The organism is Shinella sp. 1A1 (genome assembly GCF_055379515.1).
The window spans coordinates 547,501-604,272 of the sequence record NZ_AP039671.1 but is presented as its reverse complement, the minus strand read 5'-3'; the positions used below and the strand labels follow the sequence as shown (position 1 = coordinate 604,272).

Below are 56,772 nucleotides of genomic sequence, written 5' to 3'. Positions count from 1 at the left end.
TGAAGCTCGGCCAGATCGTCAAGAAGGGCGATCTCATCGTCCGGCTCGACGATACGGCCACGACCTCGACGCTCGGCGAACTCGAAGCGCGCGCCCGGGCCTTGCGCGTGCAGATCGCCCGCCTCGAGATGGAGCAGGCCGGCGACATGCTCTCGCCGATGACCTGCCCGCCGGAGGTCGCCAAATCGAGCCCGGAAATCTGCGCCAACGAGGCCCAGCTCCTGAAGGCCAGGCGCGATGCCTTCCAGAACAAGCTCTCGGTCCTGCAGGAGCGCCACCTGCAGCGGCGCAAGGAGCTTGACGAGGCGCTGGTGAATATCGACCGCCTCGAGAAGAATATCGCGGTCTCCGACAAGGAAGCCGATCTTCTGGAGCCACTGGTCAAGCGCAAGCTGGCGCCCCAGACCGATCTCCTGCGCGTGCAGAAGGAACTGACCGACTCGACCGGCCAGCTCAAGCTGCTCAAGGAATCGCTCGAGCGCATCCGCGCCGCCATCAAGGAAGCTTCGCTCCAGGTGGACGAGATCATGCTCGCCTTCCAGCAGGAGGCGCTGGCGGAAAAGACAAAGGCCCTTGCCGATCTTTCCGTCGTGACAGAAACGGTACGCGGCGCATCGGACCGGGTGCAGCGTACGGACCTGCGCTCGCCGGTGGACGGCGTTGTCAACCGGCTGGAGATCACCACGATCGGCGGGTATGTGCAGCCCGGCACGATCGTCGCCGAAGTCGTGCCCACGTCGGACACGCTGCTCGTGGAAGCCCACATATCGCCCAACGACATCGCCTTCATCCGGGCCGGCCAGCCGGCGCTGGTGAAGATCACCGCTTTCGACTTCTCCATCTATGGCGGCCTGCACGGCGAGGTGTCCAACGTTTCCGCCGACTCCATGTTCGACGAGAAGTCCAACGAGACCTACTATCTGGCGCAGGTGAAGACGGACAAATCCGAGATCGTCCGCAACGGCAAGTCCCATGCGATCATTCCCGGCATGGTCGCCTCCGTGGACATCATGACGGGCCGCAAGACCATCCTGCAATATCTGCTGAAGCCCATCAACAAGGCGCGCACCGAGGCCATGCAGGAACGGTAATCATGGCGCAACCTTCCGACAAGGTGGATGACCGCCCGCAGACACGGGATAGCGAGCTTGTCTTCCGCGTCGTGGAGGACGGCGGTATTCGTCGCGGCATTCGCCTGGAGGCGATCTATTGGCGGGTACTGCGGGAAATCGCGGAGCTCAGGCAGAAGAAGATCGGCGCGCTGGTCGGCGCCATCCTCGCGGAGGCGCCCGAAGAGGCCAACACGACGGCGTTCCTGCGGGTCTACTGCCTGCGCTCGGCGCTCGATATGCTCGCTTCCGAGCGGGAAGTCACCGATCCGTCCGGCATCGGCAATCTGGTGCGCGCGTCGCCCGCCCCGGCATTCGCCCTCGGGCTGGACAAGCGGCTCATCGCCTATAACCAATCTTTCCTGAACTATATCCAGGCCCGTTTTTCCCACGGGGAAACGGAACCGGTCAATCGCGATCTTCGCCTTGCGCTCGACGTGCAGCTTGCCGTCCTCGCAGCCAATCTGAAGGCGAATGGCAATCGGCCGCTTGAAGCGGGCTTCACCGTCGGGCTTGGGGGGCGTCGTCTCCGCGGTGTACTCAACGCCCTGCTGGCGCCGGCCGCAGGGCAGAGCATCATGCTCTGCTACGTGCTGCCCTGACCGGGCGGCAGCCTTTCATCGTCAAAACGCCGGAATACCTTCGCCCGGCTGCACCGCGTCGAGCGAGGCAGGGCGTTTCTGCATGGCGAATTCCGAGCCGCGCTTGTAGCCATGGACATAGGCACGCTCGGTTCCGAGCGAATAGAGCGCCTGATAGTCCGGCAGTTGCCGATCCGTCAGAACCGCATCGCGCATGTTGTCGAGCACGTAGTTCTTGCCGTCGATCGCGACCGTCAGGACGGCGTGGTAGAAGTTGCGCCGCGTTTCCCGCAGGACGACCAGCGTCATGCTTTCGGCCTCGATGCCCGCCTGGCGCAAGGCGGCAAGCTTGAGGATCGCATAGTCCTCGCAGTCACCCTTGCCCAGAGCGAGGATTTCGGCCGGCGTCGCCCAATAGTCGAGTTCGCCGTGCGCATCGACGTCCTTGGTATAGCGGACAAGCCGGTTGACAGAGACATTGAGCGCCTCGATCTTGCGCAAAAGCGGCTCATCGGCCGCGGCGTCGATCGTTTCACGCAGCATCTTCAGGCGGGTCCGGCACGTCGCCTGCTCGCCGCAATCCTCCGGCGAAAGGCCAGCCGCGGCGGCTTCGATCTCCTTCCAGCGCACCAGGGCGCCGGGTTTGAAGGGAAAGGCCACCGAGCCGAAAAGGCCCGAGGACACGGTGCCGGTCATCGTCATGTCAAGACCGAGATCATCTGCCGCGATGACGGCCGGCCCCTGCCGGAATGCCCGGTCCGCATCCGCCTCACCATTCGTGATGCCATTCGCAAACAGGAACCCGCCCAACAGGATGCCACTCATCACTGCCAGATAATGCCGTCCTGCCGGGGATGCCTGTCTTCTTGCCATCGGATAACCCTCCAAGGTTGAGGGCAAATCTATCCGGCCGAATTGTATATCCCGCTAAAATACACGGTGAACGCGCGATGTATTTCGAAATGCAACTTAATTCAATTTGGAAAATGCAAGGTAACGTTACGCTAACCATAGAAGGCACAGCGCCGATATCGAGGCCGTAGTCGGCTGGGGTCTGACGTGGACAACGCCAAAAGCCCCGAGACATCTCTGTCATCGGGGCTTTTTTGATTTGGCTGCGGGGGCCTGAAATCACGGAGACTTGTCGTTTCCTTGGAATAGCACAACCGCGCAGATTTTGTGGTCAACGTCAGATTCCCGAAATTCCATTATTACTCTTTCATCATGTGTGATGGCTTTCTATGGCCGGTTCGACCGTAGACTTCATCCGGCACCAAAGAAGGGTCATTATAGACCCACCATGTGCAGTAAAGCCGCCGGTCGCTCCCATTCTCATAGGGCGGCTCCACTTCACGGGCGGGATAGCCGAGCCGCTGGATGGGGTTGACCTCGCTGAGGACACAGCAATGGGCGCAATAAAGGCAGACCCCTTTCAGGTTCCATGCCCAGTCGTGCGGTTCTGTCGTCACAGGATAGCGCCCATAGGTCTCACCCGTGACGTTCCGGCCACCCGAGCCGCAGGGCGCGAAGCGAAAGCCGATCCTGTCCTTCTCCCGCACCAGTTCGACGGTTCCGCGCCGGCCTGGGCCGGACAGATGGCCGCGCAAAGCCTCGGCAGTGATGTAGAGCAGGGCTTCGGCCGAGCGTTTCCAGGGCGTGTGGTCGATATTGTAGCGCTCATAGCCGGCGCTCATGTCGGCCATCAGCATCTGCCAGAGCGCTCCGATCCGCTCCTCCCCAAGGTGGTGGGCGACAAGGCCGACCATGCCCTGCGTCCAGTCGCAGAGCCGGTCGTGCAGGTCGAGCCAGGCCAAACGCACGGCTTCGATGGCCGGAACCGCCGCTTCCGCTTCGCCCGCCATACACAGGTCGGCAGCTTCTTCCGCCAGAACGCCGATATCCCGCCATTCCCGCTCCGGCTCGAAGGGGCCGGTTCGCCCCTCCGTCACACGCGCAACGAGCGCCGTCTCTTCCGCCGTCACCATCCGTTCCTCGACACCCGATTCCAGCAGATAGAGCCGCGTGCGCTCGCGCCATTGCGTGAAAAGTTCGAAGGCCTCTTGCGCCTCCGTCACGCTATAGCGGGCAAGCCGAGCTGCCTCGTACCGGCGCCCCTGTCGCACGGCGTCCGTTGCCATGTCATAGGTGGAGCGACACTGTTCGTCCCAGCTTCCTATACGGACATCCTGTCCGACGCCGGGATGAAAAACCACAGGATCATCCGCCCCGACGCCGGTCAGCGCCAGAAAGCGCCGCAGCAGCGGCAAACCGGCAGGAGCTTCCCCGATAGCGGCGCGGAGAGCGTTCACGTCGATTCCGGCCGTGGCAAGCGACTCACCGAGCGCATCGACGAGTGCGTGCATGAAGGCCGCGTCGAATTCCGGGTGGAATTGCACGCCCCAGGCCTTTTCGCTGTAACGCACCGCCTGATAGGCCTCCAGCGCGCTTTCGGCCAGCACCGTCGCGCCCGGCGGCAAGGCGAGCACACTCTCGTAATGGTGGGCGTTGAACTTCGCCCGCGCTGGCAAGTCCGCAAACAGCGGATCCGCCCCGCCCTCATAGGCGAAGGCAACCTCGACGGTCCCCGCTTCCGGACCCTTCGGATTGGGCCCGACCGTGCCGCCGAGCGCATGAGCAAGAAGCTGATGGCCAAAACAGACACCGAGAACGGGCACGCCGGAGAGAACCGCCCCCCGCAGCCAGTCTGCCGTTGCCTCCATCCAGGGCTCGCGGGCGCTGACCATGGCCGGCGAGCCGGTGACCAACACCCCGCCGAATGCATCGGGCGGGTCGGACAGGACTTCCCCGGCATGGACGGCGACGACGTACAGACGTTCCGGCGGCAGGCCAAGCGCCCGTGCGAATATGGCGTCGAGATCGCCGAACGCAGCAGCGACGGAAGGCAGACGTTCGACGATGCTGCCCGTCTTGACGATCAGAAGGCGCTTTTCCTGCGGGCCGCTCATCGCCCTTCGCTCCGGATGAATTCTGCCACCCGCTCGCCAATCATGATGGCCGGCGCATTGGTGTTGCCGCTGGTGATCTGCGGCATGATCGATACATCCGCGACGCGCAGGCCCTCGACGCCACGCACCCGCAGATGCGGATCGACCACCGACGTCGCATCCTGGCCCATCCGGCAACTCGCCGAAGGGTGGCACATATTGACAGCGCGCCGGCGAATATAATCCGCCCAGTCCGCGTCGCTCTGGACGTCGACGCCGGGCGAGACCTCGCGCACCACGCGGTCGCGGATAGGCGCGCTGGCGTAGATATCGCGCACCGCCCGGCAAGCGTTTGCGAGCGTTCGCACATCGTCGTCGTTCGCAAGGAGATTGTAGTTGATCACCGGCACGTCGAAAGGATCGGACGAGCGCAGCCGCACGCTGCCCCGCCCGGTCGGGCGGCAAAGGCTGACCCCGGCGCTGACGGACGATTCCTTCAGGAACTTCACGCCGTGATCGAGCACCACATAGCCGGCCGGCATGAAGCTCGTCTGGAAATCCGCGCCGCCGCCCGGCGTCGTCGAACCGTAAAGCGTCACATGGCACATGCCGGATGCCGCCGGTCCCGTCCGGTCCCACATCCATCGCGCGCCCGCTTTCAGGATGCCGGCAAGCCCCAGCGTGTCGTTCCACGTCTTCTCGCCCACCTCCACGCTCATCCAGACGCAGGGATGGTCCTGCAATCCCTCGCCGACGGCCGGCAGGTCGACAGCGGGCTCTATGCCCACGGCGCGCAGATGATCGGCCGGACCGATGCCGGACAGCATCAGCAATTGCGGCGAATTGATTCCGCCGGCCGACAGGATCACCTCTTCGTCGGCGTGGACCGTCTCCACACGCCCCGAGCGGACATAGCGGACACCTCGCACTCGCCCCTTCTCGATGATCAGCTTCGTCGCCGTGCTGTTCGTCAGGATCGTCAGATTGGGGCGGCGGCGCGCCGGGTTGAGATAGGTGCGGGCCGTGCTCAGTCGCCAGCCGCGCCCGGCGCTGGTCGGGCACGGCATGGCGCCAACCCCGGTCTTCAGGAGGTCCGTGCTGTTTTCCGGCAGGCCTGCCGTATGGGCGCTCTGGAGGAATTTCCGCGCGATCGGATGCATCGGCGCCGGCGGCTCGACACGAATGGCCTCATCGACCTTCAGGTAAGCGGCGTTGACGGCTGCAAGGCTCCAGTCGGGGCCCGCCGCCGCTTCCCATGCGTCGTAGTCGGCCTTCAACCCCTTGACGAAGACCATGCCGTTGATCGAGCTGCCACCGCCAAGACCGCGACCGCCAGTCAGCGTCTCGCGTCGCCCATTGCGCGTGGGATCGGGCTCGATCTCCTGTAGCCAGTGATAGCGCGGGCTGCCCTTCACGAAATAGATGCCGTTGGGGATCTGCAGGAAGGGCGCCATGCCACCCCCGCCCGCTTCAAGAAGAAGAACGGAAACGGCCGGGTCTTCCGACAGGCGCGCCGCCGCGACCGCCCCGGCCGAGCCACCGCCGACGATGACATAATCATAGGATTTCATGGATTGCCTCCGCATATCGGTTTCGGCGCCGCCGGCCGGCGTCCCGCGAAACGGATTGCTGTTGGTTGCTTCGGATGGAAGGGACCTGGCCCCTTCATTGCAGCTTGGCCGTGAGCCCCCCATCCACGACGAGGTCCGTCGCGGTGACGAAGGAGGCGTCATCGGAAAGGAGAAACATGCAGGCCTGGGCGATATCGTCCGGGCGGCCGATCATCGGCAGCGGCGTGCGCTTGTTCATTGCCTCCACCCGATCCGGATCGGCATAGATGCCGCCCGTCATCGGCGTCCAGACGGAACCGGGGCAGACGGTGTTGGAGCGGATACCCTGGCGACCGTAGGTCAGCGCGAGGCTGCGCGAAACGGCGATCAGCGCCGCCTTCGACGTCAGGTAACCGTCGCTGGGGCCGGCCTCCAGATGATTGTCCACGCTGCGAAGGCCGACAATGCTGGCGACATGCACCATGCTGCCGCTGCCCTTGCGGGCCATCAGCGGCACGGCCAGACGCGCGGCATGGATGGCCCCCACAAGGTTGATCCGCATCGTCCTGTCCCAGACGTCGAGGTCCATATCGACCACTGAGCCGTCGTCATTCCAGAAGAAGATGCCGGCAGCGTTGACGAGGAAGTCGAGTCCCGTTTCCGCGAACGAACTGAAAGACGCGGCAAGCTGGCCGGCATCCGTGATATCCCCCTGGACATAGGCGACACTGCCCGGTCCAGACGGGAAGTCCGTCGGGTCCTGCTTGATGTCGAAGGCGACGACACGCGCTCCCGCCCGCACCAGATGGCAGACGATCGCATGGCCTATTCCTCCGCCGGCGCCCGTCACATAGGCGTGCGTGCCGGAAAAATCGTGTTTCGTCGCGGTCATAGGTCGGCCTCGCCCTTTGTGGTGTAGGCCGAGGTGATCCCGCCGTCTGCAAGAAGAACCTGGCCGGTGATGTAGGAGGATTCATCGCTGAGAAGGAACGCCGCCACGGTGGCGATCTCTTCGCATTGCCCGAAGCGCCGCATCGGCAGGTGTGGCATCCGCGTTTCCATGAAACCCGGATAACGATCCTGCAGGGACTGATAGAGCTCCGTCACGACCGGACCCGGCGAGACCGCGTTGACCCGAATGCCACGTGGGGCCAGCTCGATCGCCATTTCCCGCGACATGGCGACGACGCCGCCTTTGGCGGCGCAATAGGCGATTTGCGCATGGGCCGAGCCGATATGCGCGACCATGGCAGCATTGTTGAGAATGGTCGCGCCTGGCCGCTTCGCCATATGCGGAACTGCCGCGCGACTCATCAGGAAGATAGACGTGAGATTGAGGGCGAGCGTGGCGTTCCACGTCACCACCTCGGTCTCCAGAAGGCCGGCATCTCCCTGAAGACAGGAGCCGGCATTGTTGAAGAGTCCATCCAGCCTGCCGAAGCGCGACATGGCAAAATCGACCGCCGCGTGGCAATCGGCCTCCTTTGCAACGTCTGCGCTGAAGTAAGCGGCATTTCCGCCGGCGGCGTTGATCTCCGCCGTCAGCGCTTCCAGCGGGTCGGTCGCTCGCGCCACGAGCACGAGTGCGCAGCCCTCTGCCGCAAACTGCCGGGCGCTGGCCGCGCCGATGCCTTTGCTGGCACCGGTGATCAGAATGGTGCGGTCTTTCAATCTCACATCAATGCTCCGATAGGATGGGGCCTGGCCGTCATGACACGATATATCCATATTAGAAAACATTTTTCGTATTTGACAATAGTTTTCGTTTGCCGCATCTGTATGAGGGACGATGGGCGAAGGGCAAGAGAGACGAAGGAGGGTCGACCTTGGGACAACCTGAAGCATCCCGCGCCGCGGCAATCGCGGCCGCGAGGGGGGAAATCGGCAAGCGGGGCCTCAAGCAGGTCACGGTCGCTCATTTCGATACGAACGCCACGCTACGCGGCAAGCTGATCTCGGCTGACAGTTTCCTTGCCGCCCTCGAAGGAGGCACCGGCCTCCCCGCGGTGTTCACGGCCGTCGATTACAAGGAGGCCGTCGTGCCCGGCCTGCCGGTTACGGACGCGGGATCCGGCTATCGGAACAGCTCGGTCCAGATCGATCCCCTCTCCATGCGCGTGTTTCCGCATGGCGCGCGCAAGGACGACCTCCTCTTCCTTCTGCAATTCGACGACGACAGCCGCCAATATTGCCCGCGGGCGATCCTGACCAAGGCACTCGAAGATTTCCGCGGTCTCGGCCTCGATATCTACAGCGCCTTCGAATACGAGTTCTCCGTACTCGACGAAACTCCGGCCACTGCCCTCACCAAGAGCGCCGATGCCCTGGTTCCCTTCGAGGACAATCCGGTTTTCGGATCGATCGTGCAGCAGGTCTGCAATGGCGAGTTCTATCACGAGCTCAGCGAAGTTGCCGACACGATGGGCTTCCCGCTCGACGCCTTGCACAAGGAGCTCGGAGCCGGCCTGCTGGAAGTCGCGCTGAAGCCGAGCGTTGGCCTGCGCAGCGCGGACAACGCAGCCCTGTTCAAGACGATGGCGAAGGCAGTCGCCAAGCGCAGGGGCCTGACGGCCACCTTCATGGCCAAGCTGAAGATGTCGCTTCAAGGCCACGGCGGCCACGTCCACCTGTCCTTCCGCGATATCGGAACAGGCAAGGCCGCCTTCGCCGATCCGGACGGCCAGTTCGGCATGAGCGCACGCGCCCGCCACTTCGTCGCGGGTCTCCAGCGCTACCTGCCGGAGCTTGCTCTCATGGCGCTGCCAAACATCAACTCCTACCGCCGGCTCATTCCCAATGCCTGGGCGCCGGTCTATCCCAATTGGGGCTTTGAAAACCGTACCTGCGCACTGCGCGTCGTGGGCACAAGCCCTGCTTCAAAGCGCGTGGAGATCCGCCTTGCCGGCGCCGATGCCAATCCATATCTGGCGCTCGCCGCCTTCATCACGGCGGGCCGTCTCGGTATCGAGCAGGCCCTGGAGCCGTCCGAACCCTGCGCACAGAACGGTTGGGACGAGGCCTCGGTGCGGGACCTGCGCCGCTTCCCCTCCTCCTTGCCCGAAGCAACGGAAACCTTCGCGGCCTCGGAGGTCGCCCGCGCGCAGTTCGGCGAAACCTTCCTCATCCATTACGCCGGCATCAAACGGGCGCAGAGCGAAGACTTCGCCCGCACGATCACGGACTGGGAAATCCGCAATCTCCTGATCTCCTCCTGAGGCAACCGCAAGCGAGACCCCATGGCACAGACCTTCAACGTCATAACCCCGGTCGACGGAAGCATCTACATGCAACGTCGCTTCGCAACGGCAGATGAAATCGCGGCGGCGGTGCGCAAGGCCAGGCAGGCGCAGCGCGAATGGAGCCGTGTATCCCTTCAAGAGCGAATGGGGAAATGCCAGAAGGCCGTCGATATCCTCGTGTCGCGCGCCGACATGCTCGGCGAAGAGGTCGCCTGGCAGATCGGCCGGCCGCTGCATGTCGCGGCTGCGGAGATCAGCTCCGGCTACCAGCGCCGCGCTCGTCATTTCATCTCGCTTGCCGATCCGATCATCGCCGAACGCCCTTTGGACGGTGCCGATGGCGTGCGCCGCTTTGTCCGCCATGAACCGCTTGGCGTAGTGCTCTCCATCATCGCCTGGAACTATCCCTTCGCCTCGGCGACGCTCGCGGCGCTCTATCCGATCGTCGCCGGCAATGCCGTGATCATCAAGCACTCGCCGCAATGCCCGGCCGCCGCCGAGCGCCTTGCCGACGCTTTTATCGAGGCGGGCTTGCCGGAAGGCACCGTGCAGGCGCTGCATATGGCAAATCCCGACGCGGCCGCCCTTATCGGCTCCGGCGATATTCAGCATGTCGAATTCATCGGGTCCAATGCTGGCGGAATGGCGGTGCATGCCGCCGGTGCCCAGGCGATGGTCAGCTATTCGCTGGAACTCGGCGGCAAGGATCCGGGCTATGTCCGCCCCGACGCCGATATCGACGCCACCGCCGCGGCGATGGCTTTCGGCTTCAGCGACAATTCCGGCCAGTCCTGCTGCTCCCTCGAACGCATCTATGTCCACGAGCGCGTCTATGACGGCTTCCTGGAAGCGCTGCGCGTCCATTCAGCGAAGATCACGCTTGGCCATCCTATCGAAGAGCAGCCGGATATCGGCCCCGTCGTCAGCGCGGCGGCGGCCGACCGGATCCGCGCGCAGGTCACCGATGCGGTGACAAAGGGCGGCAAGCTACTCCTGCCGGAAAACCGCTTCGCCATCGCCCGCCCGGGCACCGCCTATGTCGAGCCGCAGGTCGTCTACGACGCCGACCACACGATGGACATCGCCGTGGCGGAGACCTTCGGCCCCCTCGTCTCGGTCACCAAGGTCGCCAGCGACGAGGAGGCGGTGCGGCTGATGAACGATTCCGACTATGCGCTTACCGCCTCCGTTTGGACGAAGGACGTGGAGGCCGCCATGCGTATCGGCGAGCAGGTCCCATCCGGCACCTGGCTGATGAATCGGTGCGACCACAGCGACATCAACCTGCCATGGGGTGGACGCAAGAGCTCGGGGCTCGGCTATGTGGGCGCCGATCTCGGCTATCTGCGCGTAACGACCCCGCGCGGCTACCACCTGAACACCGGCTTCAATGCCGGCTGAACGCCCCAAACGAGATTGCGGAACCGCCATGCCGGAAACCTTCTACACCCAGCTCGCCACCACCCTCGATGACATAGAGGCGAAAGGCCTTACCAAGAGGGAGCGGCTCCTCGCCTCGCCGCAGGGCGGCCGCATTACCGTGGGGACACCGGGAGAAACCCGCAAGGTCCTCAACATGTGCGCCAACAACTATCTCGGCCTCGCCGCCCATCCCGCGCTTGTGGCCGCAGCACGGGAAAGCCTTGACCAGCGAGGCTACGGCATGGCCTCCGTCCGTTTCATCTGCGGGACGATGGACATTCATCGCACATTGGAGGAGCGGCTTTCCCGCTTCCTCGGTTACGATGACGCCCTCCTCTACACTTCATGCTTCGATGCGAATGGCGGCCTGTTCGAGCCTTTGCTCGACGAGAACGACGCCATCATCTCCGATGCTCTCAATCATGCCTCGATCATCGACGGCATCCGCCTTTGCAAGGCCAAGCGCTATGTCTACGCCAATTCCGACATGACGCAGCTGCGCGAAAGGCTGCAGGAGGCCCGCGGCAAGGGCGCACGCACCATCATGATCGCAACCGACGGCGTGTTCTCGATGGACGGCTATCTTGCGCGTCTGCCGGAAATATCGGCGCTCGCCCGGGAATTCGATGCCCTCGTCATGGTCGACGACAGCCATGCGACCGGCTTCGTTGGCCCGAAGGGCAAGGGTACGCCGGCGCATTTCGGCGTCGAGGTCGATATCCTCACCGGCACGCTCGGCAAGGCGCTGGGTGGAGCCGTCGGCGGTTACGTGGCGGCCCGCAAGCCGGTGATCGATCTTCTGCGCCAGCGGTCGCGGCCATATCTCTTCTCCAATTCCCTGCCGCCCGCGGTGGTGTGCGCAGCACTCGCAGCCCTCGACCTCGTGGAGCAGGGCGACGACCTGCGCAGGAACCTGTTTTCCAATGCCGCGCACTGGCGCACGGGCCTCGAACGCCTCGGCTTCGACGTTCTGCCCGGCGAACACCCGATCATTCCCGTCATGCTGGGCGATGCCGCGCTCAGCCAACGCATGGCAGCCGACCTCTATACCCGAGGCGTCTATGTCAGTGGCTTCTTCTATCCGGTCGTGGCCATGGGCAAGGCCCGCATCCGTACACAGATGAACGCCCTTCACACCCACGCGGATCTCGACTTCGCACTCGACGCTTTCGACGCGGCACGCCGCGCGGTCGCTTAGCAATACCAGGAGGACCACAGATGAATCGTTTATCCGGCAAGGTCGCAATCGTCGTGGGAGCCGGTGTCTCCGGCCAGGGATGGGGCAACGGCAACGCAACGGCCGTGGAGTTCGCCCGGGAGGGCGCCAAGGTCGTGGCCGTCGATCATGATCTTGTGCGAGCGCAGCAGACCAGGGACGCAATCCTGGCGGAGGGAGGCACGGCCATCGCGCTGCAATGCGATGTGACCTCATCCGAACAGGTTGCCAGGATGGTCGCCACGGCCAAGGAAACCTATGGCCGTATCGACATCCTGCACAACAATGTCGGGATCGTCGTCGTGGGTGGCGTGGTCGACATGCCGGAGGAAGTCTGGGATCGTGTCGTGGACACCAACCTCAAGGGCATGTTCCTGACGTGTAAATATACGATCCCGGTCATGCTGGAAAATGGCGGCGGATCGATCGTCAACGTTTCCTCCACTTCCGGCATCCGCTGGCAGGGCACGCCCTACATCTCCTACGCAGCGTCAAAATCCGGCATTTTGCAATTCACCAGATCCATCGCCATGGAATTCGCTGAGCGCGGAATCCGGGCCAATGTTCTCCTGCCCGGCATGATCGACACGCCGCTGGTGCGCAACTCCCTTTCCGACGAAGGATATGAAGCCGTGAAGAGGGCCCGCGACGCTGCCTGCCCGATGAAGCGGATGGGCACTCCCTTCGAGGTCGCCAAGGCAGCGATCTTCCTCGCCTCCGACGAGGCGAGCTACGTCTCCGGCGCGGAGCTCGTGGTCGACGGCGCCCTGACATGCAAGATCTGACCGCCACGAAACAGCGGTGCCTCGGCATCATCGCAGGAGCGGGGCCGGATGCCGGCCTCGCTTTCTGGCGCAAGGTGCTCGCCGCCGAGAAGCGGCGCTTGGGCGAAGCCTATCGCGGCGATCTCGACGCACCCCGGATACGCATCGTCTCCGAACCGGAACTCGGCCATGTCATGCGCATGGCCGACCATCACGACTTGCTCGAGGCAAGCCTGAGCCGGCTACTCGGCGAACTCGCCCATAGCTGCGACCGGATCGTGCTCGCCTGCCACGCCCTCCAGTCCATGGCCGAGAAGGCCGCCGGCGCGATGGCCGGCGACCGGTTCGTCTCACTGCCCGCGCTCGTCCGTAATCACTTGCAGGATACGAGGCTCGATCGCGTCGGTCTTATCGGCGCACCCTCCGTCACCGCCGACCGGACCGCCTCCCCCTACGGTTCGCTGTGGGACATCGCCAAGGTGGAGACGCCCGCCGATCCCGCCGCCGTGCTCGACCTCATCCTGACGGCGAAACGCATCGGCACCGCACATCCGGACATCGCCGCTCGACTTTCCACCGTAGTCGCCGGCTTCTCGGCCGATACGATTCTCCTGGCCTGCACGGACTTCAGCGACATCGCGCTGGATATTCCCGGCAAGCGGATCATCGACATCATGGACATTGCCGCGGAAGCAGTCGTCCAACCCGCCTGAGACGAACGAAAACTGCATGACGACGCACAAAGAACCCGCCGGTCATTCGACCGGCGGGTTCTTTGTGCGTGCCTCGGGAGGGAGGAAATCAGCGGATCGGCTGCGCCCGCGCGAGCACCAGGCCGCCGGGACGGAACAGAAGGAACCCGATGAGAATCATCAGGACGAGCGGGTCGCGGAAGATCAGCATCTTCGACGGCAGGACGGCCTGAAGCAGTATCTCCAGGAATCCGAGGAAGAAACCGCCTGCAACAGCCCCGACGAGGCTTCCCATTCCCCCGATGATCGTCGCGACGAAGGCCTTGACGAGCGGCGTGAAGCCGAGCGTCGGATCGACGGAACCGCGCTGGGCAAGCCAGAGGACGGCGGCGATGCCGGCAAGCAGGCCCGAGATCGCGAAGGCCCCGGCAAAAACGGCGTTGGCACGAATGCCCATCAGCCGCGCGACGTTGAAGTCCTCTGCGGAAGCCAGCAACGACAGGCCGAATTTCGTGCGATTGAGGAAGAGGTTGAGCAGGATGACCGAGCACAGGACGACCACGATCGAGACGATCTGGACGATGCCGATATAGACGCCGCCGATCGAGATCGCTCCGGTGAAGATATCCGGCATGACCACCGGCTTGCCGCGCGAGCCGAAGACGATCTGGAACAGGATCTGAAGTGCGCCGGACAAAGCGAAGCCCGTCACCAGCAATGTGGTGGGATCGGCACCCCGCAGCGGCCGGAAGGCGATGCGTTCCATCGCCACCGCCGCGCAGACCGCAGCGGCAAGCCCGACCAGCACCGCCACGCCGAACGGGCAACCGAGCGAAAGCGCGAAATAGATCGCATAGGCGCACACGGTCATGATTTCTCCGTGGGCGAAGTTGATGAAGCCGAAAAGGCTGAAAACGATGGCGAGGCCAAGAGCCAGCAGCGCATAGGTTCCACCAAGGCTGAGGGCATTGATCGTGTATTGAATGAAGAGTTCCATTGCGTTGCCGTCCTCAGGCGGATGTATCGGCGATCCCGAGATAGGAATGCCGGATGAGTTCGCTGTCGAGCATTTCCCGGGAAGTGCCCTCGGCAACGATGCGGCCGTTCTCGAGGACGCAGGCGCGGTCGGCGATGGAGAGCGACTGATAGACGTTCTGCTCCACCAGCAGGATCGTCAGACCACCGTCACGCAGCTTACAGATCAGCTCAAAATTCTCCTGAACGATCTTCGGCGCGATGCCCAGCGACGGCTCGTCGAGAAGCAGGACCGAGGGAGACGACATGAGGGCACGGGCGATGGCCAGCATCTGCTGCTCGCCGCCCGAAAGCGTCCCCGCAAGCTGTGCACGCCGCTCGGCAAGAATGGGGAACTGCTCGTAGAGACCATCCAGCACATCGGTCTGGCGCCAGGATTTCTTGGTCATGGCGCCGAGCAGCAGGTTCTTCTCGACCGTGAGCTTGGCGAAGACGCGCCGCCCCTCCGGCGAAAGGGTCATACCGCGCTTGACGATCTGCTCAGTGCTCTGCTTCTCCAGGGCTTCACCGGCCAGGGTCACCTGACCGGCCGCCTTGGGAATGAGCCCCATGATCGCATTGAGGGTGGAGGTCTTGCCGGCCCCGTTGGGGCCGAGAAGCGAGACGATCTCCCCCTTGCGGACCTCAAAACTGACACCCTTGACGGCCTCGATAGGCCCGTAGCGAACGGAAAGATTATCGATTTTCAGCATTGTTCCTCTCCGTCACGGTGTCGGAATATCCGCCGCGTCGGGTACGATGGATTTCTTGAAGACGCCCTTGCCGCCTTCGACCTCGAGCACATGCACGGGCCAGAGCGGCAGACGACCGCGTCCCTCATAGGTGATGGGTCCGCTCGGGCCGTCGAAACCCTTCGTCGCTTCGATAGCCTTGCGCAGGGCGTCAGGCTGCGTCGAACCGGCCCGCCGCGTCGCGTCGGCGATGACCTGCATCGCCGTATAGCCGACGATCCAGGCAGCGTTCTCCACATGCTCGGGATGCGCCTTTGCAAAACGGGCCTCGATCTGGCTGTACTTGCTGCCCTCCACCGGAACACGGTTCGTCAGCAGGATCGTGCCGTCGGCGATCGAACCCAATGCGAAGATCGTCGGTGTATCGATGGCATCGGCCCCGAGGATGCGGCTCTTGATGCCGGCCGCGCGGAGCTGGCGCAGCAGCGCAGGAAAATCCGGTTCGAAGGCCGCCGTCATGATGGCATCGGGCTCCTGAGGCAAGGCGCGAATCTCGGCGACGACGCTGCCGAAGTCGACCTGGTTGAAGTTGTATTCGCCCTCGCCGACGACGGTGCCACCCTTCTTCTGAAACACTTCGGCGAAGTAATCCGGCAGCTTCTCTGTATAGGCGTCGTCGGGCGATTTCAGCAGGTATACGTTCTCGATCCCAAGATCCTCGCGCGCATAGATTGCCAGCGCCGCGCCCATCAGATTGTCGCTGAAGTTCGACAGATACATCCAGTCGCCAACCTGCGGTGCGACGGAAGGCTGCGAGCCCGTACTGTTGAACATCAGCACGCCCTGCTTCTGGCCGGCGCGGCCGGCCGCGATGGTGCCGGACGAATCGGCGCTCATCATCAGCACGCTGATGCCCTGCCCGAGCAGGGCTTCCACCGACTTGACCGCCTCTGCGGAAGAAGAGGCCGCATCCCGCCCCTGGATCAGCTTGACTGGGATTTTCCCGTCGATTCCCCCGGCCGCGTTGATCTCCTCGGACGCGAAGGTGAAGCCGGCGGCAAAGGCAACGTCGAAGGCCGAGGCCCAGCCGGTCTGGGAATGGGCCATGCCGATCTTCAACTCGTCGGCAGCATGCGCTACCGGCGACATCACGCCCATGGCGAGGGCCATGCCCAGGCCGCCAAGCACGCTCCGGCGCGTCCATGACAGGAGGGTTCTAGGAGGTTTCGTTCGGGTCATGCCATGTCTCCTGAGCTGTTCGATGACGTCGTTTGCGAATGGCCGCCGCGCCGGTCCACCGGCACGGCGTGAGACGGTCAGGGCGCCGGGATATCGGCCGCGTCGGGAACGATCGTCTTCTTGTAGACGCCTTCTCCTCCCTCGATTTCCAGTACATGCACCGGCCAGACCGGCAGCCGGTTGCGGCCGGCATAGGTGATCGGACCGCCCGGACCGGCAAAGCCCTCTGTCTCCTCCAGCGCCTTTCGCAGGGCGGCCGGATCGGTCGCGCCCGCCCGCCGCGCGACATCCGCGATAACCTCCATGGCGGTATAGCCGACGATCCAGGCCGCGTTTTCCGCGTGTTCGGGGTAGACCTTCGCGAAGCGCCCCTCGATTTCCTTGTAGGTGCTGCCTTCCAGCGGCTGGCGGTTGGACAGGACGACCGTGCCATCGGCGATCGGCCCGAGCGAGAAGATCGTCGGCGTGTCGATGGCGTCGGCACCGAGGATGCGACTTTTGATGCCAGCCGCACGGAGCTGGCGCAGCAATGCGGGAAAGTCCGGCTCGAACGCCGCCGTCATGATGGCGTCGGGAGGCTCCGGCAGGGCGCGGATATCCGCTACGACGCTGCCGAAATCGACTTGATTGAAGTTGTATTCACCTTCGCCGACGATCGTGCCGCCCTTTTTCTGAAAGACGTCGGCGAAATAGTCCGGCAATTTTTCCGTATAGGCGTCGTCCGGCGATTTCAGCAGATAGACGCTCTCGATGCCGAGCTCGCGGGCATAGAGTGCCAGCACCGTACCCATCAGGTTGTCGCTGAAATTGGAAAGATACATCCAGTCGCCAACCTGACTGGTGACGGAGGGCGGAGAGCAGGTGCTACCGAACATCAGCACGCCCTGCGTCTGGCCAATACGGCCGGCGGCGATGGTGCCGGACGAATCGGCGCTGGTCATCAGGACCGAGACATTCTCCTTGAGCAATCCTTCGACGGACTTGACCGCTTCGGCGGAAGACGAGGCCGCATCGCGCCCCTGCACCAGCTTGACCGGCAGCTTGCCGTCGATGCCGCCCTTCTCGTTGATCTCCTGCGCGGCGAAGCTGAACCCCGCTGCGAACGCGCTGTCGAAGGAGGCGGCCCAGCCGGTATGCGAATGCGCCATGCCGATGCGTAACTCCTCGGCGGCAAGCGCCCGGGGGATACCCGGCAGGCCGGCAACGACGCCCGCCGCCAGAGCGAGGGCGACACCGCCGAGAAGCGCACGACGCGTACAGGACACGGTATTTCTGCTGTCAGACATTCCAATCCCCTATTGGTTCGCTTGGTAATTCGTTCCGAGATAGGCCTCGATGACCTTCGGATCCGCCTGGATGGCCTTCGGTTCACCTTCGGCAATCAACTCGCCCTTGTTCAGGACGAAGATGTAGTCGCACAGCCGCATGATGAGGTGCAGGTCGTGCTCCACGATGAGAATGCCGACGCCGAACCGGGTCCTGATCTTCAGGAGCAGTTCCAGCAATTCGACGGATTCCTTGCTGTTCATGCCGGCCGCCGGCTCGTCGAGCAGCAGATACCGGGGGCGCAGGGCAAGCGCGCGGGCGATCTCCAGCTTTCTCTGTCCGCCATAGGAGAGCGTTCCCGCCTTGAGGCCGGCCATGGCGCCGAGTCCCAGCTCATCCAGATAGGCCATGGCCTCCCGCTCCAGTGCAGCACCGGAAAGGCCGCGTGCGGAGGCCGCCACCATGACGTTCTCGTGCACGGTGAGATCCTTGAAGAGGCGGATGTTCTGGAAGGTCCGTGCCAGACCGGACAGCGCGATGTCGTCGACCGAGCGGCCGTCGAGCCGCGTCTTTCCCAGTTCGACCGTGCCTGCGGAGGGTCGGATCACGCCCGTGATGATGTTGATGAGTGTCGTCTTGCCTGCGCCGTTGGGGCCAATGAGACCGACCACCTCGCCGGGACGCACGCGCAGGGAAACATCCTTCAGCGCTTGCAGCCCGCCGAACCGAACGCCAACCGCAGCGACCGCAAGGACGGCCTCGTCCGCCGGTATCGCGGCGTGGCGCTCCTGCGGGCCGGCGGACGGGAACCGTCCGTCGATCAATCGCGCGAGCCGGGCGCTGTAGACTTCCCGGCTTCCCATCAGGCCGGCCGGCTTGCGGTACATGACGAAGAGGATGACGAGGCTGAGGAGGATCTGTGCGAGACCCCAGAGCGGGGGAACCTCAAAGCTGCCGAGCGTGATGCCCGCCTCGAAGGGGCGCACGAATTCCACCAGGAGCGAGATCAGCAGCGTACCGAAGACCGCACCCGAAATCGACCGGATGCCGCCGACGACCAGCATCGCAACCAGTGCGAACGTTTCCTGGAGGTAGAAATTGCGCGGAGAGAAAGCGCCGAGCGTATGAGCGAACAGCGCGCCGGAAAGCCCCATGACGACGGCGCTGAGCACCCAGCCTTGCAACAGGCGACGGTTGCCCCGCACGCCCATGGCCGTGGCAGCGAGCTCGGTCTCGCGCAGGGCACGCAATTGAAGGCCGGCCTTCGATTCCTTGAAGAGGAAGGCAACGGCGAGCGAAGCGAGCAGAAGACCGGTGACGAGCACGAGGTTCGTATCCTCCGGCACGCCGTAGAAGGCCTTGTTGCCATTGGTGAAATCCTTTGCACCGATCAGCACGAAATGGCTGATGACGAGAAGTCCGAAGGTCGCGACGACCGCCGAGGAATCCCGCAGGCGCGAAAGCGGCAGCCCGGTGATTATACCGAGCACCAGCGAAACGCCGACCGCCGCCGCGAGGCCGCCCCACAATCCGACATCGAGCGACAAGAGCGCTTCGGGCAGGTGCGGCAGAAACTGCGCCTTCAGATCGGGCGCGGTCGTGGCGAGCCCCGTGGCATAGGCACCGATGGAGAAGAAAGTGATATGGCCGACGGTCAGGATACCGGAATTTCCGGTGTAGACGGAGGTTCCCACGACCGCAATCATGTTGATCGCCACCAGCATGGCGATGCGCTCGAAATCCGCACCGAGCCAATGAACGCCGACGACGAGCACAACCAGCAGCGCTGACAGGATGAGGAAGGAGTTCGTCGCCGCCGCCACGCGCGAGGGGATGCCCCCGGCCACCCGCACATTCTGCGGGTTCAGCGCGTCGGCCGCCTCGGGAGTTCCGACCGATTTGATCGCCATTCGGCTTTCCTGCATCTTCCTGTCCTCTGTGGATTGCAATTCAGGACGCCCTCCGGCACCCCTTGTGGCTACCGCGAGCAGCATCGTCTTGCGCACCGCGGCGCGCATCGATCCATTTCCGGAATCATGTTCCTCCTCCTGCAGCCGATGCCGGCGGCCTCCATGCGAAGTGCCAGACGTGCGGCCTACGGCACACCGATCTCGGTTCCGGTCGATCCTTCAGCGGTCGTTACCGGAGAACCCCTTTTCTTATTTTCAGCAAACATGCTTATTTTGATAAATCATGTCAATATAGAAAAGTTATTTTCAATTTAGGAAAAAAGTGTCGGCAATGAATACGAATGCCGGCGCAAACGCGCGCATTCCGGACTTTTCAGAATGAAAATCATTGTAAGACAGGACGATGGGCGCCCACCATCGACGCTGGATGGAAAGAGTCGGCAACTCCCGGGCGAAGAGGCGGAGTTAGAGGCCGGGCGCAACCGGGCAACCGATCACCAGGGGTTCGTTTCGAACGGCCATTTGCGACGATCGATCTTCTCATAGTCAATCTGAAGCGGATCGGGACTGAGCGCGCCCGGGCCGGCGCAATACAGTATCTCGCCGGCAACCGCCTCAAATCCGCTGCGGAAATGCTGGGTCGACTTGACGATCACCACCGCTGCATCACCGAGCGCCACCCCCTGGTTCGTGAAGGCGTCGGGGTGGTAGACTTGGGTCCTGACCGTGTTGACCAGCACGGTGACGCCGTCGACATCGAGCACCGCGACGTCGCCCATCCGACTGCTTCCCTCGCCGAAGGTCTGCCAGGCGTCCCGTTTGAGATTCAGGACACGCGCCGTGGCAACGACCGGCTGGCCCGACTGGGCAGACGCCTTGCCGCCAATCGCGACGGCGAGCGTATTACCAAGGCCGGCGGCGAAGGCTGCTTTCACGGTCTCGATATCCCATATAGCGCCGATGAGTGCTTTGGTAATCCCGCGTTCGAGCAGTTCGCGAAGCAGGAACGTCGAGTCGCTGGCAGCGCCGCCTCCCGCATTGTCCGCGGTATCGGCAATGACCACCGGATAGGCTCGCGCCGTGCCGAGCCGCGCGAATGTTTCCGCAATCGTCAGAAATTCCGGATGCGTACGCCCGCGTGCCGCGATCGCCTTGCCGGCCAGAGCCTGCGCCGCGACGAGGGCGGCGGCCGGATCTCCGTCGGAATAGGCAAGCGCCTTCGTCCCCATATCCGTGCAGTCCCCCCAGGGGAAGCCGTGGACGAGGGAAACGCTGAGGATGCCTTTTTCGGATCGCTCAAGGGACTGGCACAGGTCGACAATCTCGCGGCTTGCCGGCTCGGAGGTGAAGAACAGGTCGATCATGCGGCAATCGACGACCGCAGGAACCGGCGCCGCCTCTCCCGCCGCTGCCCGCTCGAGGATCGCGCAAAGCTCGCCGGCCCTCTCGCCGAAATCCACATGCGGATATTCCTTGAGGAAGATCAGCGTGGTGGCATTTTCCACCATCCGTGCCGACAGATGGCAATGCGGATCCAGGATCGCGCCAATCGCGCAGTGCGGGCCGGCGCTCTGGCGCACGGCTTCGAGAATGTCGCCCTCGCAGTCGTCCTCGACCGTCGTCGCCATGGCTCCGTGAAGGACGAGAACGACGATGTCGGGTTTTTCCCGGCGCACGCCATCCAGAATTTCCTCGCGCAACGCCAGATAGGTATCGTGATCGACCGGGCCCGCCGGCCGGGCATAGGCGAAGACGCCATGCGCCACCACATGCCCCTTCGCCGAGAAATAGCGGTCCGCAACGAGGAGTGGCTGCGCATAGGGATGGGGCATGGCCCCGAACGCACCATTCCGAACGAGGCTGCCCTGCTGGAAAGTCGCCATATCGCACGGTACGGAGGAGAATGTGTTCGTCTCGGTGATCAGGCCGGCGCAATAGATCTTCATGGGAGAGAGGCCTCACGGAACGTTCGTGCAGAGGTGCGCAAACGATTTCTGGGATATTTGGAAACAATTTTTCCAAATATGAATGTATGTTCTATTTGGAAAAGATTGTAAACTTCCCGTACCCGTGCGAAACACGGATGTCGGACGATCAGATGGCGAACGGTCAGGAGAGCAAGGTGGACGAGGCTTCGGAAGGAATGAAGGCAGCGGCAGGCGCGAGCCGGCGCCCGAAAAAGGCCAAGGCCAAGGACCAGAGACAAAAGCTCGGAGATAATCTGAGGCTGATCAGGAAACTCCATAACTGGTCGCTGTCCGATATTCACAAGCTGACGGGCATTCCGCTTTCGACCTTGTCGAAGATCGAAAACGGCCATGCGACACTGACCTTCGAGAAAATCGTGCTGCTCACCGAGAAACTCGGTATCGAGTTCGCCGACCTCGTCAAGCCGGAGCGGAACAATCTGCCGAGCGCCAGCCGCTCGATCACCCGGTCGGGAACCGGTGCGCGGCTGACGGTCGGGAACGTCCAGTTCGAATTCCTGAGCGGTGAACTGACTGCCAGCCGGAGCATCGCCTTCAAATCCACGATCACGGCCCGGCGCGACGATGCGAACGTCCCCCTCTTCAACAATCATTCCGGCGAGGAGTTCGTCTACGTGCTATCCGGCACGCTCATTCTCTATACGGAGCATTATGAGCCGCTGGCGCTCAATCCCGGCGACAGCATCATGTTCGACGCGAGCATGGGGCACTCCTATGCCTATGATGGCGAGCACCCTGCTGTGGTCATCATGGTGAATGAAAAATATATCACCCCGACCAGCCAGTCCGTCTTCGAGACCCTCAAAGCCAGGTCAACGAATATCGGTTAAGACTGTTTATTGCCACGGAGGGCTGATGGAGTCGATGCCACCTCCATCAGCTCCGGCCGGATCGATAATCTTGCTGCGATAGATTTTGGAAACCGTCTACCCAGCAATCGCCGATAACTAGCCTGTGGTGACAACGCCGCCGTCGATAGCGATAGCTTGACCGGTCATCATGCGGCTGGCCGACGATGCCAAGAACAAACAGCCACCGACGATATCCTCCGGCGCCAGCGTATCCTTAAGGCATTGCCGATCAAGATGGGCTGAAAGCGCCTCAGGAGTGACCCATTTTTCCTTCTGCTTTTCGGTCAGAACCCAGCCGGGCGCCAGCGCATTGACGCGGATTCGATCCGGTCCGAACTCGCGAGCGAGCGCCCGCGTCATGCCGTTGATGCCGGAATTCGCGGCCACGTAGACGGGATAGCCGGCATTGCCCATCATGTAGCTGATCGAGGTGAAATTGACGATGGCGCCGCCGTTCATCGCCTTCATGCCAGGAATGACAGCTCGGCAGGCGAAAAAATAGGCCTTCAGATTGATGGCCATCGCCTGCTCCCAGAAAGCTTCGTCCACCGCGAGCGTATCATGCCGCTGGTCGTTGGCGGCATTGTTGACGAGCACGGCGACAGGGCCATGAACCTGCGCGGCGGCGTCCAGCGCCTGTTCCAGAGAAGCGAGATCGCTGATATCGGCCGGCAGGAACAGCGGGCGCCGGCCAGTCTTCTGCTCCATCTCTATACAGAAGGCAGTCGCATCGGAACGCTGGCAGAAGGCGACACGCGCGCCTTGGCGCAGGAAGCCTTCGGTAAGGGCCGCGCCGATGCCCGAGCCGCCGCCCGTGATGAAGACGGACGCGCCTTCGAGGTCCGGATAGATCGCCTCTGACATGTCAGTTCTCCTTTGTCGCTTCGATGCTGATGGATAGGCCCCATTCCCGTGTTTCGCCCGGCTGGAGCCAAACCGCCTTGCCGCTGGCGACAGCATCGGCAAGGCTCTCCATCGGTGCGGTGGTGGGGGAGAGAGAAATCTGGCTGACCGGCGCCTCGGCAGGCCAGCCGCCGTAATCCAGCCAGAGACCGAGATACCCGGCAGTCTCCGCATTCCAGCGCAGAGTAAAGATGCCGCGATCTCCGACGACACGCATCTCGGCCTGCCCTTCTACAGAGGTAAAGAATTTGCCGGCGAACCGGGTTTTCAGGGGGTGGATCTGGTCGAGGGCGGGCAGTCCGTCCCGGATTGGGTCCGGGAAGGCGACAGGGCCTTTCGCAAGAACATGCCCGTTATGGCTGATGAAGGCCGCGTCGAGGGTTTCGATACCCGGCAGATGGAGCCGGTCGCCTTCCTTCGGCGCGATAAGAAGGTGCTGGGACCAGAGATAGGGCATCGTGGCCGAACTTTCGTTCGAAACGCGATAGGTAAGGGCAAGCCGATTGCTTTCAAGTGTCAGGGCGCGTTGGAAGCAAAGTGGCCCTGCTCGGCCGTTTATCGTGGCACTTCCAGCCGTCGCCTCCACGTCGACTGGGCGGCCCCAGAACTCACCGTGATCGCGAAGCGCCACCGGCCAGGCGTCCACTTCGCATGCGGCCGCGGAAGGAAAACATTCGTCCCAGCCGCGTGCCTGCTCGACGCCAAAGGTCGCCGTCTGGTCGGGCGAGCCAACCGCCGGCCCCGGGACAAGCCAGTTGCGGCCGGTCGCGAGATCAGTAAGTTCGCTTACCCGTCCGCCGAAATCCGGCTCAAGGCGCAAGCGAAGAATTCCATTGTCGAGGATGATTCCGCTCATGGCTGCTCCTGTTGCAGGCGGGAGAGGGTTTGGGCCCATTGCCGGGCGATCGACAGCCCGACGGGCTGGACAGGCTGGCAGGGTGCACGATCGTGGATCGCGATGCCGGCATTTTCGCCGAAGATCCGCTTGCCGTAAGTGATGAGGTGTTCCAGCGACTGCATGACGAAGGTGGCGGCGGGAAGCGCCGCGGCATAGAGGGCCTCGGCCTCTGCATGACGGTCCGTTTGCCACAGGTCAAGGATGCGCGAAGCGACCGGAGCGATGTCAGGCGCGAGCACAAAGCCGCGGCAGCCGACGCGCAGGGCGTCGGTCATTTCGAGTCCACCGCGCCCACCGACAACCGCAAGGCTCTCGCCCGCCACGTCAATGATACGGGCAAGGCCGAGCGCGGCATCCTCGGCCTTTACAGCCGCAAGATTGGGCGCCCGCTGTTTCAGGCGGACGAGGTCTTCGCCGGAAAGGGCGCGGCCAAGATATTGTGGTGCGTTCTGCACGGCGACGGGCAGCGCGGTCGCTGTCGCGACACGCGCAAAGAAGTCCAAATAAACATCCGCACCATAGTTGCCGACCATCGGCGGCTGGAGGATGAGCCAATCGGCTCCGGCCGCCGCTGCGCAGACTGCAAGCTCCACCTGCTCGCCCACCGAATTGCCAGCGATGGTCACCGAAAACGGCAAGCGGCCCGCATTGGCGCGCGCTGTCGTCTCGATCAGGGCACAGCGTTCGGCGAAGGTGAGTTTCAGTACCTCGGTCGCGAGGCCCAGTACGGTGATGCCTTGGCAGCCCGTCTCGACGCAATAATCGACCTGCGCCTTCATCGCCCCGTGATCAAGCGCTTCCTTTGCATCGAACAGGGCAAAGAGCACGGCATAGATGCCGTCGTGAAGGTTGGTTCTTGTCATGCTGCACCCATCATGATGTCCACGCCGCGATCTGCGACCGCCATGGCGGGCGCGTTGGTGTTTCCGCTGGTGATGCGTGGCATCATGGAAACGTCGAAGACGCGCAGGCCTTCGATGCCCTTGACACGCAGGTCCGGCGTCAACACGGCGAGCGGATCGTCCTCGGCGCCCATTCGGGCGGTGCCGCAGGGATGGTAGTTGGTCTTGACCGTACGCTTGCAATGGGCAAGCAGCTCGGCATCGGAGCGGAAGGCCTCGCCAGGGAATATCTCGCCCTTGACGACCTTCGCCATCGGCCCGGTTTTCAGCACCTCGCGAGCAAAGCGCAGGCCGGCGATCTCGTGGCGGATATCGTCCTCATGGCCGAGATAGTTGGAACTGATCATCGGCAAGGCGGCAGGATCGGCCGAGCGAAGACGCACCGTGCCGCGCGCCTTCGGTTGCAGCAGGCAGGAATTGAGCGTGACGCCGTCCGTCGGGGCGACGCCCATGACGTCGCGGTCGAGATAGACGGTCGGCACGCAGTAGAACTGGATCATCGGCTCGCCGGTGGGATCGAGCGGATTGATGAAGGCGCAGGTCTCGCAGCCGTTCGTCGAGACGGGGCCGGAGCCGAACAGTATGTATTGCAGGCCATTGCGGAGCATGCGCAGGCCACGGTCCTCGCCGTAATAACCGAGCTTTTCATGGGTGGCGGCAACCAGCGGAACCTCGTGATGGTCCATCAGGTTCTCGCCGACGCCGGCAAGATCCGCCTCGATCGCAATGCCGTGTCGGCGAAGATCCTGCGCCGGGCCGATGCCCGAGAGCATCAGGATTTTCGGCGTGCCGAAGGCCCCGGCCGCGAGAATGACCTCGTTTGCCGCGTGGAGCCTCCGGATCTGGCCGCCTTCGGCGATCTCGACACCCACCGCCCTGCCACCCTCGATGAGGAGACGCAGGACGCGCGCACCGGTCATGACGGTCAGCCTCGAATCGCCGGCCCGGGGTTCGATGAAGGCTTCGACTGCACCGCAGCGGCGGGCGCCGCCGATCGTCGTCTGCATGTAGCCGACGCCGGCCTGCGTGCCATCGTTGAAATCGTTGCGCAGCGGCAGGCCCATTTCCTGCAACGTCTTGACGAAGACATGGGAGATTTCGGCGATGTGGCGCGGATTGGAGACCTTCAGCGGCCCCTCTGTGCCGTGGGAGGGACCGGCAAGCGACTGGTTGCCCTCCTGCTGGCGGTAGTGGGGCAGGATGTCGTCCCAACTCCAGCCGATGCCGTTCGGACCGATCCCGGTCATCCGGTCCCATTCCTCATAATCGGAACGGCGGCCACGCATATAGACCATCGCGTTGACGGTCGAGCCACCGCCGAGCACGCGGCCCTGCGGCAGGTCGTGCGACCGGCCGCCGAGCTGCGGTTGCGGTTCCGTCTTGTGGAAGGTCAGGTATTTGCTGCCCTTCAGCATCTTCACGAAGCCGGCCGGCATGCGCAGCAGCGGATGGCGGTTCGACGGTCCTTCCTCGATGAGCGCGACGCGGGCGCCGTGCTCGCTCACCAGTTTTGCCGCGGTAACACAGCCCGAGGAGCCGCCGCCCACGATGATGTAATCGAAGCCGGTCATCTCACCATTCCGCAATCGAGCCGTCCGCATGGCGCCAGACCGGCGCCCGCCAGGCGTGGCCATCGACGGCGCGGGCGCGCACCATGTCCTCATCCACCTCGATGCCGAGGCCGGGACCCATCGGGATCGCCAGGAAGCCGGCTTCGACCTTGAAGCGGCTTTCCGGCTTCAGGTAGTCGTTGAGATCGCCGCCCTTGTTGTAGTGGATGCCGAGGGACTGTTCCTGGATGACGGCGTTGTAGCAGATCGCGTCGACCTGGAGGCTGGCGGCCAGCGCGATCGGCCCGAGTGGGCAATGGGGCGCCATGGCGATGTCGTAGCTTTCCGCCATATGGCCGATGCGCACCATCTCGGAGATGCCACCGACATGGGCCGTATCCGGATTGATGATGCCTGCTGCACGCTTTTCGAAAACGGCACGGAAATCGTAGCGGCTGTGCAGACGCTCGCCAATGACGAGCGGAATGGATGTGGTACGGGCAAGGTCCGCCATGTGATCGATCTGCGCCGAGACCACCGCATCCTCGACGAACATGGGCCGGAGCGGCTCGATTTCCTTCAGCAGGATTTTTGCCATAGGTGCATGCAGGCGGCCGTGGAAGTCGAAGGCGAGATCCATGCGGGTGCCGACTGCATCGCGCAGTTCGCCAAGCTTGGCGATGATCCGGTCGATCTTGGCGTAGCTGTCGAGGAACTGGACTTCCTCGGTGGCGTTCAGCTTACACGCGTCATAACCGGCTTCGATGAGCACCGTCGCATCGGCGACGAGATTGTCGGGCCGGTCGCCGCCGATCCAGCGATAGGTACGCACCTTGTCGCGTACCTTCCCGCCCATCAGCGCATGTACCGGCTGACCGAAAGCCCTACCTTTGATGTCCCACAGCGCCATGTCGACACCCGACATGGCGCTCATCAGCACGGGACCGCCGCGATAGCAGCCGTTGCGATAGATCATCTGCCAAGTGTCCTCGATCAGCAGCGGGTCGCGGCCGATGAGCAGGGTTTCCAGCTCGCGGATCTTTGCCGCCAGCGTTTCCGCATGGCCCTCGAGCACTGGCTCGCCCCAGCCGGAAATACCCTCGTCCGTGGAGACCTTGAGGAACAACCAGCGCGGCGCGACGACGAAGGTTTCGAGTTTGGTGATTTTCATTGGGAAGTCCTCAGCCGGGCGCCGGATGCACTGTCGAAGTAGCGAATGCCATTGGGGGAAAACCGCAGATCGACGGTGGCGCCGATCTCCGGACGGAAATGTTTGTCGGCCTTGAGCACCAGCCGGCCCTTGCCGTGGTCGGCGACGACAAGCGTCGCGTCGCCCGTCGGTTCGACGGAATAGACGGTGACCGTCAGGTCGCCCGCCTCGCCCTCGGTGGCGACCGTGATGTCCTCGGCGCGGATGCCGAGCTGGGCCTCCTTCGCGTCAACGATGCCGGCTGCCGCGATGCTGGCCTTGCCGGAGCGGAAAGCGCCGCCCTGTATCTCGCCGGGAATAAAATTCATCGGCGGCGAGCCGAGGAAGCCGGCGACGAACAGGTTGTCGGGATCGTCGTAGATCTGGTCCGGCGTCCCGATCTGGCGGATTTCACCGGCTTCCATGATGATCACGCGGTCGGCCAGCGTCATTGCCTCGATCTGGTCGTGGGTGACATAGATGGTCGTGATACCGGTCTCGCGCTGGATATGCTTGATCTCGGCCCGCATCGCGCCGCGCAGCTTGGCGTCGAGGTTCGACAGCGGTTCATCCATCAGGAAGACATCCGGCGAGCGGACGAGTGCACGGGCGAGCGCCACACGCTGACGCTGGCCGCCCGAGAGGTTCTTCGGCAGTCGGTCCGCATAGGGCGCAAGGCCCACCTTCTCCAATGCGGCAAGTGCAGTCTTTTCCCGCTCGGCCTTTGCCATGCCGCGGGCACGCAAGGGATAGGCGACATTGTCCAGCACCTTCATGTGCGGGTAGAGCGCATAGTTCTGGAACACCATCGCCATGTTACGCTCGCGCGGAAGGCGGTTGGTGATGTCGGCGCCGTCCTTCAGCACCGTGCCGGTGGAGGCCGTCTCCAGCCCGGCGATGATGCGCATGGTCGTCGTCTTGCCGCAGCCGGAGGGGCCGAGCAGGACCAGGAATTCGCCATGAGGGATATGGAGGTCGATGGGCTTCAGCGCGGCCAGCGCGCCCCAGCTCTTGGTGACGGATTGAAGCGTGATTTCGGTCATGTCAGCGATAGGCCCCCATGGTCAGGCCACGAATGAGGTGGCGCTGGAAGACAAGGATGAAGAGGATGATGGGGATGATCAGCAGGCTGGCGGAGGCCGACAGCTCTGCCCAGGCGATCGTCTGGTAGCCGATGAAGCCATAAAGGCCGACCGGCACCGTGCGTACTGTCGAATCTCCCAGCACCAGAGCGAAAAGGAACTCGTTCCACGACAGGAGGAAAATCAGGATGCCGACCGAGATGAGCCCGGGCATGGCAAGCGGCAGGGTGATGCGGGCGAAGACCTGGAAGTGATTATCGCCATCGAGGCTCGCCGCCTCCTCGATCTCCCGCGGCAATTCGGAGAAGAAGCCGCGGAGCAGCCAGACCACGATCGACAGGTTGAGCGTGACGTGAGCGAGGATCAGGCCGAGATGCGTGTCGAGCAGGCCGAGTTGGTAATAGAGCACGAAGAACGGGATCAGCATGGCGACCGGCGGCGTCATGCGGGAGGAAAGCAGCCAGAAACCGAAATCGCCGCGCCCGCGGAACGAGTAGCGCGCGAGGATGTAGGCTGCCGGTGCGCCGAGCACGAGCGTCAGCAGGCTGGAGCCGGCCGCCACGATCGTCGACGAGGCGAAATAGGCCCAGATATCTGGATTGCCGATAACCTTGGCGAAATTGGCGAATGTCGGCTCGAACAGGAAGAGCGGCGGCCGGGCCATAGCCTGGATCGGCGTCTTCAACGCGGTGAGAAAGATCCAGTAGAGCGGAAAGATGCACCAGACGGCGAAGACGTAGAGGATCAGACGGCGCAGCCAGACGGAGGTGAATAGCTTCATGTCGCTTAATCCTTCAGGTCGAACAGGCCGAGCCGGCGAAGGAACACCTGCCCCGCGACAAGGGTGAACACGAGCATGACGATTGCCAGCGCCGAGGCGTAACCCATCGACAGGAACTCGATGCCGTACTTGTAGGCGAGCAGGTTCAGCGTACGCGTGGCAACGCCCGGCCCCCCACCGGTCAGAACGAAGATGATGTCGAACGTCTTGAAAGCGTCGATCAGCCGGAACAGTAAGGCGAGCGCCAGGTACGGCTTCAGCCGCGGCAACGTCACGAGGAAGAAGGTGCGGAACGGGCCGGCGCCATCCATCTGGCTGGCCTCTTCCGGCTCCGGCGGCAACGCCGCCATGCCGCCCATCACGATGAGCAGGATGAAGGGCGTCCATTGCCAGACGTCGACAAGGATGAGCGACAGGAGCGCGGTTTCCGGCGCGGCCGTCCAGGCGCTCGGAGAAACACCGACCAGACCGAGCAGGTAGTTCAGCACGCCCTGCGTGGGATTGAACATCAGCCGGAAGGTGAAGGTGGCGGCGATCGGGGTAATCGCCATCGGCAAGAGATAGACAACGCGCAACCATGAAGCCTGCCGGACCTCGTGGTGCAAGAGCGCGGCGATACCGACACCCAGCACCGTCTCGATGCCGACCGCGACGACGGTGAAGATCGCCGTTATGCGCGCAGAATCCCAGAAATCAGCCGAGGAAAGCAGGTCGGAGTAGTTCTTGAGGCCGACCCAGTTGATCGTTTCCGGCGCGGTCAGCGAGTAGTCGGTGAAGGAGAGATAGACGCTGACGAGAAAGGGGACGAGCGTCAGCGACAGCATGAGGATCGTCGCCGGCGCAAGCATCCACAGGATGAAGCTGCGCTCGGCGCGTTGGATTGTGGTCTGGCGGAGGGGCACGGGCCTGCCTTTCTGATCGGGAGCCCCCCGACCGAAACGCTCGGGGGGCTTGAAATCCGTGTCAGCCCTTGAGGGCGGCGTTGATCTTCGTCGTGGCTGCGGTGAGTGCGGCCCGGGCGTCGGCTTGGCCGGTGACGACCTGGTTGATCGCCACGGCGAACGGATCGAGGATCTCGCTGGACTTCTTGTGGAACCAGGCGGCCTTGAAGATTTTCGCGTCGCCCGAATTGAGGTTGAGCAGCGCCGCTGCCGATGCCTCCGCGCCGAACCGCTTCTGGAACGCCTCGCTCTTCCAGGCGGAATTGCGCACGGTGGCAAGCCCGCCGGCAGCACTCATCAGGCAGCCAGGCTTCGAGTTGAGGAAGCTCAGCAGCAGGAACGCCGCCTTCTTCTTCTTCGAATAGGCGTTGATGCCGGCCTGCCAGGCCCAGATGTTCGGCTTGATCGGATGTTCGCCGGCACGCGGCAGGGCGGCATAGACGGCATCGGCCGCCACCAGGCTCTTTTCCGGATTGGAAATGTCGGTCGCGAAGTTGGAGCTGTCGCAGCCGAGAGCCGCCGCGCCGCTGGAAAAGTCGTTGAGAGCTTCATACCAGTGGTAGTTGCCGACGCCGATCGGCCCCGCCTCGCGCAGCAGGCGGCCGTACATCTCGACACCGGCAATCGCCGCATCACTGTCGAGCACGCAGCGCCCTTCCCCGTCGATGATCTCGCCGCCATAGGAGAAGACGAAGCCGCCGCAGGTCCAGGGGCCGGCGGAGCTGTCGGATTTGGCGCGCATCGCGATGCCTGCCACGGTGTCAGTCTTCAGCTTCAGCGCCGTGGCGAGAAGATCGTCCATCGTCGCGGGAACGCCAAGGCCAGCTTCGCCGAGCATCGCCTTGTTGGCGAACAGCGTCTGCGCCTCGGCTGTGATCGACATCGAATAGTTTTGCCCGTCTGCCTGAGCGGGGAAGTCGCGCGCCATGGCAAAGATGTCCTCCTGGTCGTACCAGGCGGCATCGAACAGTGCCTTGTCGGCATAATAGGCATCGAGTGGCTCGGCCCAGCCAGCGGAGACGAACTGGCCAAGGGCGTGAATCATCATCACGTCGGGCTCGGCCGACTTGGCGCCGAGCTTGATCGGCATCTGCGAGGTGTATTCCGTCTCGGACTGGGTGTTCAACTTGACGGAAATGCCGGTCAATTCGGTGAAGAGCGGCAGCAGGGGCTCGATCGCCGCGCTCCATGGATGCGTCATCGCCTCGACCGTCAAGCTCTCGCCTTTGAAGGCCATCCAATCGATGTCGGCTGTCGAGAAGGCCGCACGAACCTCGTCTGCAGTCTGTGCGAAGCTCAATCTCGGCATGATGGCCAGCCCGATGGCTGCCGTAGCGGCACCGGTCATCAGTCGACGCCGGGTCAGGCATATCTTTCCGTTCATAATACTCTCCTCCTCTTCAGATCCGGTACGGCGCAACGGCTGGATCCCGTAGGGCTGGGATCGGCTCCGCTCTCGTTCACGATGGCGCGAACATATCGATACTATTATTCGTGTCAAGTGTAGTATTATTTGATTTCATGTGTGACCATTTGCGCGCCGACAGGATTTCCGCTATGCCAGCAGGAACAAGAAACGACGGGGGCAGGCTTGACGCAGCAGCAGGACGAGATGGGGACACAGGACGCGGTATCGACCAGCGTCCATGAGACGATCGTCACGACCATGGGAAAACGCATCGTTTCCGGGCACTACCTGCCGGGTGCCGTGATCGGCAGCGAGACCGATATCGGCCAGACCTTCAGCGCCTCGCGTACCGCGACGCGCGAAGCCCTGAAAATCCTGAGTTCAAAAGGCCTGATCGAGGGCAGACCCAAGGTCGGCGTCGTCGTGCGGTCCACAGAACGATGGAATATGATGGATCCTCTGGTGCTCGACTGGGCACTCCAAGATGTAAATCAGGCGGAAAAAGCAATCTCCGATCTCTATGTCCTGCGCATGGCGATCGAGCCGAAGGCCGCACGCATGGCGGCACACCATCATGGTCAGGACGACGAAGCGGCGGTGCGGCGTGCGTTGCGCGGCATGGCCACCTATCTCGACGAAAACGACCGGGTGGAGCAGGATGTTGCCTTCCACATCGCAATCCTGCGCGCGTCGGGAAACCGCCTGTTCTTCTCACTCGGCGAGCTGATTTCAGTCGGCCTGCGTCATCTTTTCCATGCAGGTCTTCGCGCCACAAGCGAAGAGGACGATCGGTGGATTACGCGTCACAAGCGTGTTGCCGATGCGATGTTTGCGCGGGATGAAACCTTGGCCGAAACCGAAATGGTTGCGCTGCTTGCTGAAGCGCGGCAAACACATAATGTCAGTCACCAGCCGTAGGAAGCCGGTCAAGCGGAAATCCCTCGCCGAGGAGAATTCGGCGAGGGATTTCTGGATGGCACTCTTCGTTTCGATATCAAGCGCCGATGACATGCTCCCTTGATGGCCGCCTTTATAAATTAGCTCTGTTCGGGTTACAGGTTCTTCCCGATCAGGCCACGCGCAGCGAGGTTGCCCATCAAAGCGGCGATACCGAAGGTCCAGGGCGGGCATTCGGTCGATAGCGCCACGGTGTTGGTCAAGCTTCCCAGCTCGGCATTAGAAATCGTCACCCGGTCTCCGATCTTGTGCGTGAAGCCTTGGCCGGTCGTATCGCGGTCCTCGACGGGGGCAAAAAGCGTTCCCATGAACAGCATGAAACCATCGGGATATTGATGGTGGCGTCCTATCGTCTGGGCAACAAGATCGAGCGGATCGCGGCTGATCTCCTTCATCGAACTGCTGCCATTGAGGACGAAGCCATCCCTGCCCTCGATCCGCAATTCCAGTTCGGCATTGCGCACGTCGTCGATCGAGTATGTCTCATCGAACAGGCGGATGAATGGGCCAATGGCCGATGAGGCGTTGTTGTCCTTTGCCTTGCCGAGCAGCAGCGCTGAACGGCCCTCGACATCACGCAGGTTGACATCGTTGCCCAGCGTCGCGCCTTTCACGCGCCCTTGGCTATCGACGGCGAGCACGACTTCCGGCTCGGGATTGTTCCAGTTCGATATGGGGTGAAGCCCGACCGCAGCACCCCAGCCGACGGAAGACAGGACGGGAGCCTTGGTAAAGACCTCCGCATCAGGCCCGATGCCGACCTCCAGATATTGCGACCAGACACCGACTTCGATCAGCGCCTCCTTGACCTTCAACGCTTCGGGAGAGCCCGCACGCAGGTTGCGCAGGCTTTCGCCGATGATGCCCGTCACCCGCTCACGGATTGAACGCGCCAGATCAGGGTTTCCTGCAGCCTTTTCCTCGATGACCCGCTCGATCATCGAGCGCGCGAAGGTGACCCCGCACGCTTTGACAGCCTGCAGGTCGCAGGGGGCAAGCAGAGAATATGGCGCATCCGCTGGAAGCTCGAGATTCATGATCGCCTCCAACGGGGCGACGGTTTCCCCCCGCTGGCCGCGAATGAACGATACCGGATCGTCTCTCTCCAGCAGATCACGCATCGTCGGCGCTTCGGCGCTGGTAATATCGACGATCATGCCGTCGCGCAGCACGACTAAAGACGGGCCGCCGTATCCGGAACGGAATATCCGGCCAACGAAGGTGCCGCAACCAAAGGCATTCTGTACCATCAGGAACTCCAGTCCAAAGTCATCGCAACCCTGAGAGTTTCATCGGGAGCGAGAATCTTGAGCCCCGGAAAACCGGGGAGATTGTGTGCATCGACAGGGTGGGAGACAGGCTCGAAGCAGAAGAAATCCGCATCACAGCCCGGAGAAAAGACGAGAGCGACACCGAGGTTGTCGGATGCGGCCAGCCGGAAGGACACGGCCTCCGCGCCCTGCTCGACATCGCAAATACAATTCCAGCCGGTGAAGGCATTGTTGATCCAGCCGTTCGGCAAAGCCGTCAGATCGGAAAAATCCCAATAGCCTTTCGTTTCGATATCGATCGGCGCTATCGGCAAATGCTTTTGGTTTTCCAGCCATACCCTGTCGGCCGAAAACCGGATCTTCGTTTGTGGGCTCCTCGGAAACCAGGGATGAAAACCGACGCCGAACGGCAAAGCCGCCGCTGACTTCGATGTCACCCCAAGACTGACCTCGAGGCCGGTTTGCGAGAGCACCAGCGTCTGTCGGGCTTGATAGCGAAACGGACCGATGTCACCGCCTAAGCAATGCAGGGTGAGTGTCGATCCCGTCTGTTCCGAAACGAACCATTCCCGAGTGAAGCCATCGCCGTGAATCGGAAATTCCTGGTCAGCCAGATTGGGCTCGATCCCGTGGAATTGCCCGTCGAAGGCAAAACCGCCCCCGGAGATGCGGTTCGAGAACGGGACCAGCACGTTGCTCGCCAAAGCGAAGGGACCGTCACTGGTCCGGCCGTTCCATGGGCGCAATAGCGAGCGAAACCTTCCGTCCGCTCCAAGGACATCCAAGCGCGCAATGCCACCCCCCATCTCGGGGACGACGGCGACACGCGCACGCTCGTTCTCGAGAACGATCTCCTGCGCCTGCAACTACCAGCCTCCGTCGATGGCAAAGTTCTGGCCCGAGATCATGTCGGACGCGGCCGATACCAGAAACAGAACAAGGCTTGCGACATGGTTCGGCTCGATCCTCTTTTTCAAGCACTGGCGATCCAGAATCCAATCGTTGTACTGCTGCAGCCGGTCGCCGAACACCCGCTCCTCGGCCTCGGAAACCACAGCGCCCGGAGAGATGGCATTGACGTTGATGCCATAGGGGCCGAGTTCACGGGCAAGCCCTTTGGTGAGGCCGAGCATGGCGCCTTTCGACGCCACGTAGGGCACATAGCCATCCCACTGCCCGTTCAGGGTGATCGAGGTAAAATTGAGGATTTTTCCGCTCCGGCGCTCTTTCATCAACGGCGCGATGGCCCGCACCGCAGCGAAGGCGGCAGAGGAATTGACCCGGATCTGGTCCTCGTACTCCTCCAGGCTAAAAGCCTCGAACGGCTTGTTGATGATCAACGCGGCATTGTTGACGAGAATGTCGATACCGCCGGACGCCTCGGCTTCCGCGCGAACAACCTGCTCCGCCACTTGCAGGTCGTTGAGATCGCAGCCGAGGAAGCGGACGCCGGCACCGAGCTCCGCCGCCTTCAGCGCGCCGTTCTGTGTTTCCGGCCGGTCGAGCACAATCACCGAGGCACCCTCGGCATGAAGCCGCTTCGCCTGTGCCTGACCAAGCGTGCCAAGGCCTCCAGTGATCAGGGCCGTTTTTCCTGCAAGTGTTGCCATTGACGTTTCCTCAGAGCACCGACTGGACTTCTTCGATCGTCGTGTCACCGATCCGCTTATCGAGCACGACCTGGCCGCGGGCCATGGCAACGACGCGGTCGCAGCATTCGAAGACATGGTGCATGTTGTGGCTGATGAAGATGCCGGTGACGTTCTGCTCCTTCAAGGAGCGAACGAAACCAATGACCTTGTTGGTTTCCTTGACGGAGAGATGGTTGGTCGGCTCATCAAGGATCATTACCTTGGATTTGAAATGCATGGCGCGGGCGATTGCGACACCCTGCCGCTGTCCTCCCGACAATTCGCCGACGAGTGCATCCGGCGAGCGCAGATGCAGATCGACATCACTGATCGCCTTGACGCTGTCCTCACGCATCCTGCGCATGTCCATGACGCCGATACCTCCAATCGAAAACCGCATGGGCTCGCGGCCGATGAACAGATTACGGGCGATCGACATGGTCGGCACCATGGAATTGTACTGATAGATGGTCTCGATACCGAGCCGCATGGAATCGCGCGGGCCGGAAATCATGACCTTGCGGCCCTCCACGAAGATCTCGCCTTCGTCCTGCTTCTGCACGCCGGACAGGATGTTGATCAAGGTCGATTTGCCAGCACCATTGTCGCCGATCAGGCCAACGGCCTCGTTTCTGGCGAAGTCGATCGACACGCCTTTCACCGCATGAACGCCGGAATACCATTTGTGCAGGTTTCTAACCGAAACGATGGGTTCGCTCATGGCTCAGGTCTCCACCTTGATCGCCTTGGCGCGTTTGCGCAGCCAGGAATTTGCAATAACCGCGAAGATCGTCAGCGATCCGATAGCGAACTTGAACCAGTTGGCATCGACCTGGCTAAGGATCAGGCCGTTGTCGATGACACGGATGAGCGCAACACCGATGATGCCGCCGAAGACCGCGCCGATGCCGCCGGTGAGCGCCGTCCCGCCGATGACGGCGGCAGCTACGGCCTGAAGCTCCATGCCTTCTCCGATCGAAGGCAGCGGCGAACCGAGGCGCAAAACCTGTATCAGCCCGGCAAAGCCGCTCAGCACAGAGCAAAGGATGAAGCACGCAATCTTGACGCGCGCCGTGGGGATGCCCATTGCGTTCGCGGCAGGAAGAAAACCGCCCGTCGCACGCACCCAGTTGCCAAAATTCGTGCGGCTCAGCAGCAGGGAAACGAGCACAGCAGCGACGACGAACCAAATGAACGACATGCGGAAAAGCTCACCCGGCCCCACATAGCTCGTGAACAGCCAGGTCGGCAGGTCCGGAGACAGAAGCGGCGGGAATCCACCGGAAACCACCACCGTCAACGAGCGGGCCACAAACATCATGCCGAGCGTGGTGATGAAGCTCGGGATGGCGAACTGGATCGTCAAAAAACCGTTCAGGAAACCAATGGCGACGCAGACGAGAAGCCCTGCTACAAGTGCCAAGGGGAACGAGACGTCATGCGTCATCAGCACCGCGATCGTCATCGGCATCAGAGCGAACACTGCCCCCACCGAAAGATCGAACTCGCCGCATATCATCAGAACAGTCACACCGATGGCGACCAACGCCATCTCGGGCAGGATTCCAAAGACGCCGCGCAGGTTATCCGCTGTCAGGAAAATGCCGCCAGACTGGTTCTGGAAGAGGGCGATCAGAACGACCAGCAGGAGGAGTGCCGCGAGCTCCGGCTTCTCCATGTATATCTTAAGCAGTCTTTTCATTCAGAAATCTCCAAAGTGGAAGGGGGATCGCTCACGATCCCCCTTCGGCCACACGTCAGCGCAGGCCTTTCGCGGACAGATCCATGATCATGTCGGCGTCTGCCGGACGGACAATGCCCTGCCCGGTATCGATGTTGGACGGCGCGAGGCCCAGCGTCTTGGCGAGGTAGACTTCCATGACCGGCATAAAACCCTGCATATAGGGTTGCTGGTCGACTTCGACCTGCACATAGCCAGCCTGCATCTGCTGGACCACTTCGGGAACAAGGTCAAAGCCGCCGAGCAGGACCTTTCCGGGCTCAATCCCCCGATCTTTCAGGACGCGGGCAACCGCGGCATGCCAGAAGCCGGTATCGAAATAGGCTGTGGTATCAGGGTGAGCGTTGAGATAGGCGCCGACACGGTCTGCGGTCACAGCAAGATCGGTTCCGCTGTCGATGCGTTCCCACGAGATGTCCCGCGTCGGATTGGCCGCCTTGTATTCCTCGAGGAAATCCATGACGCCCTGACCGCGCGCTTCCGACCAGTTCTGCCCCGGAGCGGAGATGCCGACGAGAACCTTGATCGACCCTTCCTTGGGGAAGTGCTCGGACATGGCTTTGCCAAGCGAATGGCCGGCGGGCCGGAAGCCCTGACCGACGAATGCCGCCCGGCTGTTACCGTCTGCACCCTTGCTGTCATCGACATTGACGCCGATCACCAAGACGCCAGACTTGGTTGCCCGGTCGATCACGTCGTCCAACGCCTTGTCATCGACGATGGAGGTCAGAAGCGCATCGGGTTTGCGAGCCAGAGCCGCCTCGATGTTCGAAAGCTGCTGCTCGACCGCACCCTCCGTCTGGGTGAACACCATCTGACAATTCGCCCCGATCTTCTCGCAGGCATCGTCGAAACCCTTCTTGACGGCCTGCCAGAAGGTATTCGATGCCGACGAGTGATGGGTGAAAACGATATTCAGCGGTTCTGCCTTTGCGATGCCAGCGGTGCCTGCCATAAGGGCAACCCCCAGGGCACCGTGGATAAGGGTCTTTTTCATGCTCTCTCCTCCCAGGTTTACGTGATGGTTCGATTGGAAACTCAGATGCTCGCGGCATCCGAGACACGACGGGACACGGTGAAGGCCCGCTCGAGATCCGGGTGCAATTCCATGCCCAGGCCGGCACCCGGCGGAACGGTGATCATGCCGTTTTTCACCTCCGGCAAGGCGGTGACCAGATCGCGATACCAGGTCTTGTAGAAAGCCCGCACGCTCTCCTGGACCAGGGCATTCGGCGCGTTTAGCGACAGATGCGTCGAGGCGCAGAGGACGACCGGGCCGGTGCAATCGTGGGGCGCGACGGGCAGATGCCAGGCTTCTGCCATCGCCGCGATTTTCCTTGCTTCCGAAAGCCCCCCGCACCAACTGATGTCGAGCATCACGACACCGGCCGCACCTGTTTCCAGCAGATCGCGGAAAGCCCAGCGCGATCCGAGCGTTTCCGATGCGGAGATCGGGGCTGGCGAAACAGCCGCATAGCGTCCGAGGCTGGAGAGACTGTCCATCTTGATCGGATCTTCGTGCCAGAAGGTCTGGTAGGGCGTCAGCGCCTTCGCAATCTGCATGGCCGGCAGCAACTGCCACATCGAATGGAACTCGACCATGATGTCCATCTTGTCGCCGACGGCCGAGCGGATCTTTTCAAACGGTTCCAGCGCGTGCTTGAGGTCAGGCAGCGAGATATATTGCCCGCGGGTCTTTTCCGCCGCGATGTCGAACGGCCAGATTTTCATTGCCGTTATGCCTTCCTCCAGGAGGGAGTGAGCAAGTTCGTCCGCCCGAAGAAGAAAACCGTTCAGATCGTCGTAGGCTCTGACCGCCGAGGTCGAAAGATCATAGTTCGCCGTCGTCTGGCCGGTTGCCTTCTTGATGTATTCCGTTCCGGCACAGGTGTTGTAAGTGCGGATTTCGCGGCGGCTGAAGCCGCCGAGCAATTGCGCGATCGGCTGTCCCGTCGCCTTGCCGAAAATATCCCACAGGGCAATGTCGAATGCCGAGTTGCCGCGCACCTCAGCCCCCGATGATCGGAATCCGAGGTAACCGACGAGATCGGCCGCCAGCAGATCGATCTGAAGCGGATCGCGCCCGATAACGCGCGGCGCCACATATTCGTGGATGTAGGCTTCAACGGTCTCGGCTCCGAAGAAGGTCTCGCCGAGGCCGGTGATCCCCTCGTCGGTATGCACCAGAATCCAGAGCAAGTTCTGTCGTTCCGCGACGCGCACGGTTTCAAGTTTCGTAATTTTCATAAGTCGGTTCCTAAGCGATACCTGCCGCGAGAAGCGCCTTTACGCTTTCATCGAAATGCCTGGCCATGAGATTGCTTGCAGCTTGCGGGTCTCCAGCCAGGATCGATTGGGCAAGCTCGATGTGGATCGCGTTCATCGCGTGTCGTTCGGCGTCAGAGGTACGGCTGCGCCAGCCGATGGGCCATGTCTGGCGGGATACACCCTGAAACGCGCCGACGATGAGCGTGAAGATCGGGTTCTTGGACGCGCGGGCGATCTCAAGGTGGAAAGCAAGATCGCTTTCCATGATCTTTTCCGCGTCGCTGAAGTTTTCCTCCATGGCCATGGCATGCGCCAGGATCACCTTCGCATCGGCGTCCGTGCGCCTGAGCGCAGCGAGCGTCGCGGTACGGACCTCGATCGTCCGACGAACGTCGTAAATTTGCTGGACGTTGATCTGCTCGGTGTGAATCCCGTGCTCGATCATCAACGACATCGCGCCATGATCCAATTGCGCGACCGTCGCGCGTTTCCCAACGCTGAGATCGATCAACCGCATCGCCGCAAGCGAACGAAAGGCCTCGCGCACCACCGGCCGAGAAACGCTCAATTCTTTGGAAAGCGCCGCCTCGCTCGGCAGCCGGTCTCCCGGCCCAAGTTCATTGACACGGATATGGTTCGTGATTGCACCGATCGTCGCACTGACCAAACTCGGCGCCTCAGGGTTCGCACCGATGGATGCCTCCACTCCCATTTCGTTCCTCCGATCAATTTTGAAAACCTGTATTACAGCTTTCATTCTTTCTGTCATATTCTTATACAAACCTATATGTCAAGACAGCCTTGCAAAAGGAGAGAAGCTTCATGCCCCGTGTCGAGCCATGCTTCGAAGCAAGAAACATCGTGGGCGAGAGCCTTGTTTGGGACGATCGCGAAAATGCGCTCTGCTGGGTCGATATCGTTGGCAGGCGTATTCACCGATTTCGGCCAGACAACGCTGTCCATGAGAGTTGGAATACGCCCGACCTCGTCACATCAATCGGGCTCAGAAGAGATGGCGGCGCCATCCTGGGTCTCCGCAGGAGCCTCGTCCTGTTCGACTTTGCGGAAACGTTCCGGACCGTTTGCGAGATCGAACCGGGACAGCTAGGCAACCGGTTGAACGAAGGCGTGGTCGGCCCCGATGGTTGTTTCTGGATCGGCACGATGCAGAACAACATAGCGCCGGATGGCTCGCCGCAGGAGATAACTGCGAGCACAGGCCGTATTTACCGTTATACCCCCGACGGCACGCTGCATGTTCAGAGCGACGATGTTTTCGGCATCACGAATACGTTCGTCTGGACGGTCGACGGGCGTTTCATCACGGCCGACACCCTGAAAAACGCGATCTTCAGCTACGCCTTCGACCCGACGAAGAAGCGCCTTTCGGATCGCAAGCCGGTGCTGTGCGGCTTCCCACAAGGTGTTCCGGATGGCTCATGCCTTGATGAGGAGGGCTTCATCTGGAACTGCCGCGTGGCGGGCGGCGCCTGCATAATCCGTCTCAGCCCCGAGGGAACCGTTGATCGCGTGGTGGAACTTCCCTGCTCGTCGCCTACGAGTTGCACATTTGGCGGCCCGAACCTTGACATTCTCTATGTCACATCGGCCCGTTTCGGGCTGACCGCCGGGCATTTGAAAGCCAATCCGCTGGAAGGCGCGGTGTTCGCCGTCAAGACAGGCCATCGCGGTTTGCCCGTAAACCGGTTCGGCTGATTGCCAGGATCGCTTGGCGGGACGTCGATCTCAAGGTCAAAACCATCGTCCGGCACGATATCCAGGCCGGACGATGGACTGCTCCATCAGTAGCTGACGACGCGGTTGTCGTCGGGATCGGCCCAGCGGGTATTCGGCACGACGGAGAACCAGCCTTCGCGCGACGGATCGCGGTCATACGGATAGCCGCCCAGCGTCTTGTAGAGGTCGGCATATTTGCCGAGCTTGTCGCGGTCGAGCTCCACGCCCAGACCTGGCGCGGACGGCACCTTGATAGCACCGTTCTCGTAGCGCATCGGGCCGCCGACGATGATGTCGTCGACAAGCTGGTGGTAATGCGCATCGGCATGGAAAACGAGGTTCGGGACCACCGCACCGAGATGCAGCATCGTCGCGAGCTGGATACCGAGTTCCCCGGAGGAATGCACGGCGATGCCAAGCTGGAATGTCTCACAGACACCGGCGGCCTTCACGCAAGGCCGGATGCCGCCCCAGAAGGTCGTGTCGAGCAGGATGACGTCGACCGCGGGGTTGAGGATATTAGCGGCAAGCTGCTCGAAATTGACGACCACCGTGTTCGTGGCAAGTGGCATGCTGGTGTTCTCTCGCACACGACGCATGCCATTGAGCCCCCAGGTCGGGTCCTCGTAGTAATCGTTGTTGAGATCTTCGATGCCCTTGGCGAAACGGATCGCCTCCTCGACGGAGAAGGCGGCGTTGGGGTCGTAGCGTACGCTGTCCGGCCCCAGCGCCTTTGCCCAGGCGCGATAGACCTCCAACTCGTAGTCCGGCGGGAAGACGCCGCTTTTCAGCTTATGCGAGGTAAAACCGCACTTCTTCTTGAGGGCCAACGTCTGCTCGATGAGCTGATCGGCTGTGCGCGTTTCACCAAGGCCCGTGTCCTTGTTGGGCAGGCGGAAGAACATATAGCTGGCGAAGGGCACCATTTCGCGCATCTTGCCGCCAAGCAGGTCATAGACCGGTACGCTGAGGAACTTTCCCATAATGTCAAGGCAGGCGAATTCGATCGCCGCATGCATCTGCGTGCGATTGTTGTAGAGGCTTGCCGTCGGATTGCAGATCATGAAACGGAGATTTTCCAGCTCGAAGGGGTCATGCCCGACGAGATAGGGTTTCAGCGCCCGGAAGGCGGCTTCGGCGCTCTCCCCGCCGCCGCCCATCTCGCCGAGGCCGACGATGCCCACATCGGTCTCCACCTCGACGATGGTGCGCACGAAACGTCCCCAGTGGGCCCCGTTGGAATGGCGCAGCGGCGCCTCCAGCGGAACGGTGACGGTCGTGGCGCGGATATCGGTAATTCTGGGTCGCTTCATGGGAGGCTCCAATGGAACTGTCTGTCGAAAAAGCCGGAACATCTGGCGTCCCGGCCCTGGCCGGAAAGGCCGCTAGCTGATCATCCGAGTCATCTCGTCGACGCTGATCTCGCCGGCGGGCAGATCGGCGATCTTCTCGCCGCGGGCCATGGCGACGATCCGGTCGGAGATCGGATGGATGTGGTGCAGGTTGTGGCTGATGAAGATCGAGGTGACGCCGAGGCCCTTCAGCTCGACGACATGATCCAGCACCTTGTTGGTCTCCTTGACCGAGAGGTGGTTGGTCGGCTCGTCGAGGATCAGCACCTTCGAGCGGAAATGCATGGCGCGCGCGATGGCGACGCCCTGGCGCTGCCCGCCCGAGAGCGCCTTGACCGGCGTATCGGGCCCGCGCAGGTGGAGGCCGACGCCGCGCAGCCCCTCCATCGCCTCGCGCGCCATCTTCGCCCGGTCGACGATGCCGAGGCCGGGACGGCCGAATTTCAAAGGCTCGCGCCCGATGAAGAAATTCTGCGCGATCGACATTTCCGGCACCATGGCCGTGTACTGGTAGATGGTCTCGATGCCGAGGCCCATCGCCACTTCCGGGCCGGTGATGGAGACGCTGCGGCCTTCGATGAAGATGTCGCCCTGGTCCTGCGTGTGCACGCCGGACAGGATCTTGATCAACGTCGACTTGCCGGCGCCGTTGTCTCCCACAAGGCCGATCACCTCGCCGCGAGCGGCATGGAAATCGACGTTCTTCAGGGCATGGACGGCGCCGTACCATTTCTGCAGGCCGACGCATTTGATGATCGGCTCTCCGGCCGTATTGGCGGCGTTGCTCATGGCTTACCCCTTCATGCCTTCGGCTTTCAGCCGGGTCTGCGTGTTGAGGACGACCGCCACGACGATCATGGCGCCGACGGCGAACATGAACCAGTTGGCGTTGACGCCGCTGAGGATGAGGATGTTCTCGATCATGGCGATCAGCAGCGTGCCGACCACCGCGCCGAGAATGGAGCCGACGCCGCCGGTGAGCGCCACGCCGCCGATGACGGCCGCGGCGATCGCCTGCATCTCGAGCCCGGTACCGAGATTGGGCACGATTACCTTGACGCGGAAGCTCTGGATGATGCCGGCAAACCCGGCGAGCGTGGCGCAGAGCATGAAGCAGGCGATCTTCACCCGCTCGGTCTTGATGCCCATGTCGCGCGCGGCCTGCGGGTGCCCGCCGGTCGCATAGATCCAGTGGCCGAAATCCATGCGCCGCAGCACGAAGCCGAGAGCGAGCGCGATGGCGATCATGTAGAGAAGCGACACGCGCGGCGCGACGAGGCCGAGATCGAGGCGCCCCACCAGCCAGGAGACATCGAGCTCGCGCGGAAAGACCGGCGGGAAGCCCCCGGCCAGCACGACGGCGAGGCTGCGGGCCATGAACAGCATGCCGAGCGTGGCGATGAAGGACGGGATCTTCAGCCGCAGCGTGATCAGGCCATTGGCAAGGCCGATCAGCGCCGCCAGCACGAGGCCGGCGAGGATGGCGACCGCAACCGGCCAGCCCGCCTGCATCAGGAGGACCGTCACCATCGGCGACAGGCCGAAGACGGAACCGACGGAAAGGTCGAATTCCCCGGCGATGATCAGGATCGTGATGCCCATCGCGACGATCGCCAGTTCCGGGATCGGCTGCAGATAGACGGTCATGTTGCCGGTCGCGAAGAACCGGTCGTTGATGAAGCTGAAGGCGACGAACAGGGCGGCGAAGATCAGCAGCGCCGCCATTTCCGGCCGCGCCATCAGGTTGCGGACATTAGGTTTCATGGTCTCTGGCCTTTAAAGGGCTCTCCCGCCTTCCGGCGGAAGAGCCGGTGAATGGCGATCTAGCGGATGCCCATCGACATGAACTTCTCCACCTGCTCCAGGTCCTTCGGCTCCACCACAGCCTTGCCGGTGTTGACGTCGAAAGCGCTGAGACCGAACTTCTTCATCATCGCGAGTTGGAGGATCGGCAGATAGCCCTGGTAATAGGGCTGCTGGTCGATGGTGATGTCGACATAGCCCTTCTTCATCTCGTCGAGCACGACGGGCACGAGGTCGAAGGTCGCCATGTGCAGTTGGCCGGGCTTGATGCCGAGGTCGCGCAGGCACTCGCCCGCCCCCGCGCCCCAGAAGCCGGCATCGACATAGGCGTTGGTGTCCGGCTTGCCCTGCACGTACTGGCAGATGCGGGACGCCGTGACGGAAATGTCGTTGGAGCTGTCGATCACCTCATAGGTGATCTCGCGGTTCGGCTCGGCGGCCTTGGCTTCCTCCAAGAATTTCTTGGCCCCGCCGATGCGCGCCTCCGCCCAGCTTTCCCCCGGACGGGAGAGGCCCAGCAGCGCGTGGATGGGCTGGTCGGCCGGGATTTTCGCATGCAGGCCCTTCATCAGGACATAGCCCGCCTCGAAAAGATCCTGCCCCACGAAGGCGTTGCGCGCATTGCCGGCAGCGCCCTGGCTGTCGTCGACATTGGCGGTGATGACCGGAATGCCCTTGTCGACGGCCTTCTTCACCGTCTCGTCGTAGAGGTCGTCATTGACGATGACGGTCACGATGCCGTCGACGCCCTGCTCAACCACCGTTTCGAGATTCTGCAGGTGTTTCTGCAGGTCGCCGTTCGGCGTCGTGAAGATGAGCTGGCAATCCGCGTCGAACTGGGCGCAGGCATCGTCCATGCCCCGCTTGATCGATTGCCAGAAGCTGTTGTCGATGCCGGTCTGCGTCAGGTAGACGAATTTCGGCTTGTCCGCGGCTCCGGCGATCCCGGCCACAGCGAGTGCGGCGCCCAGCGCCAGTGCGGCCAGCGATGTCTTCAGCATGTCATTCCCTCCCATGATCTTCGCTTGCGCTCTCTGCCGAGAGGCCAGCCGCGGAGCGCGTGGCGCGGCCGGCCGTTTTCCGGGCGCTACCGCGCCTCCCCCAGCACACGGAGGATTTCGTAGCAGGCGCCGAAGGGGTGATAGTCGGTCTTGCCGGGCGGGCTCTTGATGTCGCTCTGCTTTTCGCCGGCAGGCGACAGGATGCGAAACCAGCAGCCATGGTCGTGATCGACCAGATGCCGCCAGCTGTAACGCCAGAGGCGGTCGTAATCCTGCCAGTAGCGCTCCTCGCCGGTGCGCTCCGCAAGGCCGGCGGCGGCGGCCACCGTCTCGCAATGGACCCAATGGTACTTGTCGAGATCGTAGAGCTTGCCGTCCGGGCCGTAGCTGTAGTGCATGCCGCCGAATTCGAGGTCCGCGCTTCTGGCAAGCGCCGTCTCGTAGAGCAGGATGGCCTTGGGCAGCATCCAGTCGCGCGGGCGGTACCGCTCGAGGATCAGCAGCAGCTTGGTCCATTCCGTCATGTGGCCCGGCAGGTAGCCGTAGGGCCGGAACAGGTGCTTGGGGTCATCCTTGTTGTAATCCCAGTCGATCGTCCAGTCCTGGCGGTAGTGCTCCCAGACGACGTCCCCGGCACCCGCCGCGAGCTCGACGCAGATGCGGCGGGCGAGCGTTTCGGCACGGTCGAGATAGCGCGCCTCGCCCGTCGCCTCATGGGCCGCCAGCATCGCCTCGGTCATGTGCATATTGGCGTTCTGGCCGCGATAGGGCGAAACCCGCTGCCAGTCGCGACCGATCTCGTCCTTGTAGAGCGCGCGTTCCGGCTCCCAGAAGCGGCTTTCGAGCAGATCCCAGGTCTCGGACACCTTCTCCGCCATGCCGGCGATGCCGGCCTTCATCGCCGCGGCATAGGCGAGCAGCACGAAGGCGTGGCCGTAGCAATGCTTGGTCGTGTCCACCGGCTCGCGGCCGTGCATCAGCCAGAAATAGCCGCCGAAATCGGGATCGCGGTGCACCTCGTCGAGATACTTGACGCCGTGCGCGGCCGCTTCGGCGAAATCCGGCCGCTGGAACAGCACGGCGGCCGTCGCATAGTTGAAGATGAAGCGCGTGGTCGAGACGAGATGCTGCGTCTTGCGATCGGTGATGAAGCCGTCGTCGCGATATTCGTTGTAGTATCCGCCGTCTTCCCTGTTCAGGCAGATCGGATGGTAGAAATCCATGATCTCGCGTAGATGGGCGAAAAGGAACGTCTTCGAGCGGAAATCGGGAAACGGTTTCATGGTCAGCCTTCCGATCAATCGGGAATGATGATGCCGAGCTTGGAGAGCACGCCGCCGTCGATCTTGATATCGGCACCGGTGATGAAGCGGGCCTTGTCGCTTGCCAGGAAGGCGACGAGATCGGCGACCTCGGCCGGCTTGCCGACACGGCCGAGCGGGTGGCCCCTGCCCCAGGCATCCAGCGTCGCCTCGGCCGTGCTGTCGCCCTTCCACAGATCGGCCGCCCAGCGCAGCATGGGCGTGTCGATGGAGGCCGGGCAGACGGCGTTCACGGTGATGTTGTCCGGCGCGTGGTCGAGCGCCATGGCGCGCACGAGGGCGTTGATGGCGCCCTTGCTCGCCGTGTAGGCAGCAACGCCCGCCTGCGAGGCATAGGCCTGCACGGAGGAGATGGCGACGATCGCCCCGCCGCCGCGCTTCTGCATTTCCGGGATGGCGAATTTCGCGGCGAGGAAGATGCCCTTGAGGTTGATGTCGAGCACGTCGTCCCAGACCTCCTCGGGCGTGTCGACCACCGTGCCGTAGCGCTGGATGCCGGCGCAGCAGGCGAGCACGTCGACGCCGCCATGGCGCGCGACGGCGGTGTCGACGGCCGCCGCCATGTCGTCCTTGCTGCGCACGTCGCCGACGAAGCCGGCAGCATTCGCGCCGATGGCCGCCACCGCGTCATCGACCGAAGCCCTGTCGTTGGCGACGATCAGCACCTTGCCACCGCCCGCCGCGAAGCGATGCGCACAGGCAAGCCCCATGCCGAGGCTGCCGCCGGTAACGATGATGCTCTTGCCGTCAAATTCACTCATCATGCTTTCTCCGAAACGGAAGGGTTTTGGGCACAGGCCCCGAATTTCGGCTCGGGAAGGCCGCGGCCGACGCCCTCGACAGCGAAGAGCCCCCCTTCCAGCGGATGCGCGTCGAGATGGTCGGCCGGCATGGTGAAGCGCGCCGACGTGACATAGAGGGTGGAGAGGTCCGGCCCGCCGAAGGTGCAGCTCGTCGGCCAGCCCGCCGGCAGTTCGACGAGGCCGACGAGATCGCCGTCGGTGTCGAAACCCGCGACCGCCGCGCCGCCCGCCACGCGGCAGTTCCACAGCCGGTCCTGCGCATCGAGGCAGGAGCCATCCGGAAAACCACGCGGGAAACCGGCGCCAAGAGTGCGCCGGTTGGCAAGGGCGCCGGTGGCGACATCGCAATCGAAGAGATAGAGTTCGTTCGCCAGCGTATCGGCGAAGAAGAAACGGCCGTCCTGCGTCCAGGCCATCGTATTGGTGATGCCGTATGCGTTCGGCGTCAGTTGTGCGACCCGGCCATCCGCATCGATGCGGTAGATGGCCCCGGCATTGCGGTCCATGTCCTTGGGCGAGCCGTCAGGGTGGAGGTTGCTCTGCATGGTCGATACCCAGAAGGCACCGTCCGGCGCGACGCGCCCCTCGTTGAGGCGGTTGTCCGGCAGGTCCGGCTCCGGCACCGCGAATTCCTCGAAGGCCCCGCCCGGCCGCCACAGGCAGACGGTGCGGTGCAGGCCGACGATGAAGCCGCCATCCGCCCGCATGCCGATGGAGGTCACGAAATCGGGCGTCGGCCAGACATCGTGGCGGCCATTTGAGGGTTCCAGCCGGTGAATGCGGCGGCCGACGATATCCACCCAGTAGAGCGCCTTCTCCTCGCCCGACCAGACGATGCTCTCGCCGACGATATCCTTCGCATCGAGGAGCAGGGAAACCGCCGTCTTCATGGCAGCACCACCGATTTGATCGAGGACGGGTCGTCGCTCGCCCTGGCAAGCGCCGCCGCCGTTTCCTCAAGGCCAAAACGGTGCGTGATCACGGATTTCAGGTCCACGAGGCCGCTTGTCGCCAGCGCGATCGCCCTCGGATACATGCCGGCATAGCGGAAGACGCCGTGGATCGAGAGCTCCCGCTCCATAGCGGGCCAGAAGTCGACCGAGGCGGCGCCCGTCGGATTGATGCCGACCAGGGCAAGGCCGCCGCGCGGGCGGATGCGCGGCAGGGCGCGCGTGACCGCCGTCGGCGCCCCGCTGCATTCGATGACGGCGTCCACCTCGGCAATCGTCCCGTAGGCCGGATCGGCGGCCGCGTCATGCGCCTCGAAACGCGGGAAGCGGGAGACGAGGCCGATGCGGGCCGGGTTGATATCGGAAAGGATGATGCGCGTGGCGCCGCGCGCCGCTGCAGCCTGCCCCGCCAGCAGCCCGATCGGCCCGGCGCCGACGATCAGCACGGAGCTTCCCGGCTTGAGGTCGAGCCGCTCCGTCGCCCACAGCCCGACGGCCAGCGGCTCGATCAGCGCCGCCTCCTCGAAGGAGAGGCTGTCGGGAATGGCGAAGGTGAAATCGGCCGGATTGACGACCCGCCGCGCGAAGGCGCCGTGATAGGGGGGCGTCGCCATGAACACCACGTCGCGGCAGAGATTGTAGGCACCCGACCAGCATTGCTCGCAATGGCCGCACGGCCGCTGCGGCTCCAACGTCACGCGGTCGCCGATCTTGAGATGCGTGACCGCATCGCCCGTCGCGACGACCGTGCCCGCCGCCTCGTGGCCGAGCACGATCGGCCGGTCGCAGACGAGATTGCCGATCCGGCCATGGCGGAAATAGTGCACGTCCGATCCGCACACGCCGACGGCGGCGACCTCCACCACCACATCGTTCGGCCCGGCGACCGGCTCCGGCCAGTCCTGCATTTCAACCTGGTTGGGCGACAGGAGCACCGCCGCCCGGTTCGGCCTCGTGACGTTCGCGTTCATGTCCGCCCCCGCATGCGCTTGATGCTGATGATGTTGACCATGACGGCGACGAGGATGACGACGCCGCGCACGATGCCCTGGGCGAATGGATCGACGCCCATCAGGACGAGACCGTTGACGAGGGCCGCGATGAACACGACGCCGAGCAGCGTCCCGAGCATGGTGCCGCGTCCGCCGAACAGGCTGGTTCCGCCGACGACGACCGCGGCTATGATGTCGAATTCCAGGCCGGAGGCCGCGCCGCTGTTGCCGGAGCCGAGACGGCTCGCCATCAGGATGCCCGTCAGCGCCGCCAGCGCGCCGGTGATGGCGAAGACGAGGATGCGCACCCGCGCGACGGGAATGGCCGAGAGGCGCGCGGCCTCGGCATTGCCGCCGACCGCATAGACGCTGCGGCCGAAGACCGTGCGCGTCGCCACGAAGCTGAAGACGGCGAAGAGCACCAGCATGATGACCGCGGGCGTCGGAATGCCGAGGAACCAGCCGGCGCCGAGGCGCTGGAAGCTGAAATCCATGATCACGATCGGCACGGCATCCGACATGACCTGCGCCGTGCCGCGCAGCCCCAGCCAGAGCGCCAGCGTGACGATGAAGCTCGGCACGTCGAGGAAGGCGCGCAGCACACCGGTGAAGCAGCCGATCAGCGCGCCGAGGACGATGACGATCAGGGCGGCAGCGGCAAGCGGCACGCCGGACTGCGCCAGCGAGGCGAGAAGCACGCCGGCAAAGGCGACATGCGGGCCGACGGAGATGTCGATCTCGCCGCTGATCAGCACCAGCGTCATGCCCCAGGCGATGATGCCGACGAAGGCGGCATCGCGCAGGATATTGAGCTGGTTGGGCAGCGTCATGAAATTCGAGGCGAAGGCCGCCAGGAAGGCATAGAGCACGAGGATGGCGACGAGGAGGCCGATCTCGTTGGCGCGCCCGCTGAGGAAGTGCCGCAGGTCGAACTTCTGATAGGATTCGGATTGGATAGGGGCCATCGTCAATGCACTCCGTGTTCGCCCGTCGTCAGCTCGGCCAGCGTCTCCGTGCGGATCGCCGCCCCTTCCACCTCGCCCGTGATGCAGCCGCCGCGCAGGATCAGGACGCGGTCGCAGACCTCGCAGAACTCCTCGATCTCGCCGGAGACGAAGACGACGGCGAGGCCGTCGGCGGCGGCATTCCGCATGAGCTGGTAGATCTGCCGCTTGGCGCCGATGTCGACGCCGCGCGTCGGCTCGTCGAGCAGCAGGATGCGCGGCGCTGCATTCAGCGCCTTGCCGATGACGACCTTCTGCTGGTTGCCGCCACTGAGATTGCCGAGCGCCTCGCCGGGATGGGCAAGCTTGATGCCGAGCGAGCGGATCGACGCGGCGACCTTTTTGCGCATGGCGGCCCGGTCGATCACGCCGCCACGGGAGACCGAACCCCAGCTCGCCATGACGAGGTTTTCGTCGATGCCGAGCATCATCACCGCCCCCTCGCCGCGACGATCCTCCGGCGTCATGAAGATGCCGTTCGCCCGCGCTTCGCGCAGGCTCGCGGGCCTGAAATCGCTGCCGGCGAGCGTCATGGAACCGCCCTCGGCGGTGCGCAGCCCGGCGATGGCCTGCAGGAGCTCCGTGCGGCCCGATCCGAGCACGCCCGCGATGCCGAGCACCTCGCCGGCCCTGATCTCCAGGCTCGCGCTCTCGACGCGCGGCGCGACACGGAGGTCGCTGATCGTCAGCAGCGGGCTGAATCTGCCGGGCTCGCCGACAGCGCGTGCGCTGCCGCCTTCGCCCTGCGTACCGCCGAGCAGCATGTCGACGATCTCCCGGTTCGAGACATCGGCGACCGGGGCGGTCGCGATATGGCGGCCGTCGCGCATGATGGTGACGGAATGCGCCACCTTGCGGATTTCGTCCATGCGGTGCGAAATATAGATGATGCTGGTGCCCTGTTCGGCGAGCTGCCGCACGACGCGGATCAGCGTTTCCGCTTCCTGGGCGACGAGCGAGCTGGTCGGCTCGTCGAGGATGAGCAGGCGGGCGCCCTGGCTGAGGGCGCGCGCGATCTCGATGAGCTGGTGTTCCGCCACCGAGAGACGTGCCACCGGCTGGCGCGGATCAAGACGAAGGCCGAGCAGGGCGAGCGCATCGTGCGCGTCGCGCTGCATCCGGGGCCAATCGACGCGCCCGCCGCGCGTCGGCCAGCGGCCGAGGAAGACATTCTCCGCTATGGAAAGCTCCGGCACCACGCTCAATTCCTGGTGCACGGTGGCGATGCCGGCCTTGATGCCATCCATCGGCGCACGGAGCGCGACGGATTTGCCGTCGATCAGGATCTCGCCCTCGTCCGGCCGTTCGACGCCTGCGAGGATCTTCACCAGAGTCGACTTGCCCGCCCCGTTCTTGCCGAGCAGGGCGCGGACCTCGCCGCGCGCCAGGGCGAAGTCCACATCCCGCAGGGCGACGACGCCGGGATACGCCTTGGATATGCCGCGCATGTGAACGAGCGGTTCGACCATGGGACCATGCCACTGACTGCGTTGACGAAAAGGGAAGGCCGCGGCAAGCCGCGCCCTCCCCCGGGAGGAAACCGGCTGAATTCAGGGGATGCCGTCGGGCCGCGCTTCCAGCCAGGCCTTCACCTTGTCCGGATCGGAGGAGAGGAACATCTCCGTCGGCACGATGGTGAGATAATTGTCGATCGCCTCGCCCTTGATGGCCTTCAGCGCCATGAGCACGGAATCCTTGCCCATCTGCTGCGGCTGCTGGCCGTTGGTGGCGATCAGCGTTTCGGGCGCGTTGATGAGATATTGTGCGAGCTGCACGCTGATATCGTTGCCGAACACTACCGCCTGTCCCTGGCGGCCGGAGGCCATGATGCCCTGGATGGCGCCGATCGTGCCGTTGTCCGTCGTCGCGAACATGGCGTTGATCGCGGTGTCGCCGGTCAGCATGGTCGTCGCCGTCTCGGTCGACTTGCCCGGCTCGAAGCCGGCCTGGTCGGCCGCCCATTCGACACCCGGCACCTTCTCCTCGACGGCCTTCTTGAAACCGGCCTTGCGCTGCACGCAGGCCTCGTAGACATCGCAGTTCAGGACGCCGAACCGGGGCTTGTCGATCCCCTTGTCCTTGAAATAATCGCCGGCGACGACGCCGACATCGTAGCCCAGCTTGTACTGGTCGGTCGTCACCAGCGCCTTGACGTATTTCTTGGCGTCCTCGTCGTTTACGCAGGTGTTGTAGCAGACCACCGGAATGCCGGCCTCCGCCGCCTGCTTGACGACCGGCACGGAAGCCGTGGCCGAGACCGGCGACATGATGATGGCGCCGACCTTCGAGGAGATCAGCGTGGAGGCGAATTGCGCCTCCTTGGCCGCATCGCCCTGCGAATTCTGCCCGAGCAGGCGCACGCTCTCGTTGCTGGCGCCTGCCTCGATGCCCTTCTTGATGCCGCCGTAAAAACCCTGCGCATCGAGATAGAGCGCCCCGATGGTCAGGTCCCCGGCACTCGCGGCGCCCGCCATGAATACCGCCAGCGCGCTGGACGCGATTGCCCGCACGATAGCGGGCCGCAACTTGTCATGCAGTGTCATCGGTCTCCTCCCAAATTCCTTGCATTCTTGTATGCAAGATTCTTGAACTGGTCAAGCATCGACGTTGGCACGAGTGGAAAATCATTATTTTCCGGGTTATCCTGCACGCGAGAGAGATTTGCATGCAAGAAAACAAGGGCGTTCAACCCATGACGCGTGATACGAAGATTTCGGCGGCGGAGCATTGCTACCGTACCCTTTCGCGAAAGATCATCGGCCTCGAATTGAAGCCGAACGAACCGATCGGGGAGCATGCCATGGCCGAGCTCCTCGGCGTCAGCCGCACACCGGTACGCGAGGCGCTGTCTCGCCTTTCCGCGGAGGGGCTGGTCGATATCCGGTCGCGGGCGGGCGTCGTGGTCGCACCGATCCGCATGGACGCGGTGCGGACGGCGCAGTTCGTCCGCGAGCAGCTCGAAGTTGCGATCGTGGCGGAAGCGGCCCGGCAATCGAACCGCCGCATTCTGCTCGGCATCCGTCAGGCCATCGAGGAGCAGGAGCTTGCCATTCAGGAGGACAATTCGGACCTCTTCTTCGAATGCGACGAGCGCATGCATGCCCTTTATTGCAGCCTTGCCGGCCGCGACGGGGTCTGGGGCTTCATTTCGGACGCGAAGAAGCACATGGACCGCGTCCGCCGCCTGTCGGTCCAAGCCGGTCAACTCGGTCAGTTGGTAAAAGACCATCAGGACGCACTGGACGCCGTTGCGGCGGGCGATACTGAACGCGCCCAGGAGGTCATGAAGCTCCACCTGCGGCGGGCCATGCTGGATCTGAGCGATCTTTCTCGCAGATTTTCATCCTATTTCGAATCTGAAGTCCAAAGCGCTGCGGAATGAGTGGCGAATGGCAACACCCAATCGCTAGTCGCTAAAATCAGAAGCGCGATTTGAATAATTCCCTATCGCGAACCGAAGTGCGAGCGGATCGACGTGGTCCTCTGCGTTACCGTCGACCGCCTGTCGCGTGACGTCGAGCACAGCTCCAAGATCCTCAAGGAGCTCAATTACCACGACACGGCGATATGGACCGTGCAGGCAGGCCAGCCGATCAGCCATATCGAGCTGCATATGCGCTCCACGCTCAGCCATGAGCTGGTCGAGCAGATCCGCTATCGCACGCGCGAAGGGATGAAGACGGCGGCCCGCAAGGGCAAGGCGATGACCCGCTTGTGCTACGGCTACCGGCTCGGCCAGCAGCGCGACGCCAACGGCGACAGGATCAGGGGCCCGCGCGAGATCGAACCGGCCGAGGCAGAGATCGTGCGCTGGATCTTCGAGCAATATCCCGACGGGGTCAGTCCAGCGGCGATTAGAGCCCCGGCGGTTTTGAATACGCCAAGTGGCGCGGTGTGAGCAACCGGCGCAAACGCGAAGCTTTCATCTTGCGCAGCGTTGGAGCCTGATGCAGCAGCTTCAGGACCGGCATGCCGAGGGCCGCCCTCGCCTACCCATTCTGGACGACCAGCTCGACGAACTGGAAGTCACGCGCGAGAAGCTGGTCAAAGAATTCGCCGGCACAGCCGAAGAACCGGTGGAGGATTTTCAGGAGAAGATTGGAAAGCTGCGGGGGCAGTTCAATCCCGCCAACACCGAGATCGCCATCCGCAAGCTGATCTTCCTCGCCTGCAACAACGCCGACGAACAGGCCAAGCGCCGGCTAATGCCGATCGTTCGCGATCTGATCGAGACGGTGGTGATCGGCAAGACACCGGGCCGTCGGCTGGCAGCTCTGCAGGTCCATGGCGATGTCGCCAACATCATGGCGTCGATGGATGTGATCGACATCATGCAACAGCAGTTTGTCGCTTCCGCCCAGAACGATATGATGGCCCGCATTGCGTCCGGCGAGCTTGAGACGGAGCACAAACACTAAAAAGCCCCGCGACATTTCTGTCATCGGGGCTTTTGATTTGGTTGCGGGGGCAGGATTTGAACCTGCGGCCTTCAGGTTATGAGCCTGACGAGCTACCGGGCTGCTCCACCCCGCGTTATGTTTTTGCATGCAAAAGGGCCGCTTTGAGGGCGGCCCGATTTCGGCTTGGGCCGAGGATTGTTTTGAGAAGATTTGATTGCCTTTAGCAGACCTGGCAGCGACCTACTCTCCCGCGTCTTAAGACGAAGTACCATTGGCGCTGGGGCGTTTCACGGCCGTGTTCGGAATGGGAACGGGTGCAGCCACCCCGCCATAACCACCAGGTCGGCTAAGGGCAATCTTTTGAGAAGCTGGTAGAAGGCGGAGCCTTCGTTTGTTTAGTCTGTGAACACGTCTGGCTTCATCGCCCTTTTTCAAAGGGCCGATGAGCATGAACAATGAGAACGATCAAGCCAATCGAGCTATTAGTACCGGTAAGCTTCACACATTGCTGCGCTTCCACACCCGGCCTATCAACGTGGTCGTCTTCCACGGCTCTCAAGGGAATACTCGTTTTCAGGTTGGTTTCCCGCTTAGATGCCTTCAGCGGTTATCCATTCCATATATAGCTACCCTGCTATGCCCTTGGCAGGACAACAGGTCCACCAGAGATATGTCCATCCCGGTCCTCTCGTACTAGGGACAGATCCTGTCAATATTCCTACACCCACGGCAGATAGGGACCGAACTGTCTCACGACGTTCTGAACCCAGCTCACGTACCGCTTTAATTGGCGAACAGCCAAACCCTTGGGACCTGCTCCAGCCCCAGGATGCGATGAGCCGACATCGAGGTGCCAAACAACCCCGTCGATATGGACTCTTGGGGGTCATCAGCCTGTTATCCCCGGCGTACCTTTTATCCGTTGAGCGATGGCCCTTCCACGCGGGACCACCGGATCACTATGACCGACTTTCGTCTCTGCTCGACTTGTCAGTCTCGCAGTCAGGCGGGCTTATGCCATTGCACTCGACGACCGATTTCCGACCGGTCTGAGCCCACCATCGCGCGCCTCCGTTACTCTTTCGGAGGCGACCGCCCCAGTCAAACTACCCACCATACACGGTCCCGGATCCGGATAACGGACCGCGGTTAGACATCCATGACGATAAGGGTGGTATTTCAAGGATGGCTCCACAGAAACTGGCGTCCCTGCTTCAAAGCCTACCACCTATCCTACACATGCCGACACGAATGCCAGTGTAAAGCTATAGTAAAGGTGCACGGGGTCTTTCCGTCTAACCGCAGGAACCCCGCATCTTCACGGGGAATTCAATTTCACTGAGTCTCTGCTGGAGACAGCGGGGAAGTCGTTACGCCATTCGTGCAGGTCGGAACTTACCCGACAAGG

51 protein-coding genes, 1 tRNA gene, 2 rRNA genes and 1 pseudogene (2 of these 55 cut by a window edge) are annotated in these 56,772 nt (G+C 62.9%); 13 read left to right on the top strand and 42 right to left on the bottom strand.

From position 1 onward, the window contains the following. Together ACZ48C_RS03070 and ACZ48C_RS03065 are read left to right on the top strand one after the other, a co-directional pair. Positions 1-1,091, top strand: the 3' portion of a protein-coding gene (locus ACZ48C_RS03070) for an HlyD family type I secretion periplasmic adaptor subunit (RefSeq protein WP_119258059.1). Its footprint begins 190 nt before the window's first position; 1,091 of the gene's 1,281 nt are visible here — the last part of the coding sequence; the start codon falls outside the window, past its left edge; its stop codon occupies positions 1,089-1,091. 2 nt (positions 1,092-1,093) lie between these two features. Further along, positions 1,094-1,711, top strand: a complete 618-nt coding sequence (locus ACZ48C_RS03065; RefSeq protein WP_464782139.1) for a ribbon-helix-helix domain-containing protein — start codon at positions 1,094-1,096, stop codon at positions 1,709-1,711. Positions 1,712-1,732: 21 nt separating this feature from the next. Here the strand turns inward: ACZ48C_RS03065 and ACZ48C_RS03060 are convergent, their stop codons facing one another. The 5 genes from ACZ48C_RS03060 to ACZ48C_RS03040 all read right to left on the bottom strand — a co-directional run bounded on the left by ACZ48C_RS03060 (position 1,733) and on the right by ACZ48C_RS03040 (position 7,856). Then, positions 1,733-2,563, bottom strand: coding sequence for a transglutaminase-like cysteine peptidase (locus ACZ48C_RS03060; RefSeq protein WP_464782138.1), 831 nt, complete (start codon positions 2,561-2,563; stop codon positions 1,733-1,735). 338 nt (positions 2,564-2,901) lie between these two features. After that, complete coding sequence (locus ACZ48C_RS03055) at positions 2,902-4,656, bottom strand: glutamine amidotransferase (protein WP_464782137.1); 1,755 nt, start codon at positions 4,654-4,656, stop codon at positions 2,902-2,904. Further along, positions 4,653-6,206, bottom strand: a complete 1,554-nt coding sequence (locus tag ACZ48C_RS03050) for a GMC family oxidoreductase (protein WP_464782136.1) — start codon at positions 6,204-6,206, stop codon at positions 4,653-4,655. Before ACZ48C_RS03050 ends, ACZ48C_RS03055 begins: the two co-directional genes overlap by 4 nt. Positions 6,207-6,300: 94 nt before the next feature. After that, positions 6,301-7,077: an SDR family NAD(P)-dependent oxidoreductase gene (locus ACZ48C_RS03045; RefSeq protein ID WP_464782135.1), complete on the bottom strand. Its 777-nt coding sequence runs from the start codon at positions 7,075-7,077 to the stop codon at positions 6,301-6,303. Next, positions 7,074-7,856, bottom strand: coding sequence for an SDR family NAD(P)-dependent oxidoreductase (locus tag ACZ48C_RS03040; protein ID WP_464782134.1), 783 nt, complete (start codon positions 7,854-7,856; stop codon positions 7,074-7,076). Before ACZ48C_RS03040 ends, ACZ48C_RS03045 begins: the two co-directional genes overlap by 4 nt. A gap of 155 nt (positions 7,857-8,011) precedes the next feature. On the opposite strand from ACZ48C_RS03040, the gene ACZ48C_RS03035 reads away from it, so the two are divergent. Genes ACZ48C_RS03035 through ACZ48C_RS03015 form a run of 5 tightly spaced genes read left to right on the top strand, consistent with a single transcriptional unit; the run spans position 8,012 to position 13,539 of the window. After that, complete coding sequence (locus ACZ48C_RS03035) at positions 8,012-9,400, top strand: glutamine synthetase family protein (protein ID WP_464782133.1); 1,389 nt, start codon at positions 8,012-8,014, stop codon at positions 9,398-9,400. A gap of 21 nt (positions 9,401-9,421) precedes the next feature. After that, a complete protein-coding gene (locus ACZ48C_RS03030) occupies positions 9,422-10,825 on the top strand; it encodes an aldehyde dehydrogenase family protein (RefSeq protein ID WP_464782132.1) in 1,404 nt (467 codons plus the stop codon). Between the two features lie 28 nt (positions 10,826-10,853). After that, positions 10,854-12,044: a glycine C-acetyltransferase gene (locus ACZ48C_RS03025; RefSeq protein WP_464782131.1), complete on the top strand. Its 1,191-nt coding sequence runs from the start codon at positions 10,854-10,856 to the stop codon at positions 12,042-12,044. A 20-nt stretch (positions 12,045-12,064) separates the two neighbouring features. Then, entirely contained in the window at positions 12,065-12,847 is a 783-nt protein-coding gene (locus tag ACZ48C_RS03020) for an SDR family NAD(P)-dependent oxidoreductase (RefSeq protein ID WP_424548433.1), read from the top strand. Further along, the gene (locus ACZ48C_RS03015; protein ID WP_464782130.1) at positions 12,835-13,539 is read left to right on the top strand and encodes a hypothetical protein; all 705 of its coding nucleotides are present in this window, start codon (positions 12,835-12,837) and stop codon (positions 13,537-13,539) included. The genes ACZ48C_RS03020 and ACZ48C_RS03015 overlap by 13 nt, the downstream gene beginning before the upstream one ends. 88 nt (positions 13,540-13,627) lie before the next feature. On the opposite strand, the gene ACZ48C_RS03010 is transcribed toward ACZ48C_RS03015, so the two are convergent. From ACZ48C_RS03010 to ACZ48C_RS02985, 6 genes are all read right to left on the bottom strand, one after another. After that, positions 13,628-14,515, bottom strand: coding sequence for a branched-chain amino acid ABC transporter permease (locus ACZ48C_RS03010; protein WP_424548435.1), 888 nt, complete (start codon positions 14,513-14,515; stop codon positions 13,628-13,630). Between the two features lie 13 nt (positions 14,516-14,528). Next, positions 14,529-15,245, bottom strand: a complete 717-nt coding sequence (locus ACZ48C_RS03005) for an ABC transporter ATP-binding protein (RefSeq protein ID WP_424548436.1) — start codon at positions 15,243-15,245, stop codon at positions 14,529-14,531. A gap of 12 nt (positions 15,246-15,257) precedes the next feature. After that, positions 15,258-16,463, bottom strand: coding sequence for an ABC transporter substrate-binding protein (locus ACZ48C_RS03000; RefSeq protein ID WP_424548437.1), 1,206 nt, complete (start codon positions 16,461-16,463; stop codon positions 15,258-15,260). A 77-nt stretch (positions 16,464-16,540) separates the two neighbouring features. Further along, positions 16,541-17,749 carry an ABC transporter substrate-binding protein gene (locus ACZ48C_RS02995; RefSeq protein WP_424548438.1) on the bottom strand — a complete coding sequence of 403 codons (1,209 nt, stop codon included), beginning with the start codon at positions 17,747-17,749 and terminating at the stop codon, positions 16,541-16,543. 9 nt (positions 17,750-17,758) lie between these two features. Next, positions 17,759-19,639, bottom strand: coding sequence for a branched-chain amino acid ABC transporter ATP-binding protein/permease (locus ACZ48C_RS02990; RefSeq protein ID WP_464782129.1), 1,881 nt, complete (start codon positions 19,637-19,639; stop codon positions 17,759-17,761). 494 nt (positions 19,640-20,133) lie between these two features. After that, positions 20,134-21,585 carry a M81 family metallopeptidase gene (locus ACZ48C_RS02985; RefSeq protein ID WP_464782128.1) on the bottom strand — a complete coding sequence of 484 codons (1,452 nt, stop codon included), beginning with the start codon at positions 21,583-21,585 and terminating at the stop codon, positions 20,134-20,136. Between the two features lie 137 nt (positions 21,586-21,722). On the opposite strand from ACZ48C_RS02985, the gene ACZ48C_RS02980 reads away from it, so the two are divergent. After that, entirely contained in the window at positions 21,723-22,457 is a 735-nt protein-coding gene (locus tag ACZ48C_RS02980) for a helix-turn-helix domain-containing protein (RefSeq protein ID WP_464782127.1), read from the top strand. Positions 22,458-22,574: 117 nt separating this feature from the next. Here the strand turns inward: ACZ48C_RS02980 and ACZ48C_RS02975 are convergent, their stop codons facing one another. From ACZ48C_RS02975 to ACZ48C_RS02935, 9 genes are all read right to left on the bottom strand, one after another. Further along, complete coding sequence (locus ACZ48C_RS02975; protein WP_424548442.1) at positions 22,575-23,342, bottom strand: SDR family NAD(P)-dependent oxidoreductase; 768 nt, start codon at positions 23,340-23,342, stop codon at positions 22,575-22,577. 1 nt (position 23,343) lies between these two features. After that, on the bottom strand, positions 23,344-24,237 hold the full coding sequence (locus ACZ48C_RS02970) for an aldose epimerase family protein (RefSeq protein ID WP_464782126.1): 894 nt from the start codon (positions 24,235-24,237) through the stop codon (positions 23,344-23,346). After that, positions 24,234-25,142: a dihydrodipicolinate synthase family protein gene (locus ACZ48C_RS02965; RefSeq protein WP_424548444.1), complete on the bottom strand. Its 909-nt coding sequence runs from the start codon at positions 25,140-25,142 to the stop codon at positions 24,234-24,236. Before ACZ48C_RS02965 ends, ACZ48C_RS02970 begins: the two co-directional genes overlap by 4 nt. Further along, the gene (locus ACZ48C_RS02960; protein WP_464782125.1) at positions 25,139-26,752 is read right to left on the bottom strand and encodes a GMC family oxidoreductase; all 1,614 of its coding nucleotides are present in this window, start codon (positions 26,750-26,752) and stop codon (positions 25,139-25,141) included. Before ACZ48C_RS02960 ends, ACZ48C_RS02965 begins: the two co-directional genes overlap by 4 nt. A 1-nt stretch (position 26,753) precedes the next feature. Beyond that, a complete protein-coding gene (gene dgoD, locus ACZ48C_RS02955) occupies positions 26,754-27,902 on the bottom strand; it encodes a galactonate dehydratase (RefSeq protein WP_424548446.1) in 1,149 nt (382 codons plus the stop codon). Further along, a complete protein-coding gene (locus ACZ48C_RS02950; RefSeq protein ID WP_464782124.1) occupies positions 27,899-28,963 on the bottom strand; it encodes an ABC transporter ATP-binding protein in 1,065 nt (354 codons plus the stop codon). The genes dgoD and ACZ48C_RS02950 overlap by 4 nt, the downstream gene beginning before the upstream one ends. Position 28,964: 1 nt before the next feature. Then, positions 28,965-29,783, bottom strand: coding sequence for a carbohydrate ABC transporter permease (locus ACZ48C_RS02945; RefSeq protein WP_424548448.1), 819 nt, complete (start codon positions 29,781-29,783; stop codon positions 28,965-28,967). 5 nt (positions 29,784-29,788) lie between these two features. Further along, positions 29,789-30,685, bottom strand: coding sequence for a carbohydrate ABC transporter permease (locus ACZ48C_RS02940; RefSeq protein ID WP_464782123.1), 897 nt, complete (start codon positions 30,683-30,685; stop codon positions 29,789-29,791). A gap of 61 nt (positions 30,686-30,746) precedes the next feature. After that, positions 30,747-32,072: an ABC transporter substrate-binding protein gene (locus tag ACZ48C_RS02935; RefSeq protein ID WP_464782122.1), complete on the bottom strand. Its 1,326-nt coding sequence runs from the start codon at positions 32,070-32,072 to the stop codon at positions 30,747-30,749. Positions 32,073-32,315: 243 nt separating this feature from the next. On the opposite strand from ACZ48C_RS02935, the gene ACZ48C_RS02930 reads away from it, so the two are divergent. After that, positions 32,316-33,050: a FadR/GntR family transcriptional regulator gene (locus ACZ48C_RS02930; RefSeq protein ID WP_424548451.1), complete on the top strand. Its 735-nt coding sequence runs from the start codon at positions 32,316-32,318 to the stop codon at positions 33,048-33,050. A gap of 134 nt (positions 33,051-33,184) precedes the next feature. On the opposite strand, the gene ACZ48C_RS02925 is transcribed toward ACZ48C_RS02930, so the two are convergent. From ACZ48C_RS02925 to ACZ48C_RS02890, 8 genes are read right to left on the bottom strand one after another with little or no spacing between them, the layout of a single operon-like run. Beyond that, positions 33,185-34,339 carry a fumarylacetoacetate hydrolase family protein gene (locus tag ACZ48C_RS02925; protein ID WP_464782121.1) on the bottom strand — a complete coding sequence of 385 codons (1,155 nt, stop codon included), beginning with the start codon at positions 34,337-34,339 and terminating at the stop codon, positions 33,185-33,187. Then, a complete protein-coding gene (locus ACZ48C_RS02920) occupies positions 34,339-35,226 on the bottom strand; it encodes an aldose 1-epimerase (protein ID WP_464782120.1) in 888 nt (295 codons plus the stop codon). Before ACZ48C_RS02920 ends, ACZ48C_RS02925 begins: the two co-directional genes overlap by 1 nt. After that, on the bottom strand, positions 35,227-35,970 hold the full coding sequence (locus ACZ48C_RS02915; RefSeq protein ID WP_424548454.1) for an SDR family oxidoreductase: 744 nt from the start codon (positions 35,968-35,970) through the stop codon (positions 35,227-35,229). A gap of 10 nt (positions 35,971-35,980) precedes the next feature. Further along, on the bottom strand, positions 35,981-36,712 hold the full coding sequence (locus tag ACZ48C_RS02910) for an ATP-binding cassette domain-containing protein (protein ID WP_464782119.1): 732 nt from the start codon (positions 36,710-36,712) through the stop codon (positions 35,981-35,983). 3 nt (positions 36,713-36,715) lie between these two features. After that, positions 36,716-37,693, bottom strand: coding sequence for an ABC transporter permease (locus ACZ48C_RS02905; protein WP_464782118.1), 978 nt, complete (start codon positions 37,691-37,693; stop codon positions 36,716-36,718). 55 nt (positions 37,694-37,748) lie between these two features. Beyond that, entirely contained in the window at positions 37,749-38,729 is a 981-nt protein-coding gene (locus tag ACZ48C_RS02900; RefSeq protein WP_464782117.1) for a substrate-binding domain-containing protein, read from the bottom strand. Positions 38,730-38,770: 41 nt separating this feature from the next. Continuing rightward, positions 38,771-39,979, bottom strand: a complete 1,209-nt coding sequence (locus ACZ48C_RS02895; protein ID WP_464782116.1) for a mandelate racemase/muconate lactonizing enzyme family protein — start codon at positions 39,977-39,979, stop codon at positions 38,771-38,773. 10 nt (positions 39,980-39,989) lie between these two features. Next, complete coding sequence (locus tag ACZ48C_RS02890) at positions 39,990-40,712, bottom strand: FadR/GntR family transcriptional regulator (RefSeq protein ID WP_464782115.1); 723 nt, start codon at positions 40,710-40,712, stop codon at positions 39,990-39,992. 110 nt (positions 40,713-40,822) lie between these two features. Between ACZ48C_RS02890 and ACZ48C_RS02885 the strand changes: the two genes are divergently transcribed. Continuing rightward, positions 40,823-41,716 carry an SMP-30/gluconolactonase/LRE family protein gene (locus tag ACZ48C_RS02885; RefSeq protein ID WP_464782114.1) on the top strand — a complete coding sequence of 298 codons (894 nt, stop codon included), beginning with the start codon at positions 40,823-40,825 and terminating at the stop codon, positions 41,714-41,716. A gap of 86 nt (positions 41,717-41,802) precedes the next feature. Here ACZ48C_RS02885 and ACZ48C_RS02880 read toward each other — a convergent pair whose 3' ends face one another. From ACZ48C_RS02880 to ACZ48C_RS02830, 11 genes are all read right to left on the bottom strand, one after another. Then, a complete protein-coding gene (locus ACZ48C_RS02880; RefSeq protein ID WP_464782113.1) occupies positions 41,803-43,050 on the bottom strand; it encodes an enolase C-terminal domain-like protein in 1,248 nt (415 codons plus the stop codon). A 72-nt stretch (positions 43,051-43,122) separates the two neighbouring features. Then, the gene (locus ACZ48C_RS02875; protein ID WP_464782112.1) at positions 43,123-43,878 is read right to left on the bottom strand and encodes an ATP-binding cassette domain-containing protein; all 756 of its coding nucleotides are present in this window, start codon (positions 43,876-43,878) and stop codon (positions 43,123-43,125) included. Positions 43,879-43,881: 3 nt separating this feature from the next. Then, positions 43,882-44,853, bottom strand: coding sequence for an ABC transporter permease (locus tag ACZ48C_RS02870; RefSeq protein WP_313194215.1), 972 nt, complete (start codon positions 44,851-44,853; stop codon positions 43,882-43,884). A gap of 59 nt (positions 44,854-44,912) precedes the next feature. Then, positions 44,913-45,893, bottom strand: coding sequence for a substrate-binding domain-containing protein (locus ACZ48C_RS02865; protein ID WP_464782111.1), 981 nt, complete (start codon positions 45,891-45,893; stop codon positions 44,913-44,915). Between the two features lie 86 nt (positions 45,894-45,979). Further along, on the bottom strand, positions 45,980-47,176 hold the full coding sequence (locus tag ACZ48C_RS02860) for an AGE family epimerase/isomerase (RefSeq protein WP_464782110.1): 1,197 nt from the start codon (positions 47,174-47,176) through the stop codon (positions 45,980-45,982). A 14-nt stretch (positions 47,177-47,190) separates the two neighbouring features. Next, complete coding sequence (locus tag ACZ48C_RS02855; RefSeq protein ID WP_415212441.1) at positions 47,191-47,976, bottom strand: SDR family NAD(P)-dependent oxidoreductase; 786 nt, start codon at positions 47,974-47,976, stop codon at positions 47,191-47,193. Next, the gene (locus ACZ48C_RS02850; protein WP_464782109.1) at positions 47,976-48,908 is read right to left on the bottom strand and encodes an SMP-30/gluconolactonase/LRE family protein; all 933 of its coding nucleotides are present in this window, start codon (positions 48,906-48,908) and stop codon (positions 47,976-47,978) included. The genes ACZ48C_RS02855 and ACZ48C_RS02850 overlap by 1 nt, the downstream gene beginning before the upstream one ends. After that, the gene (locus ACZ48C_RS02845) at positions 48,905-49,939 is read right to left on the bottom strand and encodes an NAD(P)-dependent alcohol dehydrogenase (RefSeq protein WP_415212431.1); all 1,035 of its coding nucleotides are present in this window, start codon (positions 49,937-49,939) and stop codon (positions 48,905-48,907) included. Before ACZ48C_RS02845 ends, ACZ48C_RS02850 begins: the two co-directional genes overlap by 4 nt. After that, positions 49,936-50,925: an ABC transporter permease gene (locus ACZ48C_RS02840; protein ID WP_313194210.1), complete on the bottom strand. Its 990-nt coding sequence runs from the start codon at positions 50,923-50,925 to the stop codon at positions 49,936-49,938. Before ACZ48C_RS02840 ends, ACZ48C_RS02845 begins: the two co-directional genes overlap by 4 nt. Positions 50,926-50,927: 2 nt before the next feature. Then, positions 50,928-52,433 carry a sugar ABC transporter ATP-binding protein gene (locus ACZ48C_RS02835; RefSeq protein WP_464782108.1) on the bottom strand — a complete coding sequence of 502 codons (1,506 nt, stop codon included), beginning with the start codon at positions 52,431-52,433 and terminating at the stop codon, positions 50,928-50,930. Positions 52,434-52,514: 81 nt separating this feature from the next. Then, positions 52,515-53,507, bottom strand: coding sequence for a substrate-binding domain-containing protein (locus tag ACZ48C_RS02830; protein WP_464782107.1), 993 nt, complete (start codon positions 53,505-53,507; stop codon positions 52,515-52,517). 149 nt (positions 53,508-53,656) lie between these two features. Between ACZ48C_RS02830 and ACZ48C_RS02825 the strand changes: the two genes are divergently transcribed. The 3 genes and pseudogenes from ACZ48C_RS02825 to ACZ48C_RS02815 all read left to right on the top strand — a co-directional run bounded on the left by ACZ48C_RS02825 (position 53,657) and on the right by ACZ48C_RS02815 (position 55,382). After that, positions 53,657-54,346, top strand: a complete 690-nt coding sequence (locus tag ACZ48C_RS02825) for a GntR family transcriptional regulator (protein WP_424548474.1) — start codon at positions 53,657-53,659, stop codon at positions 54,344-54,346. Positions 54,347-54,400: 54 nt separating this feature from the next. Further along, positions 54,401-54,652: pseudogene (locus ACZ48C_RS02820) on the top strand (recombinase family protein); the annotation flags it as partial. 259 nt (positions 54,653-54,911) lie between these two features. Next, entirely contained in the window at positions 54,912-55,382 is a 471-nt protein-coding gene (locus ACZ48C_RS02815) for a hypothetical protein (RefSeq protein ID WP_464782106.1), read from the top strand. A gap of 38 nt (positions 55,383-55,420) precedes the next feature. Here the strand turns inward: ACZ48C_RS02815 and ACZ48C_RS02810 are convergent. The 3 genes from ACZ48C_RS02810 to ACZ48C_RS02800 all read right to left on the bottom strand — a co-directional run. Beyond that, positions 55,421-55,497: transfer RNA gene (locus tag ACZ48C_RS02810), tRNA-Met, on the bottom strand. Between the two features lie 94 nt (positions 55,498-55,591). Next, a 5S ribosomal RNA gene (gene rrf, locus ACZ48C_RS02805) occupies positions 55,592-55,706 on the bottom strand. A gap of 119 nt (positions 55,707-55,825) precedes the next feature. After that, positions 55,826-56,772, bottom strand: a 23S ribosomal RNA gene (locus tag ACZ48C_RS02800) (it continues 1,850 nt past the right edge of the window).

Bases quoted from the DNA above. Each gene is read 5' to 3' on its own strand.
- ACZ48C_RS03065 (WP_464782139.1), top strand. From the start codon at position 1,094: ATGGCGCAACCTTCCGACAAGGTGGATGACCGCCCGCAGACACGGGAT.
- ACZ48C_RS03060 (WP_464782138.1), bottom strand. From the start codon at position 2,563: ATGGCAAGAAGACAGGCATCCCCGGCAGGACGGCATTATCTGGCAGTG.
- ACZ48C_RS03055 (WP_464782137.1), bottom strand. From the start codon at position 4,656: ATGAGCGGCCCGCAGGAAAAGCGCCTTCTGATCGTCAAGACGGGCAGC.
- ACZ48C_RS03050 (WP_464782136.1), bottom strand. From the start codon at position 6,206: ATGAAATCCTATGATTATGTCATCGTCGGCGGTGGCTCGGCCGGGGCG.
- ACZ48C_RS03045 (WP_464782135.1), bottom strand. From the start codon at position 7,077: ATGACCGCGACGAAACACGATTTTTCCGGCACGCACGCCTATGTGACG.
- ACZ48C_RS03030 (WP_464782132.1), top strand. From the start codon at position 9,422: ATGGCACAGACCTTCAACGTCATAACCCCGGTCGACGGAAGCATCTAC.
- ACZ48C_RS03025 (WP_464782131.1), top strand. From the start codon at position 10,854: ATGCCGGAAACCTTCTACACCCAGCTCGCCACCACCCTCGATGACATA.
- ACZ48C_RS03020 (WP_424548433.1), top strand. From the start codon at position 12,065: ATGAATCGTTTATCCGGCAAGGTCGCAATCGTCGTGGGAGCCGGTGTC.
- ACZ48C_RS03015 (WP_464782130.1), top strand. From the start codon at position 12,835: ATGCAAGATCTGACCGCCACGAAACAGCGGTGCCTCGGCATCATCGCA.
- ACZ48C_RS03010 (WP_424548435.1), bottom strand. From the start codon at position 14,515: ATGGAACTCTTCATTCAATACACGATCAATGCCCTCAGCCTTGGTGGA.
- ACZ48C_RS03005 (WP_424548436.1), bottom strand. From the start codon at position 15,245: ATGCTGAAAATCGATAATCTTTCCGTTCGCTACGGGCCTATCGAGGCC.
- ACZ48C_RS03000 (WP_424548437.1), bottom strand. From the start codon at position 16,463: ATGACCCGAACGAAACCTCCTAGAACCCTCCTGTCATGGACGCGCCGG.
- ACZ48C_RS02995 (WP_424548438.1), bottom strand. From the start codon at position 17,749: ATGTCTGACAGCAGAAATACCGTGTCCTGTACGCGTCGTGCGCTTCTC.
- ACZ48C_RS02990 (WP_464782129.1), bottom strand. From the start codon at position 19,639: ATGGCGATCAAATCGGTCGGAACTCCCGAGGCGGCCGACGCGCTGAAC.
- ACZ48C_RS02985 (WP_464782128.1), bottom strand. From the start codon at position 21,585: ATGAAGATCTATTGCGCCGGCCTGATCACCGAGACGAACACATTCTCC.
- ACZ48C_RS02980 (WP_464782127.1), top strand. From the start codon at position 21,723: ATGTCGGACGATCAGATGGCGAACGGTCAGGAGAGCAAGGTGGACGAG.
- ACZ48C_RS02975 (WP_424548442.1), bottom strand. From the start codon at position 23,342: ATGTCAGAGGCGATCTATCCGGACCTCGAAGGCGCGTCCGTCTTCATC.
- ACZ48C_RS02970 (WP_464782126.1), bottom strand. From the start codon at position 24,237: ATGAGCGGAATCATCCTCGACAATGGAATTCTTCGCTTGCGCCTTGAG.
- ACZ48C_RS02965 (WP_424548444.1), bottom strand. From the start codon at position 25,142: ATGACAAGAACCAACCTTCACGACGGCATCTATGCCGTGCTCTTTGCC.
- ACZ48C_RS02960 (WP_464782125.1), bottom strand. From the start codon at position 26,752: ATGACCGGCTTCGATTACATCATCGTGGGCGGCGGCTCCTCGGGCTGT.
- dgoD (WP_424548446.1), bottom strand. From the start codon at position 27,902: ATGAAAATCACCAAACTCGAAACCTTCGTCGTCGCGCCGCGCTGGTTG.
- ACZ48C_RS02950 (WP_464782124.1), bottom strand. From the start codon at position 28,963: ATGACCGAAATCACGCTTCAATCCGTCACCAAGAGCTGGGGCGCGCTG.
- ACZ48C_RS02945 (WP_424548448.1), bottom strand. From the start codon at position 29,783: ATGAAGCTATTCACCTCCGTCTGGCTGCGCCGTCTGATCCTCTACGTC.
- ACZ48C_RS02935 (WP_464782122.1), bottom strand. From the start codon at position 32,072: ATGACCGGTGCCGCTACGGCAGCCATCGGGCTGGCCATCATGCCGAGA.
- ACZ48C_RS02925 (WP_464782121.1), bottom strand. From the start codon at position 34,339: ATGGTACAGAATGCCTTTGGTTGCGGCACCTTCGTTGGCCGGATATTC.
- ACZ48C_RS02915 (WP_424548454.1), bottom strand. From the start codon at position 35,970: ATGGCAACACTTGCAGGAAAAACGGCCCTGATCACTGGAGGCCTTGGC.
- ACZ48C_RS02910 (WP_464782119.1), bottom strand. From the start codon at position 36,712: ATGAGCGAACCCATCGTTTCGGTTAGAAACCTGCACAAATGGTATTCC.
- ACZ48C_RS02905 (WP_464782118.1), bottom strand. From the start codon at position 37,693: ATGAAAAGACTGCTTAAGATATACATGGAGAAGCCGGAGCTCGCGGCA.
- ACZ48C_RS02900 (WP_464782117.1), bottom strand. From the start codon at position 38,729: ATGAAAAAGACCCTTATCCACGGTGCCCTGGGGGTTGCCCTTATGGCA.
- ACZ48C_RS02895 (WP_464782116.1), bottom strand. From the start codon at position 39,979: ATGAAAATTACGAAACTTGAAACCGTGCGCGTCGCGGAACGACAGAAC.
- ACZ48C_RS02890 (WP_464782115.1), bottom strand. From the start codon at position 40,712: ATGGGAGTGGAGGCATCCATCGGTGCGAACCCTGAGGCGCCGAGTTTG.
- ACZ48C_RS02885 (WP_464782114.1), top strand. From the start codon at position 40,823: ATGCCCCGTGTCGAGCCATGCTTCGAAGCAAGAAACATCGTGGGCGAG.
- ACZ48C_RS02880 (WP_464782113.1), bottom strand. From the start codon at position 43,050: ATGAAGCGACCCAGAATTACCGATATCCGCGCCACGACCGTCACCGTT.
- ACZ48C_RS02875 (WP_464782112.1), bottom strand. From the start codon at position 43,878: ATGAGCAACGCCGCCAATACGGCCGGAGAGCCGATCATCAAATGCGTC.
- ACZ48C_RS02870 (WP_313194215.1), bottom strand. From the start codon at position 44,853: ATGAAACCTAATGTCCGCAACCTGATGGCGCGGCCGGAAATGGCGGCG.
- ACZ48C_RS02865 (WP_464782111.1), bottom strand. From the start codon at position 45,893: ATGCTGAAGACATCGCTGGCCGCACTGGCGCTGGGCGCCGCACTCGCT.
- ACZ48C_RS02860 (WP_464782110.1), bottom strand. From the start codon at position 47,176: ATGAAACCGTTTCCCGATTTCCGCTCGAAGACGTTCCTTTTCGCCCAT.
- ACZ48C_RS02855 (WP_415212441.1), bottom strand. From the start codon at position 47,976: ATGAGTGAATTTGACGGCAAGAGCATCATCGTTACCGGCGGCAGCCTC.
- ACZ48C_RS02850 (WP_464782109.1), bottom strand. From the start codon at position 48,908: ATGAAGACGGCGGTTTCCCTGCTCCTCGATGCGAAGGATATCGTCGGC.
- ACZ48C_RS02845 (WP_415212431.1), bottom strand. From the start codon at position 49,939: ATGAACGCGAACGTCACGAGGCCGAACCGGGCGGCGGTGCTCCTGTCG.
- ACZ48C_RS02840 (WP_313194210.1), bottom strand. From the start codon at position 50,925: ATGGCCCCTATCCAATCCGAATCCTATCAGAAGTTCGACCTGCGGCAC.
- ACZ48C_RS02835 (WP_464782108.1), bottom strand. From the start codon at position 52,433: ATGGTCGAACCGCTCGTTCACATGCGCGGCATATCCAAGGCGTATCCC.
- ACZ48C_RS02830 (WP_464782107.1), bottom strand. From the start codon at position 53,507: ATGACACTGCATGACAAGTTGCGGCCCGCTATCGTGCGGGCAATCGCG.
- ACZ48C_RS02825 (WP_424548474.1), top strand. From the start codon at position 53,657: ATGACGCGTGATACGAAGATTTCGGCGGCGGAGCATTGCTACCGTACC.
- ACZ48C_RS02815 (WP_464782106.1), top strand. From the start codon at position 54,912: ATGCAGCAGCTTCAGGACCGGCATGCCGAGGGCCGCCCTCGCCTACCC.